General features: G+C 61.6%; 60 protein-coding genes (2 of these 60 only partly in view). 32 read left to right on the forward strand and 28 right to left on the reverse strand.

Features of this window, described 5'->3' with window-relative positions; all coding sequences use genetic code 11:
- The 5 genes from livM to ABCW43_RS12110 all read left to right on the forward strand — a co-directional run.
- Positions 1 to 731 carry the 3' portion of a high-affinity branched-chain amino acid ABC transporter permease LivM gene (gene livM / locus ABCW43_RS12090; protein ID WP_345924580.1) on the forward strand. 658 nt of this gene lie to the left of the window's left edge, so only the last 731 of its 1389 coding nucleotides appear in the window; its start codon lies off the left edge, out of view; the stop codon is at positions 729 to 731.
- Complete coding sequence (locus ABCW43_RS12095) at positions 731 to 1597, forward strand: ABC transporter ATP-binding protein (protein WP_345924582.1); 867 nt, start codon at positions 731 to 733, stop codon at positions 1595 to 1597. Before livM ends, ABCW43_RS12095 begins: the two co-directional genes overlap by 1 nt.
- On the forward strand, positions 1597 to 2325 hold the full coding sequence (locus ABCW43_RS12100; RefSeq protein WP_345924584.1) for an ABC transporter ATP-binding protein: 729 nt from the start codon (positions 1597 to 1599) through the stop codon (positions 2323 to 2325). The genes ABCW43_RS12095 and ABCW43_RS12100 overlap by 1 nt, the downstream gene beginning before the upstream one ends.
- Before the next feature lie 39 nt (positions 2326 to 2364).
- Positions 2365 to 2718, forward strand: coding sequence for a DUF6867 family protein (locus ABCW43_RS12105; protein WP_345924586.1), 354 nt, complete (start codon positions 2365 to 2367; stop codon positions 2716 to 2718).
- Between the two features lie 139 nt (positions 2719 to 2857).
- Positions 2858 to 3982, forward strand: coding sequence for a branched-chain amino acid ABC transporter substrate-binding protein (locus ABCW43_RS12110; protein ID WP_345924588.1), 1125 nt, complete (start codon positions 2858 to 2860; stop codon positions 3980 to 3982).
- A 114-nt stretch (positions 3983 to 4096) separates the two neighbouring features.
- On the opposite strand, the gene ABCW43_RS12115 is transcribed toward ABCW43_RS12110, so the two are convergent.
- The 5 genes from ABCW43_RS12115 to ABCW43_RS12135 all read right to left on the reverse strand — a co-directional run bounded on the left by ABCW43_RS12115 (position 4097) and on the right by ABCW43_RS12135 (position 10021).
- Positions 4097 to 5020: a response regulator gene (locus ABCW43_RS12115; protein WP_345924590.1), complete on the reverse strand. Its 924-nt coding sequence runs from the start codon at positions 5018 to 5020 to the stop codon at positions 4097 to 4099.
- Positions 5013 to 8399: a hybrid sensor histidine kinase/response regulator gene (locus ABCW43_RS12120; RefSeq protein ID WP_345924592.1), complete on the reverse strand. Its 3387-nt coding sequence runs from the start codon at positions 8397 to 8399 to the stop codon at positions 5013 to 5015. Before ABCW43_RS12120 ends, ABCW43_RS12115 begins: the two co-directional genes overlap by 8 nt.
- 181 nt (positions 8400 to 8580) lie before the next feature.
- The gene (locus ABCW43_RS12125) at positions 8581 to 9177 is read right to left on the reverse strand and encodes a LysE family translocator (RefSeq protein ID WP_345924594.1); all 597 of its coding nucleotides are present in this window, start codon (positions 9175 to 9177) and stop codon (positions 8581 to 8583) included.
- 69 nt (positions 9178 to 9246) lie between these two features.
- Positions 9247 to 9690 carry a DUF488 domain-containing protein gene (locus ABCW43_RS12130; protein ID WP_445738931.1) on the reverse strand — a complete coding sequence of 148 codons (444 nt, stop codon included), beginning with the start codon at positions 9688 to 9690 and terminating at the stop codon, positions 9247 to 9249.
- A gap of 28 nt (positions 9691 to 9718) precedes the next feature.
- The gene (locus tag ABCW43_RS12135; RefSeq protein WP_345924596.1) at positions 9719 to 10021 is read right to left on the reverse strand and encodes a putative quinol monooxygenase; all 303 of its coding nucleotides are present in this window, start codon (positions 10019 to 10021) and stop codon (positions 9719 to 9721) included.
- A gap of 100 nt (positions 10022 to 10121) precedes the next feature.
- On the opposite strand from ABCW43_RS12135, the gene ABCW43_RS12140 reads away from it, so the two are divergent.
- On the forward strand, positions 10122 to 11084 hold the full coding sequence (locus tag ABCW43_RS12140) for a GlxA family transcriptional regulator (protein WP_345924598.1): 963 nt from the start codon (positions 10122 to 10124) through the stop codon (positions 11082 to 11084).
- A gap of 1 nt (position 11085) precedes the next feature.
- Here the strand turns inward: ABCW43_RS12140 and ABCW43_RS12145 are convergent, their stop codons facing one another.
- From ABCW43_RS12145 to ABCW43_RS12160, 4 genes are all read right to left on the reverse strand, one after another.
- Complete coding sequence (locus ABCW43_RS12145; protein WP_345924600.1) at positions 11086 to 12747, reverse strand: alpha-amylase family protein; 1662 nt, start codon at positions 12745 to 12747, stop codon at positions 11086 to 11088.
- A 175-nt stretch (positions 12748 to 12922) separates the two neighbouring features.
- Positions 12923 to 13579 (reverse strand): phytochelatin synthase family protein, encoded by a 657-nt coding sequence (locus tag ABCW43_RS12150; protein WP_345924602.1) that lies wholly within the window; start codon positions 13577 to 13579, stop codon positions 12923 to 12925.
- Positions 13580 to 13669: 90 nt separating this feature from the next.
- Positions 13670 to 13990, reverse strand: a complete 321-nt coding sequence (locus ABCW43_RS12155) for a putative quinol monooxygenase (protein ID WP_345924604.1) — start codon at positions 13988 to 13990, stop codon at positions 13670 to 13672.
- A gap of 96 nt (positions 13991 to 14086) precedes the next feature.
- Positions 14087 to 15388 (reverse strand): flagellin N-terminal helical domain-containing protein, encoded by a 1302-nt coding sequence (locus ABCW43_RS12160; protein ID WP_345924606.1) that lies wholly within the window; start codon positions 15386 to 15388, stop codon positions 14087 to 14089.
- Between the two features lie 280 nt (positions 15389 to 15668).
- Here ABCW43_RS12160 and urtA point away from each other — a divergent pair, with 280 nt between their 5' ends.
- The 14 genes from urtA (at position 15669) to ureC (ending at position 27216) form a co-directional block, all read left to right on the forward strand.
- Positions 15669 to 16958: an urea ABC transporter substrate-binding protein gene (gene urtA, locus ABCW43_RS12165; protein ID WP_345924608.1), complete on the forward strand. Its 1290-nt coding sequence runs from the start codon at positions 15669 to 15671 to the stop codon at positions 16956 to 16958.
- Between the two features lie 133 nt (positions 16959 to 17091).
- Positions 17092 to 18663: an urea ABC transporter permease subunit UrtB gene (urtB, locus tag ABCW43_RS12170; RefSeq protein ID WP_345925452.1), complete on the forward strand. Its 1572-nt coding sequence runs from the start codon at positions 17092 to 17094 to the stop codon at positions 18661 to 18663.
- Entirely contained in the window at positions 18660 to 19829 is a 1170-nt protein-coding gene (gene urtC, locus ABCW43_RS12175) for an urea ABC transporter permease subunit UrtC (RefSeq protein ID WP_345924610.1), read from the forward strand. Before urtB ends, urtC begins: the two co-directional genes overlap by 4 nt.
- 12 nt (positions 19830 to 19841) lie before the next feature.
- Positions 19842 to 20603: an urea ABC transporter ATP-binding protein UrtD gene (gene urtD / locus ABCW43_RS12180; protein WP_155414728.1), complete on the forward strand. Its 762-nt coding sequence runs from the start codon at positions 19842 to 19844 to the stop codon at positions 20601 to 20603.
- A 1-nt stretch (position 20604) separates the two neighbouring features.
- Complete coding sequence (gene urtE / locus ABCW43_RS12185; protein ID WP_007762131.1) at positions 20605 to 21300, forward strand: urea ABC transporter ATP-binding subunit UrtE; 696 nt, start codon at positions 20605 to 20607, stop codon at positions 21298 to 21300.
- A 220-nt stretch (positions 21301 to 21520) separates the two neighbouring features.
- On the forward strand, positions 21521 to 22660 hold the full coding sequence (locus tag ABCW43_RS12190) for a CE1 family esterase (protein WP_345924614.1): 1140 nt from the start codon (positions 21521 to 21523) through the stop codon (positions 22658 to 22660).
- Positions 22597 to 23442, forward strand: coding sequence for an urease accessory protein UreD (locus tag ABCW43_RS12195; RefSeq protein ID WP_345924616.1), 846 nt, complete (start codon positions 22597 to 22599; stop codon positions 23440 to 23442). The genes ABCW43_RS12190 and ABCW43_RS12195 overlap by 64 nt, the downstream gene beginning before the upstream one ends.
- Positions 23443 to 23460: 18 nt before the next feature.
- Entirely contained in the window at positions 23461 to 23763 is a 303-nt protein-coding gene (locus tag ABCW43_RS12200) for an urease subunit gamma (RefSeq protein WP_345924618.1), read from the forward strand.
- A gap of 11 nt (positions 23764 to 23774) precedes the next feature.
- A complete protein-coding gene (locus ABCW43_RS12205; RefSeq protein WP_345924620.1) occupies positions 23775 to 24026 on the forward strand; it encodes a DUF1272 domain-containing protein in 252 nt (83 codons plus the stop codon).
- A gap of 11 nt (positions 24027 to 24037) precedes the next feature.
- The gene (locus ABCW43_RS12210) at positions 24038 to 24343 is read left to right on the forward strand and encodes an urease subunit beta (RefSeq protein ID WP_345924622.1); all 306 of its coding nucleotides are present in this window, start codon (positions 24038 to 24040) and stop codon (positions 24341 to 24343) included.
- 29 nt (positions 24344 to 24372) lie between these two features.
- Entirely contained in the window at positions 24373 to 24753 is a 381-nt protein-coding gene (locus ABCW43_RS12215; RefSeq protein WP_345925456.1) for a lysozyme inhibitor LprI family protein, read from the forward strand.
- A 79-nt stretch (positions 24754 to 24832) separates the two neighbouring features.
- Positions 24833 to 25099: an AbrB/MazE/SpoVT family DNA-binding domain-containing protein gene (locus ABCW43_RS12220; protein ID WP_345924624.1), complete on the forward strand. Its 267-nt coding sequence runs from the start codon at positions 24833 to 24835 to the stop codon at positions 25097 to 25099.
- Positions 25096 to 25503 carry a type II toxin-antitoxin system VapC family toxin gene (locus tag ABCW43_RS12225; RefSeq protein ID WP_345924626.1) on the forward strand — a complete coding sequence of 136 codons (408 nt, stop codon included), beginning with the start codon at positions 25096 to 25098 and terminating at the stop codon, positions 25501 to 25503. Before ABCW43_RS12220 ends, ABCW43_RS12225 begins: the two co-directional genes overlap by 4 nt.
- 3 nt (positions 25504 to 25506) lie before the next feature.
- A complete protein-coding gene (ureC, locus tag ABCW43_RS12230; protein WP_345924628.1) occupies positions 25507 to 27216 on the forward strand; it encodes an urease subunit alpha in 1710 nt (569 codons plus the stop codon).
- Positions 27217 to 27552: 336 nt separating this feature from the next.
- Here the strand turns inward: ureC and ABCW43_RS12235 are convergent, their stop codons facing one another.
- Positions 27553 to 28035 carry a hypothetical protein gene (locus ABCW43_RS12235; protein ID WP_345924630.1) on the reverse strand — a complete coding sequence of 161 codons (483 nt, stop codon included), beginning with the start codon at positions 28033 to 28035 and terminating at the stop codon, positions 27553 to 27555.
- 149 nt (positions 28036 to 28184) lie between these two features.
- Here ABCW43_RS12235 and ureE point away from each other — a divergent pair, with 149 nt between their 5' ends.
- The 3 genes from ureE to ureG all read left to right on the forward strand — a co-directional run bounded on the left by ureE (position 28185) and on the right by ureG (position 30090).
- Entirely contained in the window at positions 28185 to 28655 is a 471-nt protein-coding gene (gene ureE / locus ABCW43_RS12240; RefSeq protein WP_345924632.1) for an urease accessory protein UreE, read from the forward strand.
- 6 nt (positions 28656 to 28661) lie between these two features.
- Complete coding sequence (locus ABCW43_RS12245) at positions 28662 to 29333, forward strand: urease accessory protein UreF (RefSeq protein WP_345924634.1); 672 nt, start codon at positions 28662 to 28664, stop codon at positions 29331 to 29333.
- A gap of 145 nt (positions 29334 to 29478) precedes the next feature.
- Positions 29479 to 30090 carry an urease accessory protein UreG gene (gene ureG / locus ABCW43_RS12250; RefSeq protein WP_345924636.1) on the forward strand — a complete coding sequence of 204 codons (612 nt, stop codon included), beginning with the start codon at positions 29479 to 29481 and terminating at the stop codon, positions 30088 to 30090.
- A 233-nt stretch (positions 30091 to 30323) separates the two neighbouring features.
- Here the strand turns inward: ureG and ABCW43_RS12255 are convergent, their stop codons facing one another.
- The 8 genes from ABCW43_RS12255 to ABCW43_RS12290 form a co-directional block, all read right to left on the reverse strand.
- Positions 30324 to 31007, reverse strand: coding sequence for a Crp/Fnr family transcriptional regulator (locus ABCW43_RS12255; RefSeq protein WP_345925457.1), 684 nt, complete (start codon positions 31005 to 31007; stop codon positions 30324 to 30326).
- Between the two features lie 197 nt (positions 31008 to 31204).
- A complete protein-coding gene (locus tag ABCW43_RS12260) occupies positions 31205 to 34540 on the reverse strand; it encodes an efflux RND transporter permease subunit (protein WP_345924638.1) in 3336 nt (1111 codons plus the stop codon).
- Between the two features lie 11 nt (positions 34541 to 34551).
- Complete coding sequence (locus ABCW43_RS12265; RefSeq protein WP_345924640.1) at positions 34552 to 35787, reverse strand: efflux RND transporter periplasmic adaptor subunit; 1236 nt, start codon at positions 35785 to 35787, stop codon at positions 34552 to 34554.
- 293 nt (positions 35788 to 36080) lie between these two features.
- Positions 36081 to 37055 carry an ABC transporter substrate-binding protein gene (locus tag ABCW43_RS12270; protein ID WP_345924642.1) on the reverse strand — a complete coding sequence of 325 codons (975 nt, stop codon included), beginning with the start codon at positions 37053 to 37055 and terminating at the stop codon, positions 36081 to 36083.
- A gap of 60 nt (positions 37056 to 37115) precedes the next feature.
- Positions 37116 to 38243: an ABC transporter permease gene (locus ABCW43_RS12275; RefSeq protein WP_345924644.1), complete on the reverse strand. Its 1128-nt coding sequence runs from the start codon at positions 38241 to 38243 to the stop codon at positions 37116 to 37118.
- Entirely contained in the window at positions 38240 to 39124 is an 885-nt protein-coding gene (locus ABCW43_RS12280; protein WP_345924646.1) for an ABC transporter permease, read from the reverse strand. Before ABCW43_RS12280 ends, ABCW43_RS12275 begins: the two co-directional genes overlap by 4 nt.
- Positions 39125 to 39169: 45 nt before the next feature.
- Positions 39170 to 39961: an ABC transporter ATP-binding protein gene (locus ABCW43_RS12285; protein WP_345924648.1), complete on the reverse strand. Its 792-nt coding sequence runs from the start codon at positions 39959 to 39961 to the stop codon at positions 39170 to 39172.
- Positions 39958 to 40338 (reverse strand): hypothetical protein, encoded by a 381-nt coding sequence (locus ABCW43_RS12290; protein ID WP_345924650.1) that lies wholly within the window; start codon positions 40336 to 40338, stop codon positions 39958 to 39960. The genes ABCW43_RS12285 and ABCW43_RS12290 overlap by 4 nt, the downstream gene beginning before the upstream one ends.
- A gap of 211 nt (positions 40339 to 40549) precedes the next feature.
- Here ABCW43_RS12290 and ABCW43_RS12295 point away from each other — a divergent pair, with 211 nt between their 5' ends.
- Complete coding sequence (locus tag ABCW43_RS12295; protein ID WP_345924652.1) at positions 40550 to 40960, forward strand: cupin domain-containing protein; 411 nt, start codon at positions 40550 to 40552, stop codon at positions 40958 to 40960.
- Positions 40961 to 40997: 37 nt separating this feature from the next.
- On the opposite strand, the gene hydA is transcribed toward ABCW43_RS12295, so the two are convergent.
- From hydA to ABCW43_RS12315, 4 genes are read right to left on the reverse strand one after another with little or no spacing between them, the layout of a single operon-like run.
- A complete protein-coding gene (gene hydA, locus ABCW43_RS12300; RefSeq protein ID WP_345924654.1) occupies positions 40998 to 42452 on the reverse strand; it encodes a dihydropyrimidinase in 1455 nt (484 codons plus the stop codon).
- A 34-nt stretch (positions 42453 to 42486) separates the two neighbouring features.
- On the reverse strand, positions 42487 to 42819 hold the full coding sequence (locus tag ABCW43_RS12305) for a type II toxin-antitoxin system PemK/MazF family toxin (protein ID WP_345924656.1): 333 nt from the start codon (positions 42817 to 42819) through the stop codon (positions 42487 to 42489).
- Positions 42816 to 43037: an antitoxin MazE-like protein gene (locus ABCW43_RS12310; protein WP_345924658.1), complete on the reverse strand. Its 222-nt coding sequence runs from the start codon at positions 43035 to 43037 to the stop codon at positions 42816 to 42818. Before ABCW43_RS12310 ends, ABCW43_RS12305 begins: the two co-directional genes overlap by 4 nt.
- A 29-nt stretch (positions 43038 to 43066) precedes the next feature.
- Entirely contained in the window at positions 43067 to 44320 is a 1254-nt protein-coding gene (locus ABCW43_RS12315; protein WP_345924660.1) for a Zn-dependent hydrolase, read from the reverse strand.
- A gap of 239 nt (positions 44321 to 44559) precedes the next feature.
- Here ABCW43_RS12315 and rutR point away from each other — a divergent pair, with 239 nt between their 5' ends.
- Entirely contained in the window at positions 44560 to 45204 is a 645-nt protein-coding gene (rutR, locus tag ABCW43_RS12320; protein ID WP_345924662.1) for an HTH-type transcriptional regulator RutR, read from the forward strand.
- 77 nt (positions 45205 to 45281) lie between these two features.
- Here rutR and ABCW43_RS12325 read toward each other — a convergent pair whose 3' ends face one another.
- Entirely contained in the window at positions 45282 to 46319 is a 1038-nt protein-coding gene (locus ABCW43_RS12325) for a glutamine synthetase beta-grasp domain-containing protein (protein ID WP_345924664.1), read from the reverse strand.
- Positions 46320 to 46765: 446 nt separating this feature from the next.
- Between ABCW43_RS12325 and ABCW43_RS12330 the strand changes: the two genes are divergently transcribed.
- Positions 46766 to 46963: a DUF2735 domain-containing protein gene (locus tag ABCW43_RS12330; RefSeq protein WP_345924665.1), complete on the forward strand. Its 198-nt coding sequence runs from the start codon at positions 46766 to 46768 to the stop codon at positions 46961 to 46963.
- A 63-nt stretch (positions 46964 to 47026) separates the two neighbouring features.
- Here the strand turns inward: ABCW43_RS12330 and ABCW43_RS12335 are convergent, their stop codons facing one another.
- Positions 47027 to 48067, reverse strand: a complete 1041-nt coding sequence (locus tag ABCW43_RS12335) for a YeiH family protein (RefSeq protein ID WP_345924667.1) — start codon at positions 48065 to 48067, stop codon at positions 47027 to 47029.
- A 113-nt stretch (positions 48068 to 48180) separates the two neighbouring features.
- On the opposite strand from ABCW43_RS12335, the gene ABCW43_RS12340 reads away from it, so the two are divergent.
- The 5 genes from ABCW43_RS12340 to ABCW43_RS12360 all read left to right on the forward strand — a co-directional run bounded on the left by ABCW43_RS12340 (position 48181) and on the right by ABCW43_RS12360 (position 50811).
- Positions 48181 to 49080, forward strand: coding sequence for a LysR substrate-binding domain-containing protein (locus ABCW43_RS12340; RefSeq protein WP_345924669.1), 900 nt, complete (start codon positions 48181 to 48183; stop codon positions 49078 to 49080).
- 225 nt (positions 49081 to 49305) lie between these two features.
- Entirely contained in the window at positions 49306 to 49530 is a 225-nt protein-coding gene (locus ABCW43_RS12345; protein WP_345924671.1) for a hypothetical protein, read from the forward strand.
- Positions 49531 to 49632: 102 nt separating this feature from the next.
- Positions 49633 to 49860 (forward strand): hypothetical protein, encoded by a 228-nt coding sequence (locus ABCW43_RS12350; protein ID WP_345924673.1) that lies wholly within the window; start codon positions 49633 to 49635, stop codon positions 49858 to 49860.
- Positions 49861 to 49947: 87 nt separating this feature from the next.
- Entirely contained in the window at positions 49948 to 50175 is a 228-nt protein-coding gene (locus ABCW43_RS12355; protein ID WP_345924675.1) for a hypothetical protein, read from the forward strand.
- Positions 50176 to 50328: 153 nt separating this feature from the next.
- Positions 50329 to 50811 (forward strand): hypothetical protein, encoded by a 483-nt coding sequence (locus tag ABCW43_RS12360; RefSeq protein ID WP_345924677.1) that lies wholly within the window; start codon positions 50329 to 50331, stop codon positions 50809 to 50811.
- 47 nt (positions 50812 to 50858) lie between these two features.
- Here the strand turns inward: ABCW43_RS12360 and ABCW43_RS12365 are convergent, their stop codons facing one another.
- The 4 genes from ABCW43_RS12365 to ABCW43_RS12380 all read right to left on the reverse strand — a co-directional run bounded on the left by ABCW43_RS12365 (position 50859) and on the right by ABCW43_RS12380 (position 54286).
- Positions 50859 to 51185, reverse strand: a complete 327-nt coding sequence (locus tag ABCW43_RS12365; protein WP_345924679.1) for a HigA family addiction module antitoxin — start codon at positions 51183 to 51185, stop codon at positions 50859 to 50861.
- A gap of 9 nt (positions 51186 to 51194) precedes the next feature.
- Positions 51195 to 51485, reverse strand: coding sequence for a type II toxin-antitoxin system RelE/ParE family toxin (locus ABCW43_RS12370; RefSeq protein WP_345924681.1), 291 nt, complete (start codon positions 51483 to 51485; stop codon positions 51195 to 51197).
- Positions 51486 to 51573: 88 nt separating this feature from the next.
- On the reverse strand, positions 51574 to 52887 hold the full coding sequence (gene preA / locus ABCW43_RS12375) for an NAD-dependent dihydropyrimidine dehydrogenase subunit PreA (protein ID WP_345924683.1): 1314 nt from the start codon (positions 52885 to 52887) through the stop codon (positions 51574 to 51576).
- 13 nt (positions 52888 to 52900) lie between these two features.
- Entirely contained in the window at positions 52901 to 54286 is a 1386-nt protein-coding gene (locus tag ABCW43_RS12380; RefSeq protein WP_345924685.1) for an NAD(P)-dependent oxidoreductase, read from the reverse strand.
- A gap of 226 nt (positions 54287 to 54512) precedes the next feature.
- Here ABCW43_RS12380 and ABCW43_RS12385 point away from each other — a divergent pair, with 226 nt between their 5' ends.
- Positions 54513 to 54531 carry the 5' portion of a DUF2325 domain-containing protein gene (locus ABCW43_RS12385; protein ID WP_046632379.1) on the forward strand. The gene runs 386 nt beyond the window's last position, so only the first 19 of its 405 coding nucleotides appear in the window; it begins with the start codon at positions 54513 to 54515; its stop codon lies off the right edge, out of view.

Consider the following 54531-nt stretch of genomic DNA (forward strand, 5'->3'; position numbering starts at 1 on the left):
TTGCCTTCGGGGAGATCATCCGCCTCGTGCTGATCAACTGGACGGACGTGACCAAGGGAACTTTCGGGATCTCGGGCATTGCCAAGGCGTCGTTCTTCGGCATCTGGTCCTTCGATACCGGCACGGCCAACAACTTCGTCAAGGCATGGGGCCTGTCGGCGTCCTCGGTCTATTACAAGGTCTTCCTGTTTTACGTCATCCTGGCGCTCTGCATGCTGACCGCTTACGTCACCATCCGCCTGCGGCGCATGCCGATCGGCCGGGCCTGGGAAGCGTTGCGCGAGGACGAGATCGCCTGCCGTTCGCTCGGCATCAATACCGTCACCACCAAGCTGACCGCCTTTGCCACCGGGGCGATGTTCGGCGGCTTTGCCGGGGCGTTCTTTGCAACCCGCCAGGGTTTCGTGTCGCCGGAAAGCTTCGTCTTCCTGGAATCGGCCGTGATCCTGGCGATGGTCGTTCTCGGCGGCATGGGGTCGCTCACCGGCATCGCGCTTGCCGCGGTGGTGATGGTGGGCGGCACCGAAGTGCTGCGCGAAATGTCCTTCCTCAAGGCCGTGTTCGGACCGGACTTCACGCCTGAGCTCTACCGCATGCTGCTCTTCGGCCTGGCGATGATCATCGTCATGCTGTTCAAGCCGCGCGGCTTCGTCGGATCGCGGGAACCGACGGCCTTCCTCAAGGAGCGCAGGGCGGTCTCCGGAAGCTTTACCAAGGAGGGTCACGGCTGATGGCTCTCGGAACGACGACAATGACGAACGATACGATCCTCAAGGTCGAGCACCTGTCGATGAAGTTCGGCGGCCTGATGGCGATCAACGACCTGTCGCTGGAAGTACGGCGCGGCGAGATCACCGCCCTGATCGGCCCGAACGGCGCCGGCAAGACCACGGTGTTCAACTGCATCACCGGTTTCTACAAGCCGACCATGGGCATGCTCACCCTGCAGCGCAGGGACGGCAAGGAATACCTGCTGGAACGCCTTCGCGACTTCGAGATCCCCAAGGTGGCGGGCGTCGCCCGCACGTTCCAGAACATCCGGCTGTTCTCGGGCCTGACGGTTCTCGAAAACCTGCTGGTCGCACAACACAACGCGCTGATGAAGGCCTCGGGCTATACGATCCTCGGGCTCCTCGGCCTGCCGGCCTACAGCAAGGCGGTCGATGCCTCGATCGAGAAGGCGAAATACTGGCTCGACAAGGCCGATCTGACCGATCGCGCCGACGATCCCGCCGGCGACCTTCCTTACGGCGCCCAGCGGCGGCTCGAAATCGCCCGCGCGATGTGCACCAATCCGGAACTGCTGTGCCTCGATGAGCCGGCGGCCGGTCTTAACCCTCGCGAATCGGCGGCGCTGAACACGCTGCTGCATCAGATCCGCGATGAAGGCGTATCGATCCTTTTGATCGAGCACGACATGTCGGTGGTCATGCAGATTTCCGACCATGTCGTGGTGCTCGAATACGGCCAGAAGATTTCCGACGGCTCGCCGGACCATGTGAAGAACGACCCACGAGTGATCGCCGCGTATCTCGGCGTCGAGGATGACGAGGTGGAAGAGGTGATCGCGGTAGAACTCGAGGGAGGCAATCACTGATGGCGGCCGAAAACCTTCTGAAAGTCGAGGCTGTCGAGACTTATTACGGCAATATCCGTGCACTCGCAGGCGTCGATGTCGAAGTCAACAAAGGCGAGATCGTCAGCCTGATCGGTGCCAACGGTGCCGGCAAATCGACGCTGATGATGACCATCTGCGGTGCCCCGCAGGCCCGCGCCGGCTCGATCATCTTCGACGGCGAGGACATCACCAGGCTGCCGACGCACCTGATCGCGCGACGCCGCATCGCGCAGTCTCCCGAAGGCCGGCGCATCTTTCCGCGCATGACCGTCTACGAGAACCTGCAGATGGGCGCCGGCCTCGACAACCTCAAATATTTCAGCGAGGATGTCGAGAAGATCTTCACGCTCTTCCCGCGCCTCAAGGAACGCCAGGCGCAGCGCGGCGGCACGCTTTCGGGCGGCGAACAGCAGATGCTGTCGATCGGGCGCGCGCTGATGGCGCGGCCGAAGCTGCTTTTACTCGACGAGCCTTCGCTGGGCTTGGCGCCGCTGATCGTCAAGGGCATTTTCGAGGCGATCAAGAAGCTGAACCACGAAGAGGGGCTTACCGTCTTCCTGGTCGAGCAGAATGCGTTCGCGGCATTGAAACTCTCCGACCGTGGCTATGTGATGGTCAACGGCAAGGTGACGATGTCCGGTTCCGGAAAAGAGCTTCTCGCCAATCCGGAAGTGCGCGCCGCCTACCTTGAGGGTGGACGGCATTGAACGTAGTGGTTGTGCTTTTGGCAACCGGAGGAATTTAGGATGCAGGGACTGTTTTTCGAAAGCGACAGCGGCGTGCGCTACCTCTTGCGTTTCCTCGTGCTGATCATCGGTTTCTGGACTGCCTGGCGCTCGGGCAGGGCCGCCGCCGAGGGCTGGAACGGCTATCCGACGGTGGTGGTCTATACGCTTCTGCTCGGCGTGGCGATGCGCTTTCTGCACTATGCGCTGTTCCAGGGGCCATTCATCAGCCCGTTCTACTACATCCTCGACGTGGTCATCCTGCTGGTGTTTTCGAGCGCCGGATTCCGCATTCGGCGGACGCGCCAGATGGTGCAAAATTACTATTGGCTCTACGAGCCGACTTCGGCTTTTTCCTTCAAGAAGAAAGATTGACAGCCGCACTTTTCTGTCCTCAGATTGGCGCGGGTTGAAATCATAAGTAACCTAGAGTGGAACATTTCCGGCGCAGTGATGGTGGGTATTGCGCCCGGTTTCGAAAAATCAGCTCACCTAAAAAATTGGGAGTAACTCGATGAAGAAGTCTCTTCTTTCCGCGGTTGCGCTGACGGCCATGGTCGCCTTCAGCGGTAGCGCATGGGCCGACATCGTTATTGGCGTCGGCGGTCCGCTCACGGGTCCGAACGCCGCCTTCGGTGCACAGCTCCAGAAGGGTGCCGAACAGGCTGCAGCCGATATCAATGCCGCCGGCGGCATCAACGGCGAAAAGATCAAGATCGTCCTCGGCGACGACGTATCGGACCCCAAGCAGGGCATCTCGGTTGCCAACAAGTTTGCTTCCGACGGCGTCAAGTACGTGGTTGGCCACTTCAACTCCGGCGTCTCGATCCCGGCTTCCAAGGAAGTCTATGCCGAGAACGGCATGCTCGAAATTACCCCGGCTGCGACCAACCCGGTCTTCACCGAGCGCGGCCTGTGGAACGTCTTCCGTACCTGCGGTCGTGACGACCAGCAGGGCAGCGTTGCCGGCGCTTACCTCGCCGACAAGTTCAAGACCGCCAAGATCGCCATCATCGACGACAAGACGCCTTACGGCCAGGGCCTTGCCGAAGAAACGAAGAAGGCCATGAACGCCAAGGGCCTCAAGGAAGTCATCCGCGAAGGCGTCAACGTCGGCGACAAGGACTTCTCGGCCCTCATCTCCAAGATGAAGGAAGCCGGCGTCTCGATCATCTACTGGGGCGGTCTCCACACCGAAGCCGGCCTGATCATCCGCCAGGCCAAGGACCAGGGCCTCAAGGCTACGCTCGTTTCGGGTGACGGTATCGTCTCCAACGAACTGGCCTCGATCGCCGGCGACGCCGTCGCAGGCACGCTCAACACCTTCGGTCCCGACCCGACGCTGAACCCGGCCAACAAGGACCTGGTTGCCAAGTTCAAGGCTGCCGGCTTCAACCCGGAAGCCTACACGCTCTACTCCTATGCTGCCGTGCAGGTCATCGCTGCCGGCATCAAGGCAACCGGCAAGGCCGACGACGCCGAAGCCGTTGCCAAGACGCTGCATGAAAAGGGTCCGTTCAAGACCGTTCTCGGCGACATGGCCTTCGACGCCAAGGGCGACCCGAAGATCCCGGGCTATATCATGTACGAATGGAAGAAGGGCCCGGACGGCAAGTACAGCTACTTCCCGCAGATGTAATCCGTTCTCGGCAAAGTCGCATTTTTAAGGGGAGCCCGGTCGAAAGCCGGGCTTCTTTGCGTTTTGGGGAGGCCTTATTTCCGCGGGAGAATGCCGAAGTCTTCGAAAGCCCCGTTACATCTCGTGCAGGACATGCGCCGCCTTGACGGCCGCCGAGGCGCGGTTCTCGACGCCGAGCTTCACATAGATCTGTTCGAGATGCTTGTTCACCGTGCGTGAGGACAGGCCGAGAATATCGCCGATGTCGCGGTTCGACTTGCCCTTGGCGATCCACAGCAGCACTTCGGATTCGCGCTGGGTGAGCGGGAAATGCTGGCGCAGCACCTCGTCGTCCGGGCGTTTGTTTGCGGCCGTCAGACGGAAGAGATGTTCGTCGGCGCCGATCGCGCCGAGGAACGAGAACTGCAGGCTCGCCTGGCCATTCTGGACGAGGGCGAAGGCGGCATCGCGGGCAAAGCCGGGCTTGTCGCGCTCGGCCATCCAGGAGGAAATCCGGCGGGAGACGATGTCGAGCCCGTCGTCGCTGTTGGTCGCCGCATTGATCAGCCTTGTTGCCTGCGGCGTCGACCAGTGGAGTGCACCGTTTGCCTTGACGGCCAGCAGGTGGCGGCCGGCGGCATCGAGCGCTACGCGGGCGCTCTGGGCCGAACGGGCATTGGAGAGGTGCACGCGGATGCGGGCGCGCAGTTCGTCGATGTTGATCGGCTTGGTCAGGTAGTCGACGCCGCCGGAATCGAGCGCGTTGACGACGTGTTCTGTTTCGGTGAGGCCGGTCATGAAGATGACCGGCACCTGGGTGACCGCGCCGTTGGTCTTGAGCTTGCGGCAGGTCTCGAAACCGTCCATGCCGGGCATGACCGCATCGAGCAGGATGAGGTCGGGCGTGATGCGTTCGACGATGTTGAGGGCCGATTGGCCCGTGGTGGCGATCAGCACGGAGAAACCGGATTTTTCGAGCGCTTCGGTCAGGAAGCCCAGCGTTTCGGGGCTGTCGTCCACGAGAAGGACGATATCGCGCGGCAGAGCAGTTTCAGCCATCACTCGTCCTTTCTGCCTCAAGGCGGCTCAGGAATTTCATATAACCGGCAAGATCGAAGGCCTGCACGTAAGCTCCGAGTTCTTCCGTGAAGGGGCGGTGCTCCTCCTCCCTGGCGAGATCGGCAAGTTTTGCTTCGATACCGCGCACGTAGCCGATTTCGCCGAGCCGCAAAAGGTCCTGGACATGGTTCGTCCCCGGACTTTTGATCGGTCTCTTCGGGCCGACCACGGCGGGAAGCAAGGTTTCGTTCTCGTAGACCCAGACGAGGCCGAGATGGGCGGCGAGCTTGTCCGCGAGGCTGCGGATGTCCACCGGCTTGGCGATCGCGTCGCTATGGCCTTCGTCGCCGGAATGCACCGCAATCCCGTCGCCGATATTGGCTGACAGCATGATGATCGGCGCCACCTGGCCGTTCTCGCGCAGCTTGGCCACGAGCTGCCATCCGCTCATGCCGGGCATGGAGATGTCGACCAGGAAGAGGTCCGGTTTGACGCCCTCGATCAGCGTCAGGCAGTCCGGGCCGCTGTTTGCGGTCAGCACGACGAAATCCATCGGCGAGAGCACTTCGCGCATCAGGTCGCGGTGATCCTCGTTGTCATCGACGACGACGATGGTGCGGCGCGGGCCGGTATAGGAGACGATCTTCTTTTCGGCGGCCGGTGCCGTGTTCGGCCGTTCGATGGCCGACAGCATCAGCCGCACCTTGAAGATCGAACCTTCGCCCTTGGTGCTGGCGACCGCGATCTCGCCGCCGAGCGTGTTGGTAAGCAGCTGGGTGATGGTGAGGCCGAGACCGAGGCCGGGCATGGGCCTGATGCTCTCCGCCTCGCCGCGCTGGAAGGGTTCGTAGATGCGGCCGAGATCCTTTTCGGCAATGCCCCGGCCGGTATCGGAAATGGTGAAGGTGGCAACCTGGCTGCGATAGGCGACATCGAATTTCACCGTGCCCTCGTCGGTGAACTTGATCGCGTTCGAGAGCAGGTTGACGAGGATCTGGCGCAGCCGCTTCTCGTCGGTGCGCACATATTGCGGCAACGCCCGGGCGCGCTCGTGCTCGAAGGTCAGGCCCTTGGCCTGCGCCTGCAGGCCGAACATCTCGACGATCTGGTCCAAAAAATCCTGGATGTTGATCTCGTTGGAATAGACCTGCAGCCGGCCGGCCTCGATCTTGGAAATGTCGAGCAGACCGTCGATCAGGCCCGACAGATGGTCGGCGGAGCGCTTGATGACCTTGATCGCCGACTGGCGCGGGGCGGGGATCGTCTCGTCGCGTTCGAGGATCTGGGCGTAGCCAAGCACGGCGTTGAGCGGCGTGCGCAGCTCGTGGGAGAGGCCGACGACGTAGCGGCTCTTGGCGCGGTTGGCGGCCTCGGCGGTTTCCTTGGCATCCTGCAATGCCGCGTCGGTCTTCTTGTGGGCGGCGATTTCCTTGAGCAGCAGGGTGTTCTGGCGAGAGGACTCCTCTTCCGCCACCACCCGGCTGTCATGGGCGAGCACGTAGAACCATGAAACGATGCCGGCGATGATGGCGAAGACGAAAAAAACGATCAGCACCGTGCCGTAGATCACCTCGGCATTGACGGGCGTCGCCCGGCTGACCTGATAGGCGATCATGCCGAGGATCGTGCCGATCACCGAGATCGACAGCACCGCGGTCGTCGCGTAGCGCCCGAGGCGCGTCGTCAGCCGGGTGATGACGCTCTCCGGCAGGAAGGAGCGGGCGACGGTGCCGACCTGGGTATTCAGCCGCGCATGCGGCTTGCACATGTCGTGGCAGCGGCTGTCGAGAGAGCAGCAGAGCGAGCAGATCGGTGCGGCATAGGCCGGGCACCAGGCCATGTCCTCATGCTCGAATGGGTGCTCGCAGATCGAGCAGGTGATCGAGCCGACGCTTTTCCAGCTCTGGCGCGGCTTTCGGGCCAGGTAGAACTTGCCCCCGGTGGCAAAGGCGAGCGCCGGCGAGATCAGGAAGGCGACCAGTGTCAGGTAGGTAGCGAGCGAGGCCATCAACGGGCCGAACAGGCCGAAATGGGCGGCGAGCGCGATCGCCGCCGATCCGAACATCGAGCCCAGGCCCACCGGATTGATATCGTAGAGATGGGCGCGCTTGAACTCGATGCCCTCAGGCGACAGGCCCAGCGGCTTGTTGATCATCAGATCGGCAGAGATCGTGCAGAGCCAGGACATGGCGATGATCGAGAAGATGCCGAGCGTCGCCTCGAGCAGTCTGTAGATGCCGAGCTCCATCAGGAGCAGCGCGATCACCACGTTGAACACCAGCCAGACGACGCGGCCGGGATGGCTGTGGGTGAGGCGCGAGAAAAAATTCGACCAGGCGAGCGAACCCGCATAGGCGTTCATCACGTTGATCTTCAGCTGCGAGACGACCACGAAGGCGGCCATCAGCAAGAGGGCGGCCGTATCGTTCGGGATCATGTAGCCGAAGGCGGCGAAATACATATGCGCCGGGTCGGCTGCCTCGCGGATCGGCACGGCGGTCGAGAGCGTCAGCACCGCCAGGAACGAACCCGCGAGCAGCTTCGGCACGCCGACCACCACCCAGCCGGGCCCGGCGAGGAAGACGGCGAACCGGTGGCGCCATTTGTCGAGGCCCTCCGGCGGCAGGAACCGCAGGAAGTCGACCTGCTCGCCGATCTGCGGCATCAGCGCCAGGATGACGGCGGAAGCCGCGCCGAACTCGACGAGATTGAAGGGGGCCGGGCCGCCGACCTGGGCGTTCGAATGGCCGATGCCGGCAAAGGCGCGCCAGAGATCGAACTTCTCCCAATCCATGAAGCCGATGAACACGAAGGGGAGGATATTGAGGACGATCCAGAACGGCTGGGTGATCAGCTGGAAACGGGAGATCAGCTGCACGCCGTAGATGACCAGCGGGATCACCACCACGGCGCTGATCATATAGCCGATCCACGGCGGGATGCCGAAGGCGAGGTCCAGCGCGCCGGTCATGATCGAGGCCTCGATCGCAAACAGCATGAAGGTGAAGCTCGCATAGATCAGCGAGGTGATCGTCGAGCCGATATAACCGAAGCTTGCGCCGCGGGTGAGAAGGTCGATATCGACGCCGTGGCGGATCGCATAACGGCTGATCGGCCAGCCGATCACCAGCATGGCGAGAGCGGCCGCGACGATCGCGAAGAACGCGTTTGTCGTCCCGTAGGAAAGGGTGATCGTGCCGCCGATCGCTTCGAGCGCCAGGAAGGAAATGGCGCCGATGGCGGTCTGCGAGATGCGGCTGGAGGAAAACCGGCGGGCGCTCTTGGCGGTGAAACGGAGCGCGTAGTCCTCCAGCGTCTGGTTGGCGACCCAGCGATTGTATTCACGCCGAACGGGAATGATGCGTTGCCGCGCTGCCATGCCTAATTTCTAGCACCTTTTGAGGAAAGACCGTCAATTGTGCACTTTCGGCTGTGGCGTGGCGTTTTGCAAGCAGAGTATGATGCGGTGCGGTAAATCCCCACCGCATCATTGGCCGGGGCTACAAGGTGCGGGTCGGGCGGATGACGATCTCGTTTGTATCCACGTCTTCGGGCCGCCGCTATATCAGCAGCGGCCAGAGCGTCGCGACCAGCAGCAGCGCCATGACGATGTTGAACCATTTGAGGCGCACCGGATCGGAGAGGAACCGTCGCAGCGCCACGCCGAAGCCGGCCCAGACGGCGACGCTCGGCAGGTTGACGACGGCGACGACCAGCGTGATCAGCACCACCGAGACGAACGGGTTCTCTGCGCTGGCATAGGCGGCCATGGCGGTGAGCGCCGCCACCCAGGCCTTCGGGTTAACCCATTGGAAAGCCGCGGATTCGAGGAAGGTGAGGGGACGGGCGGCGTTCGCGTCATCGCCGGAGACAGAGCGGGACATGGCGATCCGCCAAGCGAGGGTGAGCAGGTAGCCGCCGCCGGCGATCTTCAACGCCAATCCAAGCGGCGGATAGGCGATGAGCAGCGCGCCAAGGCCGAAACCGACCGCCAGCAGCACCGATGAAAGGCCGATGGTGATGCCGAGGATCTGCGGCACGGTGCGCCGGAAGCCGAAATTGGTGCCCGATGTGAGCAGCATGAAATTGCTCGGCCCCGGCGATACGGAACCGACAAGCGAGAAGAGGACGATGGCAAGCACGGTGTCGTAAGTCATGGCAAGGCGCTCCGCGCGCGGGGAAGCAATCACCCGGCGTTGCTTCGGATCAGGTTTGTCGAGTTCGTTTCAGAGATGGCGGACGCTGAGCTTGCCGCCCCATTTGCCGTTCAGGTAGTCGCAGACGAACCGGCGGTGGCAATGATGCGGCGTGTCTTCGGAGCAGAGCAGGCAGGAACCGTCGAAGGCTTCCGGCTTCAGTTGACTTTCCACCTTGCGTTCCGCCATCAAGCCGAGGAAATCGTTCTGGAAAACATTCCAGTCGCCCTTCTGTTTCTTGAAGGCGGTCATGATCTCCTCGGTCGGCGCGAGCAGCGGTTCATGCGCGTAACCGACGCCGCAGATCGTCTTCAGAAAGAAGGCGAGGTCGTCAGATTTGGCAAAACCGGCGAGTTGCGAGGTGTTGTGGAGGCGCACATCCAGGATTCGCTTGACGCCAGCCGCCTTGATGCGGCCGAAGAAATCCTCGGCCGTCGTCTTGGTGAAGCCGATCGTGGTGACGTCCATGCTCATGCGCGTCTCCTTATCTTAACGTGGTCGGTCAGGCGACGTTCTTCAGGCCGAGTACATCGACCTTTTCGATCGACGGCGGTTCGGCCAGAAGGTCCGGCGCGTTTGCCGCCAGGGCCTGGGCGATCGGGCCGACGAGAAGCGCCTGGCGGCCCGCCTCATCCTTGAAAGCATCGAAAATCGCAAATGTCGATGGTCCCAATTGCAGGGCAAACCAGATCGGCGTGGTGGCCTCGTCCCGCGCCATCGAAAGCCCTGCGGCGAGAAATTCCTTCAGCGCCGCTTCCTTGCCGGGCTTGGCTTGAAGGCGGACGAACAATGCGACCTTGACCATTGTTTCTCTCCTTTTCTGGAACGACATGGCGGCCTGACAATCTGCCACGCCGGCCCGGTTGCCTATTGTCAATATTGACATTGTTGATAGTGTTCTTGCCATGAAGCTGCAGATCCTTGCCCTCGATCCCGTCTTCGATACCGGCCTGTCGACCATGCTCGACGTATTCACCATGGCGAACGAGCTGGCGGTCATGCTGTCACTCGATGTGCCGAGCTTCGAGGTGTCGGTGATCGGCGTGCGCAGGCACGTGAAGACGGCGCATGGGCTTGCCGTGCCGATCTCGGGAAGCTTCGATCCAAAGGCCGGCGGCTGGCTGGTGGTGCCGGCGATCGCCTGCAAGATGCCGGACGTGCTGGTGCCGGCGCTGGACCGTGCCGATATCCGCGATGCGGGGGCGGTGCTGCGCGAGGCGAAGGCGGCCGGCATGAACATCGCTGCTGCCTGCGTCGGCACGTTCGTGCTTGCCGAATCCGGCCTTCTCGACGGGGAAAAATCGACGACGAGCTGGTGGCTCGCGCCGCTCTTTCGCCAGCGTTATCCATCCGTGCAGCTCGAAGACGGCCGCATGCTGGTAAAATCCGGTTCGCTGGTGACGGCGGGTGCAGCACTCGGCCACATGGACATGGCGCTCTGGCTGGTGCGGCAGGTCAGCCCCGAGCTCGCAGGCCTCGTGGCGCGTTATCTGATCGTCGACAACCGGCCGTCCCAGTCCGCTTACGTGATCACCGACCATCTTTCTCATGCCGATCCGCTGGTGCAGCGTTTCGAGCGCTGGGCACGGGACCGACTTTCCGAAGGATTTTCGCTCGACGACGCGGCCGGTGCCGTGGGTGCCAGCAAGCGCACTCTGGCGCGGCGCATGCAGCAGGTGCTCGGCAAGACGCCGCTCTCCTATTTCCAGGATCTGAGGGTCGAGCGCGCCGTGCATCTCCTGAAGACCAGCGACAAGAGTCCGGACGAGATCGCCGCGCTCGTCGGTTATGCCGACGGCGTCACGCTTCGAGCCCTTCTGCGGCAGAAGACCGGGCGGGGCGTACGCGAGGTGAGGGCGGGGGGATAGGTCAGATTTCCTTGCGCTTCAGAAGATAATCCAGGCCGCCGACCCGGAACCAGCGATAGGCATAGGCATCGAGCAGGAGCGTATGCTTGCCGTTTTTCTCCGCCTTGCTGTTGCCGCCATCGGCGATGTCGATCAGCTTCTCGCCATGGTCGCCGAGACCCACGGAAAACTCCACTTCGACCGGCGTCGAATGCAGGTTGTGGACGACCAGCACGGAATTGTCGCGCCAGTCGTAGCGCAACGCCAGCACGCCTGGGGCGCTGGTCTGCAGCGGTACGCATTCGCCCCAGCCGATTTCCGGCGCTTCCTTGCGCATCCGGATCAGCCGTTCCATCCAGTTCAGCATCGAGTTGGGGTCGCGCCGCTGGTGGGCGACGTTCAGGTGCTCAAAGCCGAAGGGGCCGCCGCTGATCACCGGCAGGACCGGCTTGTCGTTCTTGGTGAAGCCGCCATGCGGCTCGGTCGACCATTGCATCGGCGTGCGGGCGCAGTTGCGCTCCGGCAGCGACAGGTCGTCGCCCATGCCGATCTCGTCGCCGTAGCGGATGACCGGCGTGCCGGGCAGCGAGAACATCAGGCTGTAGGCAAGCTCCAGCCGGCGGCGGTCGCCCTGCAGCATCGGCGCCAGCCGCCTGCGGATGCCGCGGTCGTAAAGCTGCATGTGCTTGTCCGGCCCGAATTCCGAAAACACCTTCTGGCGCTGCTTTTCGCTCAGCCGGCCGAGATCGAGTTCGTCGTGATTGCGCAGGAACAGGCCCCATTGGGCGGTGGCGGGCCGCTCGTAGGTGTCGTTGATCGCTTTGACGAGCGGCCGGCTGTCGGCCGAGGCTAGCGCATAGAACAGCGCCTGGTTGACATGGAAGTTGAACATCATCTGCATCCGGTCGCCGTCCTCGCCGAAATAGGCGAGGTTTTCCTTCGGCACGACATTGGCTTCGGCAAGGATGATGCTGTCGCCGAGCCGCCATTGCAGGAACTCGCGGAAAGTCCGGAGCATGTCGAACTGCTCCTTCGGCTTTTTCACCTCGGCGCCCTTTTCGGCGATCACGAAGGGCACCGCATCCATGCGGAAACCGGACACGCCGAGCTGGACCCAGAACCCCATGATCTTCAGGATCTCCGCCTGTACATGCGGGTTGGAGGTGTTGAGGTCTGGCTGGAACTCGTAGAAGCGGTGAAAGTAATACTGCTTGGCCTTCTCGTCATGGGTCCAGGTGGTTTTTTGCACACCCGGAAACACCATGCCCTCGTTGGCGTTGGCCGGTTTCTTGTCGGACCAGACATACCAGTCACGATAGGGGGACTTCGGGTCGCTGCGGGCATCCTGGAACCAGGGATGTTCGTTGGACGTGTGATTGACGACGAGGTCGATCAGCACCCGGATACCACGCTGCTTGGCGCCGTGGGTGAATTCGACGAAATCGCCGAGCGTGCCGTAGCGGGGATCGACATTGTAGTAGTCGGAAACGTCGTAACCGTCGTCGCGGCCGGGCGAGGTCTGGAACGGCATCAGCCAGATGGCGCTGACACCGAGGCCGGAGAGATAATCCAGCCGCCGCTGCAGCCCCTGGAAATCGCCGATCCCATCGCCATTGGCATCCATGAAGGTCTCGACGGAGAGGCAATAGACGACGGCGTTCTTGTACCAGAGGTCGTTGATCACGGGCTTGAGCTCCTCGGGTGGTTGGCGGATCCCGGGGAGGCAATTGCGTGAGGCGGGGAAATGTTCCCAAGAGGGAACGAATTCAAGACAAGACAAGGGAACGGTCACGATCCGAAGCAGGCAAAGCGAGCCGGATGTGACCGGAGCCTCGTCGCAAGGCGCGGGTACGACGCGGTCATTCGATCAGCAGCAAGCCGCGCTTCCTGTCTCCATCAAGCGTATCCATTGCCGAGAACAACCGTTGCCGCTCGACAAGCCAGGGCTTGTAGTCCTCGTTGACATCGAGGACGAGCACCAGATCCTCGGCTTCCAGATATCCCCCGATCGGAGAATGGTGACCGGCGCCCGCTCCAAAGATCTTTTCACGCGTGAAATTGACGATGTAGCGGCGACCCGGGTCGTTGGCGTGCTTCATATGCTCGCGGAATTCGTCGGGGGTCAGGTCACGCAGAACCGAAACCTTCCGCTCGGTTTTCATGCGGGCGAGGTCGGCAAGTTCATCCAGCGTCAGGCCGATGATACAGAACCCGGTCCAGCACATGCCGGTTCCGTCCAGAACCTCGGCCTCGGTCGTTTCCTCCTCGCCGACGGAGCGAAGCGCGTTGGCAATGCTTGCGGGACCGCACCGCGAGCCGTTCGATTGCCAGGTCAGGTTCCGGCCGAAGGTTGCCGCCACGGGCAGTGTCCAGGCCCGGTCCATCAATTGGGGAGAACGGATGACGGACGACCGGATCGCGTCCGGCGGGACTTTTGTCTGGCCGACCACCACGAATGCCGCTCCGGCGAGCAGGCCGGCGGCGGCGATCATGCCGAAAAATAGACCGCGCTTCATTGTGAGGTCCGCGAAGCCAAGGATGATCCCGAAGAATGACCCAAAGGGGCAAGGACATCAATCCGGCAGATAACCGGTGACAGTTCCCCATCAGGAGCGAGGTTGCCCCGAGCGGTCGCTGCGGATCGGATGCCAGACCGAAATGTCGCGCGGCCCGGCGAGGAGATCGGCAAGGCTCGCGTGCCATGCCTCGCGATAGGGGCGCTGCAACTGCACGTCCAGGACGTCCTGATGATCCTCCCATGTCTCGTAGAGCATCATGCGGTCTTCATTCTCTGGATCGGCATGCAGCACGGCATTGTGGAACATCGGCTCGTGCCGCATGGCATCGAGCACGCCGTTCAGAAGAGCCATGAAGCGGTCGCGCTGGCCTGGGAGGATATCGAAGCGAATGACATAGGTGACGGGCATGGGGCTGATCCTTTCACGCTGCAAAGCTGGATCCTGGGATAGATGCCATCGGTCGCCGGGTCGATTACCTCGGAGGTCATATAAGGTGACGGTCTCTTACCGGAAGAGGGACAGGATGTTTTGCGCGTCCGAATTGGCGATGGAAAGCGACTGGGTCGCGAGTTGCTGCTGGACTTGCAGTGCCTTGAGCTTGCTCGATGCCTCGCTCATATTCGCATCGACGAGGCGCCCGATGCCTTTGTCGAGACTGTCCGTGAGCCTGTTTCCAAATGCTTCCTGCATCGCGATCCTCGACTTGAGCGAGCCAAGGTAGGCACCGGCCGATATGACCTTCTGGTGCATCTCGTCGAGAACGAGTGTAATTGTCGGGAAATCGATGTCGGGATCGGTGACGTCGATATCGAGAAGATCGATCCCCTCCGGCGGCAGCGTCCGGGTGTGGACAGGCTGCTGGACGGTGATCAGCTCTGCGGCGAGAGGAATGATGGCGCGAAAGTAGATATTCGGCGACCCGCCCTGAGCCGCAAACAGGATGTCGGGAGGCGCCTTGTTGAGAAACGTTGCCTGCAGGAGGACTTTCGCCCAATCGGCCGTGCTTTCGATATCGCCGTCGAAGCCGTATCCTATTTGGCCTCCGAGCGCCTGGTCGACGACATTCTTGGTGATGACGAACGTATCGTTGGAGGTACCCACTGAAAAGGCGACCGTGACGACGTCGAATTTCGTGATCGTGAAGGGTTGGTCGAATACCGGGCCCGGCACGTCGCCATAACCCGATGTCGAAAATCCCATCAGCCCGCCGATCGTGCCGAGGCCATAACCCAGATCCGGATCAGGTTCCTTCTGCAGAATTCCGCCGCCGCCATTCTTGAACAGTACGAGTTTCGACAGATCGACGTCGATGCTCCCGACGGAGACGGTTCCGTCCTCGCTGCGATTGAACGGCGACACGACAGAAGTCTTTGCGCCTGCTTCGCGGCCCTGCATGTCCGACCGCAGCCAGTTCTGGCCGGCGAAGCTTGCGGAGTTGGATATCGAGACGATCTGTTGCTTCAACTGCTCCAGTTCTTCCTGGATCTTGTTCTTGTCTATTCCGTCCTGCTGGGCGGAAACGACCTTGGCCATGAACGCCGTCAGGATATCCGTCGTCGCGGCGATGCCTTCATAGGCCGTCTCGACCTTTGCGGCTCCGAGGCCAAGGGCGTCCTGCACGGCCGAAAGGGCACCATTGTCCGATCGCATGGTGGTGGCGATCGACCAGTAGGCGGCGTTGTCGGAGGCGTGTTCGATGCGCAAGCCGGTTGCGACCTGCCGCTCAACCCCGGACATCCGGCTGTCGAGGGAGCGAAGCATTTGGAGCGCAGAAGCAGCTCCAGCATTCGTGAGGATGCTACTCATGGATATCTACACCGGAAACAACTCCTCGCGCCCTACGTAAGCGTCGGGTTATACAATCCAAATATGGTTAATATATCATGAGCAGGATCGATATCGGCCTTGCCGGCGCCATCTGATCTGGGGAGTGCCAGCTGATCGTTCCACCACGGCACCGCTCTTCCCCCTTCTCCCCCTCCGGTACGTCATTCGACGTATACGGTTTTGCGATGCAGCAACCGATAGTCGCTTCAGCAACGGTTAAATCCTCGTTGCGGACGAACGAGAAGAGGGGTTCGAACCAATGACATTTAAATCCAAACTGGGTGGCGCGCTGCTCGCTGCCGTAATGTCGACGACGGCGCTGCAGGGTGCTTTCGCCGCCGACGACACCATCAAGATCGGTGTTCTCCACTCGCTTTCCGGCACCATGGCCATCTCCGAGACCACCCTCAAGGATGTCATGCTGATGCTCGTCGAGGAGCAGAACAAGAAGGGCGGCGTGCTCGGCAAGAAGCTCGAAGCCGTCGTCGTCGATCCGGCTTCCGACTGGCCGCTGTTTGCCGAAAAGGCGCGCCAGCTGATTTCCAAGGACAAGGTCGCTGCCGTTTTCGGTTGCTGGACCTCGTCTTCGCGCAAGTCGGTCCTGCCGGTCTTCGAAGAGCTGAACTCGATCCTGTTCTACCCGGTCCAGTACGAGGGTGAAGAGTCCTCGCGCAACATCTTCTACACGGGCGCCGCCCCGAACCAGCAGGCCATCCCCGCCGTCGACTATCTGGCGAAGGAAGAGGGCGTCAAGCGCTGGGTTCTCGCCGGTACCGACTACGTCTATCCGCAGACGACCAACAAGATCCTCAAGGCCTATCTGATGTCGAAGGGCGTTGCCGAGTCCGACATCATGGTCAACTACACGCCGTTCGGTCATTCCGACTGGCAGACGATCGTCTCCGACATCAAGAAGTTCGGTTCGGCCGGCAAGAAGACCGCCGTCGTCTCGACCATCAACGGCGACGCCAACGTTCCGTTCTACAAGGAACTCGGCAACCAGGGCATCAAGGCTGAAGACATTCCGGTCGTCGCCTTCTCGGTCGGGGAAGAAGAACTCGCCGGTCTCGACACCAAGCCGCTCGTCGGCCACCTGGCCGCCTGGAACTACTTCCAGTCCGTCGATGCCGATGTGAATGCCGAATTCATCAAGGAATGGAAGGCATTCACCAAGAACGACAAGCGCGTCACCAACGATCCGATGGAAGCCGCCTATATCGGCTTCAACGCCTGGGTGAAGGCCGTCGAAGCCGCGGGCACCACCAATACCGACGCCGTGCTGGACAGCATCATCGGCGTCTCCGTTCCGAACCTGTCGGGTGGCACGTCCACCGTCATGCCGAACCACCACATCACCAAGCCGGTGCTGATCGGTGAAATCCAGGCTGACGGCCAGTTCGATATCGTTCAGGAAACCGCACCTGTGGTCGGCGACGAGTGGTCCGATTACCTGCCGGACTCTAAGAACCTGATCTCCGATTGGCGCAAGCCGATGTCCTGCGGCAACTTCAACGTTGCTTCCGGCAAGTGCGGCGGCAAGGGCAGCTGATCCGATCGCCTTCTGATGTTCATCGACATCATCGCGGGCGGCGTTCAGTCGCCCGCGATCTCGCAAGGGGGTTCCAATGACGAGCAAAGTTCCATTCCGCGTTCTGCAGAGCCTTGGTCTCCTGCTCTGCCTGATGTTTTCCTTCGCCGCGCCTTCGTTTGCGCAGAACGATCCCAAGCCGCTGATCGACGCGCTCGCCAAGGCCGATTTCAGCGAAGCTGAAAAACTGATCGGCCAGCTCGCCGCCACCGGCGATGCCCGGCTCGTGCCGGCGCTGAATGCCTTTTCCGAGGGCGACCTCTATTTCCGCAAGTCCGACAACCTGGTGTTCATCGGCAAGGCGGCCGGCTCCAATTACGAGCTGATCGACCCGGTCACCGGCGCCTCCGCCGGACAGGCCGCCAAGAATGCGGTCACCAAGATCAAGATCAACAACAGCCTGCGCCGCGTCATCCGTTCTGCGATGGGCGGGCTGACGCTGATGAGCCCGGATCGCGGCGTCCGGCTGCAGGCGGCGGATGCCGTGCTGCGCTCGCCAAGCGCCGAAAACCTTGAGCTCCTCGAAACCGCGATCTCCAAGGAGACGGACGGCGAGGTCAAAGCCCGCATGGAAGAGGCGCGCGCCGTGTCGCTGCTCTCCTCCGACCGCTCCATCGACGAAAAGCGGGCCGCGATCGCGACCATCAAGAACTACGGCGGCCGCAACGCGATCGGCATCCTGATGGGTGCGTCTGCCGGGCTCGATCCGAGCCTCAAGAGCGATGTCGATGCGGCGATCGCCAGCATCGAAAGCGGCCAGCGGCTCTGGGATATCGGCCAGAACGTCTGGTACGGCGTGTCGCTCGGCTCGGTGCTGCTTCTGGCGGCAATCGGTCTTGCGATCACCTTCGGCGTCATGGGCATCATCAACATGGCGCATGGCGAAATGGTCATGCTCGGCGCCTATTCCACCTTCGTGGTGCAGCAGGTCATTCGCGACCACGCGCCCGGACTGTTCGACTGGTCACTGGCGATCGCGCTGCCCGTCGCCTTCCTGGTCACCGGTGCGGTCGGCCTGGTCATCGAGCGCGGCGTCATCCGTTTCCTCTACGGCCGGCCGCTCGAAACGCTGCTCGCCACCTGGGGCGTCTCGCTGATCCTGCAGCAGACGATCCGCTCGATCTTCGGCCCCACCAACCAGGAAGTCGGCAATCCCTCCTGGATGTCCGGTTCCTTCCCGGTCGGCGGCATGACCATCACCTGGAACCGCATGTGGATCATCGCCTTCTCGCTGTCGATCTTCGTGGCGCTGCTGGTGGTGATGAAGAAATCCTCCTTCGGCCTCAACATGCGCGCCGTCACCCAGAACCGCCGCATGGCATCCTCCATGGGCATCAAGACGCCCTGGGTCGATGCCTTCACCTTCGCGCTCGGCTCCGGCATTGCCGGCATTGCGGGTGTCGCGCTTTCCCAGATCGACAACGTCTCGCCGAACCTCGGCCAGAGCTACATCATCGACAGTTTCATGGTCGTGGTGTTCGGTGGCGTCGGCAATCTGTGGGGCACGCTGGTCGGCGCGCTGTCGCTCGGGGTGCTCAACAAGTTCCTCGAACCCTCGGTCGGTGCCGTGCTCGGCAAGATCCTGGTGCTGGTGCTGATCATCCTGTTCATCCAGAAACGTCCGCGCGGCCTGTTCGCGCTTAAGGGAAGGGCGGTGGAAGCATGATTTCCGGCTTTGTCTTCCGCGCCCTCGAAGGCCGCATCGTCGTAGCTGTCGGCATCCTTCTCGGCATCGGCATCCTGGTGCCGGCGCTCAACCTGCTGACCCCGACCGACAGCGCCCTGCACATCCCGACCTATGTGATGTCGCTGTTCGGCAAGTATCTCTGCTATGCGCTGCTGGCGCTGGCGCTCGATCTCGTCTGGGGGTACTGCGGCATCCTCTCGCTCGGCCACGGGGCCTTCTTCGCGCTCGGCGGTTATGCGATGGGCATGTACCTGATGCGCCAGATCGGCAGCCGAGGCGTCTACGGCAATCCGATCCTGCCGGACTTCATGGTCTTCCTCAACTGGAAGGAACTGCCGTGGTTCTGGTATGGAATGGACTGGTTCATCGTTGCCATGGCGATGGTGCTGATCGTACCCGGCCTGCTCGCCTTCGTGTTCGGCTGGTTCGCCTTCCGCTCCCGCGTCAACGGCGTCTACCTGTCGATCATCACCCAGGCGATGACCTATGCGCTGCTGCTCGCCTTCTTCCGCAACGACATGGGCTTCGGCGGCAATAACGGCCTCACCGACTTCAAGGACATCCTCGGCTTCTCCGTCCAGGCGGACGGCACGCGCGCGGTGCTGTTCTTCATGTCGGCGCTGATGCTGTCGCTATGCCTGATCCTCGCCTCGGCCATCGTCCGCTCGAAGTTCGGCAAGGTGCTGGTCGGCGTGCGCGATGCGGAAAGCCGGGTACGTTTCCTCGGCTTCCGGGTCGAGAACATCAAGCTCTTCACCTTCGTCGTCTCCGCCATGATGGCGGGGATTGCCGGCGCGCTGTTCGTGCCGCAGGTGGGCATCATCAATCCGGGCGAATTCGCGCCGGCCAACTCCATCGAGGTGGTCGTCTGGACGGCGGTCGGCGGGCGCGGCACGCTGATCGGCCCGATCATCGGTGCGATCCTGGTCAACGGCGGCAAGAGCTTCTTTACCGGCGCCTTTCCGGAAATCTGGCTGTTTGCGCTCGGCGGTCTGTTCATCGCGGTCACGCTCTTCCTGCCGAAGGGTATCGTCGGAACGATCCAGCACGGCTTCAAGGCCCGCAAGGCATTGAAGGCTGCGGCGGATGCCGAAAAGGGCAGGGGTGACGCCACCACGGTGGCGCAAGCCCAGGCGGCGGAATAGGGGCACGCAACCATGAACATGATTTCCGAAACACGACAGAAAAGCCTGCTCTATCTCGAAAACGTCTCGGTCTCCTTCGACGGTTTCAAGGCGCTGAACTCGCTGTCCTTCGTCGTCGAGCCCGGGGAACTGAGGGCAATCATCGGCCCGAACGGCGCCGGCAAGACGACGATGATGGACATCATTACCGGCAAGACAAGGCCCGATACCGGCACGGTTCTGTTCGAGGATACGATCGACCTCACAAAGAAGGACGAGGCGGATATCGCCCAGCTCGGCATCGGCCGCAAATTTCAGAAGCCGACCGTGTTCGAAAGCCACACGGTCTGGGACAATCTGGAACTGGCGCTGAACCGGTCGCGCGGCGTGTTCGCGACGCTGTTCTACACGCTGTCGCCGGAAGACAAGGCGCGTATCGAGGAGATCCTCGAGACGATCCGCATGACGCATCGCAGGCAAGAATACGCCGCCAATCTCAGCCACGGCCAGAAACAGTGGCTGGAGATCGGCATGCTGCTCGCCCAGGAGCCGAAACTGCTTCTGGTCGACGAGCCGGTCGCCGGCATGACCGATGCGGAAACGGCGGAGACCGCGGTGCTCTTGAAGGAAATCGCCAAGACCCGTTCGGTGGTCGTCGTCGAACACGACATGGGCTTCATCCGCGAACTCGGCGTCAAGGTGACGTGCCTGGCGGAAGGTTCGGTGCTCGCCGAGGGCTCGATCGACTTTGTTTCGAACGATCCGAAGGTGATCGAGAATTATCTGGGGCGCTAACATGCTGACTGTCAACAACGTCAATCTTCACTATGGCGCGGCGCAGGCGCTGCGTGGCGTTTCCATTCATGCGGATATGGGCAAGATCACTTGCGTGCTGGGGCGGAACGGCGTGGGGAAGAGTTCTCTTCTCCGCGCCGTGACCGGCCAGCATCCGGTCAGCGCCGGCACGATCAGCTTCCAGGGGGAGGTGCTGAACGGTCTCGCCCCCTATAACCGCGCCAAGCACGGCATCGGCTACGTGCCGCAGGGCCGCGAGATCTTCCCGCTGCTCACTGTCCAGGAAAACCTCGAAAGCGGTTATGCGCCGCTCGCCCGCAAGGACAAGTTCATCCCGGACGAGATCTTCTCCCTGTTCCCGGTGCTAAAATCGATGCTCGGCCGGCGCGGCGGCGACCTGTCCGGCGGCCAGCAGCAACAGTTGGCGATCGGCCGCGCCATGGTCACCCGTCCGAAGATCCTCGTGCTCGACGAGCCGACCGAAGGCATTCAGCCGTCCATCATCAAGGACATCGGCCGGGCGATCCGTTACCTGCGCGATTCAACCGGCATGGCCATTCTGCTGGTGGAACAGTATCTGGATTTCTGCCGGGAACTGGCCGACCAAGTCTACATCATGGATCGTGGCGAGATTGTGCATGAAGGGGCGGCCGAGACTCTGGATACGGCAGAAGCAAGGCGGCATCTGACCGTCTGAGACTGGTATTTTTACTGGTGAATGTTTGTATCGCGTTGCAGCACTTCGTGCGTTTCAAAGGCCGCTAATATATGTTAACAACACTGCGTTTTCAGGGCATTCCGCAATATTGTTAACAACCCCCGCACCCCATGATGAGGCGCTGATGGTCTTTGCACGCGTTGCTGGTTTCTTCTCTCGTTCCGCTCTTACGCGCATGATGGCCGTAGGAGCTGTTTTTTTGGGCGCCACTACTGGCAGCGCTCTTGCCGCAGGCTGCGGCCAGCCGATGGAAGCGGGTCGCCACCGGATCACCATCGAAACCGACGGCATCGCCCGTTCGGCTATCTATTTCATCCCCTCGTCCTATACCGGCAAGGACAAGGTTCCGCTGGTTTTCGATTTCCATGGTAGCCACAGCAATCCTGAAGGGCAGCTGAACAGAAGCTCCTGGGACAAGGTTGCGGAGAAAAACGGCTTCATCGTTCTGGCGCTGCAGGGCAGCCTGCCGGGAAGCTCCGCGGGAACCTATGCCTGGAACGTGCCCTTCGTCACCGTGCAACAGGGCGGTCTCGACGAGATCGCCTATATCAAGCAGGCCCTGAACACCGCAAAGCAGCAATTCTGCGTCGATCCGGCCCGCATCTATGCCTCGGGTTATTCGGGTGGCGGGCGCATGTTGTCTGCCTACCTCTGCTCCGGCCATGACGATTTCGCAGCTGCCGGCTTCGTGCATTCGTTGCGCGCCGGTCGTCCGGTCGAGACCGACGGCAAATGGGGTCCCGATACGCAAGGGTGCAATCCGGCCAGGCCGATCTCGATCATGGCGTTTGCAGGCGTCAAGGATGCCGCCAATCCTTACGCGGGCGGCGGCAGCGCCTATTGGCAGTACGGCTTCAAGACCGCGATCCAGCGCTGGACGGAACTCGACGGCTGCAAGGGCAATGGCGACACAAAGACGGTCGACGGCGTTACCTTCAGTCTCTACGGGACCTGCAAGAACGGCGCACGCGTCGCATCCTACGTCTTCGCCAACGGCACGCATGACTGGCCGAAGCCGGTTGCCGCCACGGAAGCCGTGATTGCCGCCGCCAAGGACGGTGCTGCGAGCGTCACCAAGGTGGCTGCGGTCGCCGTTGCCAAACCTGCTTTCGACGCCAATATTGATCCGGCCTCGCGGATGTGGGACTTCTTCGGCAAGGCCGACAGTACAGATGTGATCGCTACCGCAGCACCGGCCAAGATCGGTTCTGCGGCCAAGTCTGGCACGGGCGTTGCATTGGGCTGCGGAACCGAAGCCGATCTTCAGGGGACGACGTGCAACAGCAACCAGCCGATCGATATGCGCCGCAGCGGGCAAGGGGTGCAGGACGCCTTGTAACCAAGGCTTTTGGCGGGCGGACACGGCTTTCCGAATTCTACCAGGAGGGCTGCGCAAAAATTCGCCTTCCGGAAACCTTTTCGCCTGAAATGGAGGCGATTTTAATCAATACGTCGGGGGGGCTGACGGGCGGCGACGTGATCGAATGGTCCGTCGCCGCTGCCGCTTCCACAAGGCTGTCGGTCACCACCCAGGCGAACGAGAAGATCTACAAGGCCGCCTCTGGCACGGCCTCCGTCTCCACCCATGTCACCGTCGGTGAAGACGCCTCAGTCCACTGGCTTCCCCAGGAAACCATTCTTTTCGACCAGTCCTCGCTGACCCGCCGTCTGGACGTCGATCTTTCCGAGAGGTCCGAATTCCTGGCCGTCGAAGCGGTCCTGCTCGGCCGCAAGGCGATGGGCGAGGCGGTCGCGAACGGCTTCTTCCGCGATCGCTGGCGGGTGCGTCGTTCCGGTCAGTTGATCCATGCGGAAGAAATGAAGTTCGAAGGCGAGATCGAGCAGCTTTCCCAGGCTGCTGCCGTGCTCTCCGGCCAGGTCGCCTTCGCGACTTTGTTTTATACCGGCCCGCTCGCGGAAGCGCTTTTCCCGAAACTTCGCCAAATTCTTGACGGCACCTCCGGCGGTGCAGGCCTGTGGACTGGCGGAGCCAGCCACTGGAACGGCAAGCTGATCGCCCGATTGGCGGCGCCGACCGGCTTCGACCTGAGAAAAATCCTAACACCGGCAATTTCCGTATTGCGTAACGGCGCGCCAGTGCCGAAAGTCTGGAACATCTGATCTTACTGCGGGAACCCCATGAACCTGACACCCAGAGAAAAAGACAAATTGCTGATTTCCATGGCGGCGATCGTCGCCCGCCGCCGGTTGGATCGCGGGGTCAAGCTCAACTATCCGGAGGCGATCGCCCTGATCACCGATTACGTGGTGGAAGGTGCGCGCGACGGCCGCTCGGTTGCCGACCTGATGGAGGCCGGCGCTCATGTCGTCACCCGCGAGCAGGTGATGGAAGGCATTGCCGAAATGATCCACGACGTGCAGGTGGAGGCGACCTTCCCGGACGGTACCAAGCTGGTCACCGTGCACGAGCCGATCCGCTGAGGAGGCCCGCGATGCTGGAACTGCGCCCCAATTGCGAATGCTGCGACAAGGATCTCCTGCCCGACAGCCGGGAAGCGATGATCTGTACCTTCGAATGCACGTTCTGCGCCGATTGCGTGACCGACTTGCTGAAGGGGATCTGCCCCAACTGCGCCGGCGAACTGGTGCGCCGGCCGGTACGTACCGCAGCGGCACTCGCCCGCCATCCGGCATCCGCCAAACGTGTTCTGAAGGCCGAGGGCTGCGCGCCCAAGGCGGCTTGAAGGAGAATACCATGATCCCCGGCGAAGTAATTGCCGCAGAAGGCGAAATCGAGCTCAACTCGGGCGCCCCGACCGTGACCGTCGAGGTCTCCAATACCGGCGACCGGCCGGTGCAGGTCGGCAGCCACTACCATTTCTTCGAGACCAATAACGGGCTTTCCTTCGACCGGGACAAGGCGCGCGGCATGCGTCTCGATATCCCGGCTGGCACGGCTGTCCGTTTCGAACCCGGCCAGATGCGGGAAGTGACGCTGATCCCGCTTTCGGGCAAGCGCGAGGTCTATGGCTTCCAGCAGAAGATCATGGGTGCGCTGTGAAGCCCGCATTCGCGTTCTCCGCCGCCTTCATGGCGCTTCTTGCCCTGCCGGCCGTGGCGCAGGAGCCGAAGGCAAATTGTAAGAACCCGCAGACGCAGATGGAGATGAACATCTGCTCGCAACGCGACTACGAGGCCGCCGACAAGGCTCTTAATGCCCAGTACCAGACAACCCGCAAGGCGATGAAGAAATGGGATGCGGATAGTTCCGCGGATCTCAGGGGCGCCGAGGATGCGCTGGTCAAGGCGCAACGCGCCTGGGTCGTCTATCGCGACGCGCAATGCGTCTCCTCCGGCTTCCAGGCCCATGGCGGCTCGATGGAACCGATGCTGATTTCCGGATGCCAGGGGGACCTCACCCGCAAGCGCATTGAGGAGCTCAAAGAGCTGACCGAGGCGATGGGGAACTGACACGCCGGTGTGGAGAAATTGCTAAGGTAGGGAATTTTTGATAAGTAGGGAGAAGCAAGGAAGTTAGGGAGCGATGGCAATGGGTAGATTCGAGGCGAAGACATCCATGAAGGGACAAGCCACAATTCCGGTCGAGGTCAGGAGAGCGCTCGGCTTGCCTCCGGGCGGTTTGGTGCAGTTCATCGTCGATGACAACGGCAAGGTTTCGGTTGTGGCGAAGAAGAGCGGGCTTTCGCATATCAAGGGAATTTTCGGAAAGGCGGATGGCCCTATCGACATCGACGAGGCTATCTACGAGACTGTGAGGCGCCGCACGGCCATCGACCGGCAGGAGGGTGATCCTTGATCGGTATCGATACCAATGTCCTGGTGCGTTACGCCCTTGACGATGATCCACACTGGTCGCCGATCGTCACCCGGTTCCTCGATACGCAGCTATCCCCGCAACGGCCCGGTTACATTAATCCCATCACCCTTGTCGAACTTGTCTGGACACTGCGGCGCAAGCCTGAATACGACCGCTCCAAACTTGCCGATCTCATCGAAAGCCTTCTCGCATCGGACAGTCTCGTGCTTGGTGAGGCGGAAGCGATCGAACGCGCGCTTGCAGCTTTCAGGCAAGGCGGCGCCGGTTTTGCGGATTATCTGATTGCCGAACTCAATGAAGCCGCCGGTGCTTCGCTAACCGTTACCATTGATCGCGGCGCGGCCAAGAGGCCGCCTTTCGTTCCACTTTCCGAGAAGGTCTGAACCATGCCCCACAAGATGTCCCGCGCCTCCTATGCCAGCATGTTCGGTCCGACCACGGGCGACAGAGTGCGGCTTGCCGATACCGAACTGTTCATCGAGGTGGAGAAGGATTTCACCATCTATGGCGAAGAGGTGAAGTTCGGCGGCGGCAAGGTCATTCGCGACGGCATGGGCCAGAGCCAGGCGACACGCGCCGAAGGTGCGGTCGACACGGTCATCACCAATGCACTGATCGTCGACCATTCGGGCATCTATAAGGCTGACGTCGGTTTGAAGAACGGCCGTATCCACGCGATCGGCAAGGCCGGCAATCCGGATACCCAGCCGGGCGTGACGATCATCGTCGGCCCGTCCACCGAGGCGATCGCCGGGGAGGGCAAGATCCTGACGGCCGGCGGCATGGATGCGCATATCCATTTCATCTGCCCGCAGCAGATCGAGGAGGCGCTGATGAGCGGCGTCACGACCATGCTCGGCGGCGGTTCGGGCCCGGCGCATGGCACGCTTGCGACGACCTGCACCGGTGCCTGGCATATCGAGCGGATGATTGAGAGTTTCGACGCCTTCCCGATGAATCTTGCGCTTGCCGGCAAGGGCAACGCCTCGCTTCCCGCGCCGCTGGAAGAGATGATCCTCGCCGGCGCCTCGAGCCTGAAGCTGCACGAGGACTGGGGCACGACGCCGGCCGCGATCGACAATTGCCTGACGGTCGCCGACGCCTTTGACGTGCAGGTGATGATCCACACCGACACGCTGAACGAAAGTGGTTTCGTGGAAGATACGGTCGCTGCCATCAAGGGCCGCACCATCCACGCCTTCCACACGGAAGGGGCGGGCGGCGGCCATGCGCCAGACATCATCAAGGTCTGCGGCAATCCGAACGTCATCCCGTCCTCGACCAACCCGACCCGGCCCTACACGATCAATACGCTTGCCGAACATCTCGACATGCTGATGGTCTGCCATCACCTGTCGCCGTCGATCCCGGAAGACATTGCCTTTGCCGAAAGCCGCATCCGCAAGGAGACGATCGCGGCCGAAGACATCCTCCACGATCTCGGCGCCTTCTCGATCATTTCCTCCGACAGCCAGGCCATGGGCCGCGTCGGCGAAGTGGCGATCCGCACCTGGCAGACGGCCGACAAGATGAAGCGCCAGCGCGGCAGCCTGAAAGAGGAAACCGGCAACAACGACAATTTCCGCGTCAAGCGCTACATCGCCAAATACACGATCAACCCGGCGATTGCCCACGGCGTTTCCCACGAGATCGGTTCGGTGGAAGTCGGCAAGCGGGCCGACCTCGTGCTCTGGAACCCGGCCTTTTTCGGCGTGAAGCCGGAAATGGTACTGCTCGGCGGCTCGATCGCGGCCGCTCCGATGGGCGATCCGAACGCCTCGATCCCGACCCCGCAGCCGATGCATTACCGGCCGATGTTTGCGGCCTACGGCAAGCTGCGTACCAATTCGTCGGTGACCTTCGTCAGCCAGGCCTCGCTCGATGCCGGCCTGGCGCAACGCCTCGGCGTGGCCAAGAGGCTGGTGGCGGTCAGGAACACTCGCGGCGGCATTTCGAAAGCCTCGATGATCCACAATTCGCTGACCCCGCATGTGGAGGTCAACCCGGAGACCTACGAGGTGCGCGCCGATGGCGAGCTGCTCACCTGCGAGCCCGCCACCGTGCTGCCGATGGCGCAGCGCTATTTCCTGTTCTAGTTACTGGTCGCTAGATAGCCGCCGAGGGTGGTTGCACCAACAACGAAGAGTAAGAGGGAGATCGCCGACGTTATCTTGATTGGGGGTTGGCCTATTATATTTGCCTGCTGCCTATTCAGCATCGGAATGGCAAGCAGAAACAAATAGATGGAAGCCAGAAAGGACGTGGTCAAACAAATTATCGACACGGTCACCAGCGGGTCAGCTGGCGTATTCGCCGATTTCCAGACAAAGGCGAGGGTAGCAAGCGCGATCGAGATATCCGCGCTAGCAATGATCCGAAAAGCTCCAAGGAGCTCCTTCGCTGATTCTTTGTTTCCGTCGTCCACCGCGACCCTACCTTTCAAAGGTATCGGCGAGATAGGGTATCCAACTGTGTCCAGCGCGCTTACGCTGGTGTTTTTGAGACATTGGCTCGATGGAATGCATTTCAGCCAGTTGCGCGCGTGCCTTACGCCAGCAATCTCTAAATTCCGCGATGTATGTATAGCCAGTCTCGCAGGGGACTTTTTGGCTTGCGGAGAGAGGAAACGCTGCCAAGTCTGCAACGTGATGAGCGAAAGTTCCTATCGCATGAGACTGAAGTTGAGTGGCTTCGTTGATGTAGATCGACTTCCAGTCTTCGAAACTTTTGCCATCAACCTTATTCGCGGACTTGTATATCACCTCGTTATCTAGATCTTCTCCCAGTGCCCTCACAAAGGTGCTTAGGTAATCTCGAAGTTGATTACATGTAGAACTTCCGTTGAAATCAAAATAGGCTATCAGAGCGGCGCTAAGCCTCTGAATAATCTTTGGTGCGGTGATATCGGGTTCCATCGAAGCCTCCATGGATATTATCTATCATAGGTTTAATTCATATAGTATAATCTTTTAAGTTGTATTTGGGTGCATCCCAGCCGATGGCGGTTTGTCTCCGACGGGATTTGAAATAAGGTCGTGGCTCTTGGGAATTACAGGCACATTTCATGGAACACATCCACTCCTATCACCCTGCCGGCGTGGTCTCCGATCCACCGGTCGATATCGTCACCCTGCCGCATGATCTGCGGCATCTGCGCCGCAAGCTGCTGCATCTCTCCAATGGCGAGATGGTGATGCTCGACCTCAAGGAGGCGGTGCTTTTCCATCACGGCGACCGGCTGGTGCTCGACAACGGCGACACGATCGAGATACAGGCGGCGCCCGAAAAACTCTTCGAGATCAAGGCGCGGGACACGCTGCACCTGATCGAGCTTGCCTGGCATCTCGGCAACCGGCATCTGGCGGCGCAGATCGAGGAGGGGCGTATCCTCATCCTGCGCGACCATGTGATCCGGGCGATGCTGGAGGGGCTCGGCGCTACCGTCGGCGAGGTCGAGGAAGGGTTCCAGCCGGCGCGCGGCGCCTATCATTCGCATGGCGGCCATTCCCATGGTCACGACCATCACGGACATTGAGCCTCGGTGAACGATAACGTCGATACGAAAGCACTTCTGCGGCTGATGGCCTGGCTCTCGCCGGCTTTCCCGATCGGCGGTTTCGCCTATTCGGGCGGGCTGGAGCGGGCCGTGCTGGATGGCCTCGTCAAGGATGCGGCTGGCCTGAGCGGCTGGCTGTGGAGCCTGTTGCGGCACGGTTCCTTGTGGAACGACGCCGTGCTGTTCGGCGAAGCCTGGCGGCGGTTCGAGGACGAGGTCGCATTGAAGCAGACGGCTGAACTGGGGCTGGCGCTTGCCGGCTCCGCAGAGCGCCATACGGAGACCTTGTCGCTCGGCAAGGCATTCGCCGCGGCAGCCTCGGCGTGGCCGCATCCGGTCCTCGATCGCCTGCCGACGGCCGTGCCGTTTCCGGTCGCGGTCGGGGCCGTTGCGGCAGCGCATGGCGTGCCGGTGGCCCAGGCGCTTGCCGCCTACCTGCATTCCGCTGTCTCGCAATCGGTATCTGCGGGTATCAGGCTTGGCGTGTCGGGGCAGACCGAAGGGGTGGCCATCCTCGCCGATATCGAGGGCCTGATCACCGAAATCGCGAAGAAGGCGAGCCTTGCCACGCTCGATGATCTCGGCGGCGCGGCCGTGCAGGCGGAAATCGCCTCTCTCCGGCACGAAACGCAGCATTCGCGGCTTTTCCGCTCGTGAAAGCGGGCCTAAGCTGGTGTCTGCTAAAGCATGTCGCGCAAAACTGTGCAGCGGTTTTGCGATAACGGCATGCGTAAAACAAAGACCTGAAGCGGTCGAGCGAATCCGAAGGATCGCGGCACGCCTTGGAATGAAAGGACGACATATGAAATCGGCAAACGGGCCTTTGCGCGTCGGCATCGGCGGCCCAGTCGGCTCGGGCAAGACGGCTCTGACCGAAAAGCTCTGCAAGGCGATGCGTGCGGATTATTCCATCGCGGTCGTCACCAACGACATCTATACGAAGGAAGATGCCGAAGCGCTGGTACGCAGCCAAGCGCTGTCTTCGGACCGCATCGTCGGCGTCGAGACCGGCGGCTGCCCTCATACCGCCATCCGCGAGGACGCGACGATCAACCTGCAGGCGATCGCGGGTTTGAACGAGCGCATCCCGGACCTCGACGTGGTGTTCATCGAATCGGGTGGCGACAATCTCGCGGCGACCTTTTCGCCGGATCTCGCCGACATCACCATCTATGTGATCTCCACCTGTCAGGGCGAAGAAATTCCGCGCAAGGGCGGTCCGGGCATTACCCGCTCCGACCTCTTGATCATCAACAAGAAGGATCTGGCACCGTATGTCGACGTCGATCTCGACGTGATGGACCGCGACGCCTACCGCATGCGCGAGGCCAAGCCGCACCTGTTTACCGATCTGAAGCGCGGCGACGGCGTGGACCATGTGGTCCGGTTCCTGAAGGAGCAGGGCGGACTCTGAAGCGTGTCGCGACCCTTCGGATTCGCTCGATCCGCTTCAGGCCTTTGTTTTACGCATGCCGTTATCGCAAAACCGCTGCATACTTTTGCGCGACATGCTTTAGAAAAAGTCGAGGCCGATGGCTTCCTGGAAGCCACCGGCCTTATCTGCATGCCGCGGTCCCGCCACCAGTGTCGCAGCATGCATCCAAAGAGAGCCCGGGCCCGCCCGCCCGATCTCGCTTCGCTTGAACTTCAGATTTCCCGCAGGGCCTGCACGTCGCCGACCTGGATCACGCGCCCGCGCACCGTCACGCCGGTCCGCCGGAGAGTGGAGAATGCACGGGAGAGCGCCTCGGGAGCCAGGCCCAGCATGCCTGCCAGCAGGTTCTTCTGGAAAGGCAGGCGAATGGAGGCCGGGCCACCATCCACCGGGCACCGCGTCAGGATATAATTCGCCACCCGCTGCGGTGCCGTATGCAACCTGTCGTTGGCGACACAGTCCATCGTGGTCATAAGGTGTTTCGAGAGCGAGGTGATTACCGCTTTGGCGATGTCCCGCTCCTGTTCGGCCAGATCCCGCACCGACTGCATGTCGAAGCGAGCAAGCGTCGTGGCTTCGGCGGTCTGGGCATGATGGCGGTACTTGGTGCCGCCATAGAGAAGGCATTCGGCGAACGTATCCCCCGGGCTGCAGATACGGATATCCGCCTCGCGGCCGTCGCGATTGAGCTGGTAGAGCCGCACGTAGCCACTGAGAACACAGTAAAAAGCGTCCGCATCCTCGCCTTCGCGAAAGATCGACTTGCGGTTCGTCAGGCTGATGACACTCATGGTCGACATCATCCGGACGAGAGAATTGCCGCTCAGGCTGGTCAGGAAAGGCGTCTTCATCAGGACAGCCCGGTCCCTGTTGTTGAGCTTGAAATTGCTGTTCATCATCTCCGCCGTCTCTTCCATAACCTGAACCGCCGCGCATTCCCGATATCGCTAAAATAACAGGTTCATCAAATCTGTTTTTGACATCGATCAAATTGGCGCATTTTTTCTGCAATCTCCGCGAGCCGGCTTTTTTCAACGAAAAACGCCGGACCAAGAGGCCCGGCGTCGTCGAAATTGCAGCGTGGAGAGAGCGCTTATTCGGCAGCCAACGGCGGCAGGCGCAGCACCTTGCTGCTGGCTTGGGCGCCGGGAGAACGATCGTCGTTGGCGCTCGTCTGCCGTTCCATCTGGTTGAGGCGTTCTTCCAGGGAGGCGATCGTCTGGGCGTTCCTGCGCGCCTCCTGGCTGAGCTCCTCGTTGGAAAGACCGAAGTCCTCCTGCTCCTTCTTGCCGACCATGCGGCCGAAGATCTTGCCGAGCAGGCGCGACAGGTCGTCCATGATCAGGAAGAAGGACGGTACGACGAGAAGCGAGAGCACCGTCGAGACGATGATGCCGCCGATCACCGCGATCGCCATCGGCGCGCGGAAGGAGCCGCCTTCGCCGACGCCGAGCGCCGAGGGCAGCATGCCCGCCGACATGGCAATCGACGTCATGATGATCGGACGGGCGCGCTTGCGGCCGGCCTCGACCATGGCATGGACCCGCTCCAGGCCTTGCCGCTTCATCTCGATCGCGAAATCCACCAGAAGGATGGCGTTCTTCGTGACGATGCCCATCAGCATCAGGATACCGATCAGCACCGGCATCGACAGCGCGTTCTGGGTGATGATCAGCGCCACCGCCACGCCGCCGATCGCCAGCGGCAGCGAGAACAGGATGGTGAAGGGCTGGATGACGTCCTTGAAGAGCAGGATCAGCACCACAAGCACCAGCATCAAGCCCATCAGCATCGCATTGCCGAAGCTCTGCTGCATTTCCGCCTGCACCTTGGCGTCACCGCTTTCGGCCAGACGAACCGTCTTCGGGAACTCGGTCTCGTCGACGATGCGCTTGAACTCGGCCGATGCGGTATCGAGCGCCGTGCCGAAGGGCACGTCAGAGCCGATCGCCACGACGCGGTTGCGGTCGTTGCGCTTGATCGAGCTCGGACCTTCCGAATAGTCGATGTCGGCGACGCTGTAGAGCGGCACGCTGGCACCGGCCGCGGTCTTGATCTTCAAGGCGCGGATGGAGGCCAGATCGCGGCGGACGTCGAGCGACGCCTGGACGCGGATCGGGATCTGCCGGTCGTCGAGCGAGATCTTGGCAAGGTTGGCATCGACGTCGCCGATCGTCGCGACGCGGACGGTCTGTGCGATCTGCTGCGGCGTGATGCCGAGGCGCGAAGCCTCCGCCATGCGCGGCCGGATCTGCAGTTCCGGACGGGGCAGGGCGCCTTCCGAGGAGACGTTGAAAAGGACCGGCGAGGCCCGCAGCTTCGATTCCAGCACGCTGACGGCTTCGTTCAGGTCCGCCTCGTTGGTGGAGAGGAAGTTGAACGAAAGATCACGCTCCGCGCGGTCGTTGACCTTGGAAATCCGCACGTCCGGAATGGAGTGGACGGCTGCAAAGATATCCTTTTCGACATCCCATTGCGGACGCGTGCGGCCATTTTCCTTCATCTTCGGCACGATGTCGCGGACGAGGGGGATCGATCCCAGACCCTTGTTGACCAGGGTCTTGACCAGCGAATGATCGATGTTCTGCAGGATGACGCGCACGGTTGCGCGACGCAGCTCGAGGTCGCCCTTCGGGGAAGCGCCGCCGAGAATGAAGACGCTCTCGACACCGTCGATATGGCGTACCGCATCATAGATCACGTCCGTGCTGGCGGCCGTCTCCTCGAGCGTCGCATTCGGCGGCAGTTCTACCGAGAGAACGACGCGCGAAGAGTCGTCCGGCGGCAGGAAGCTGCCGGGGACCTGCGAGAGCAGCATCACCGAGCCGATCAGGAAGCCGATCGCGGCGAGCATCGTCGTATAGCGCCAGTACCACCGGCGGGTCGTGCCGGTGACAAGGCGCGTATAGGCCTTCATGATCCAGCCGTCGTTGTCGTGATGGTCTTCCATCCCGTCTTCGGGGCTCATCAGATAGGCGGCCATCAGCGGTGTGATCAGTCGCGCCACCGCGAGCGAGAAGAACACCGAGAAGGCGACCGTCAGGCCGAACTGGATAAAGTACTGACCCGGCACGCCCGGCATGAACGAGACCGGCACGAACACGGCGATGATCGTGAAGCTCGTCGCGATAACGGCGAGACCGATTTCGTCCGCCGCTTCGAGCGCCGCTCGATAGGGAGTCTTGCCCATCTTGATATGCCGCGCGATGTTCTCGATCTCGACGATCGCGTCGTCCACGAGAATACCGGTCGCGAGCGTCAGCGCCAGGAAGCTGACGAGGTTCAGCGAGAACCCCATGAGGTCCATGATCCAGAAGGTCGGGATCGCGGACAACGGCAGGGCAACTGCGGCGATCAGGGTCGCGCGCCAGTTCCTCAGGAACAGGAACACCACGATGACGGCGAGGACCGAGCCTTCCACCAGCGTGTGGAGGGCCGCTTCGTAATTGCCGTAGGTGAAGTAGACCGAGTCGTCGACCATTTCGATCGCGACGTTCGGATTGGCCTTGCGGACTTCATCGAGGCTGGTGGCGACGGTTTCCGCGACCGAGACCTCGCTTGCACCCTTTGCGCGGAACACGGCGAAGGTGACCGACGGCGTGCCGTTGAAGCGCGAGAAGGATTTCGGCTCCTCGTAGGTGTCGGTGATGGTGCCGAGTTCGGTCAGCTTGACGAACTGGCCGTTGGGCAGCGTGATCGTCGTGTCGGCAAGCTGAGCGACGCTGCGGGCATCGCCGAGCGTGCGGATCGTCTGTTCGTTGCCGGCCACCTGGCCGCGGCCGGAGCCGAGGTCGACGTTGGTGCCGCGCATCTGGGTGCTGACATCGGCAGCGGTAATGCCATAGGCATCCAGCTTGGCGGGGTTCAGCGATACCCGGACTTCGCGGTCGGAGCCGCCGTAACGGTCGATACGGCCGACGCCGGCCTGGCCCTGCAGGGCGCGCTTGACCGTGTCGTCGACGAACCAGGAGAGTTCTTCGAGCGTCATGTTCGGCGAGGATACGGCGAATGTCTGGATCGCCTGGCCTTCGACGTCGACCTTGGTGACGACGGGTTCCTCGATGCCGGCGGGCAGGTCGCTGCGGATCTTGTCGATCGCGTCCTTGGTGTCCTGCACGGCTTCCGCCGTCGGCTTTTCGATGCGGAAGACCACGACCGTCTGCGACTGGCCGTCGGTTACCGTCGACTGGATCTCGTCGATGCCGCTGATCGAGGCGACCGCGTCCTCGATCTCCTTTGTCACCTGCATTTCCAGTTCGGCGGGGGCGGCGCCGCTCTGGGTCACGGTGATCGACACGACCGGCACGTCGATATTCGGGAAACGGGTGATCGGCAGCGCGTAGAACGACTGGATGCCGACGACAAGCAACAGGGCAAAACCGAGCAGCGGCGCAATCGGATTGCGGATCGACCAGGCGGAGAAGTTCATGTGGCTAAACCTCAGTTGGCAACAGCGGCGGGTTCGGCCGGGACCGGGGCGATCTTGTCGCCGTCCCGGACGAAGGCGCCGGCCTTCGCAACGACAATGTCACCGGCGTCAAGACCGCTGACGACCTGGACGAAACCGCCATCCTGGATGCCGGTTTCAATCTTCACCTGCTTGACCACATTGTCCTCGACCTTGCGGGCGGTGGAACCATTCCGTCCGGTGGTGACGGCGGAGAGCGGCAACGCCAGGGCATTGGTCTCGGTGATGACGATCTCGGCGCTGCCATACATGCCCGCGCGGGCGCCGCTCTCGTCGTCGATGACGATATGCACCGCTCCGAGGCGGGTGACCGCATCGACCGTCGGGGAGACGAGCCGGACCTTGCCCTCGATCTTCACCTTGCCGCCGGCGACCGTGACGATCGCCTTCTGGCCGGCCTTGATCTTCTGGATGTCGGTCTCGGAAAGATCCGCGACGAGTTCGATCGCGCCGTCCTTGATGATCGTGAAGAGCGGATTGCCGGTGCCGCTGGCGATCGCGCCGACCTTGGCATTGCGGACGGAAATGACACCGCCGACCGGCGCTTTCACGCCTGTGCGGGCGAGCTTCAGGTTGATGTCCTCGATCTGGGCTTCCACCACCTTGATGTCGGACTGGCCAACGGCCACAGCCTGCTTGGCGGCGTTCAGCCGTGCCTGCGCGACCTCGACCGCGGCGGATGCCTGTTCGAGTTGGGACACCGTCCCGGTACCGCTTTGGCTGAGCTTCACGAGGCGGTCGCGCTGGCGCGTCGTGTCGGCGACATTGGCTTGGGCCTCGATCACCTGCGCCTGATATTGCGCGACGGCAGCTTCGGCCTTTGCCTTGTTGGCCTGGAGCTGGCTCTTCTCGAGAAGCAGCGAGTCGTCGTTCAACGTCGCAAGTACGCTGTCTGCCTTCACTTCGTCGCCGACGTCGGCATTCAGGGTCTTGATCGACAAAGCGTCGACGAGCGGCTGGACATAAACTTCCTCGACGGGCCTGACGGTGCCGGTGGCGATGACGCGATCGACGAGTGGCTTTTCGATCGCTTCCGTCACAATGATCGAGGGCAGCTTGATTGCCGTCTGCGCCGGGGCGGCAGCCGCCGGTTCCTGCGCAAACGCGGAATTTGGATTCAATGCGGTGCATGCGACAAAGGTGACGCCTGCAACCAGTGCGAGCCGGAGAGCCGGGATACCGGCAGACTTGTTGAACTTGCGAAACATGCGACTACTTTCAAATTGAAGGTAAGGGGCAAATATTCCGCTGGGAACCGCTCCGGCTACGGCGCGCCCCCTCAGCGCGCGATAACCCGGATCAAGGTGGTAACCGCGCAAAACGGTTACAAGACCGGCAGCGAAAGATTCATCAACGCCGCACTTTTACGTGTTTGCGTTGCACAAATCAATCCGTCGCCCTTATGAGACGAATGAGTTTTAGTTATGGTTTGTGTGAGAAAAATTTCAAAAACGCGCGGCGCGTAGCCGCGCGTTCTATTTTAGCAAGCCAGCGGCGATTATTATTTCACCGCGGCGTCGGTGATCTCGGTCGTATAGGCGCCTTCCGGCTTCTTGGTGATGATCTTCTGATCGAGCAGCGCCTTGACCGTGCGGTCGTAGGTGGCGGTGTCGAGCTTGCCGGTGCCGGTGCCGATCAGCTTGGCCACTTCGCCCATCATCCGCTTCTGGTGGTTCTCGTCCTGGCCGCCATTGTCCATGACGATTTCGGCTGCTTCGCCCGGGTTGGCGATGGCGTATTTCCAGCCCTTCATCGACGCACGGACGAACTTCACCATGGTCTCCTTGAACTTCGGATCCTTGAGCTTGGTGTCCATCACGTAGAGGCCGTCCTCGAGCAGGTCGTTGCCCATGGCGGAGAAGTTGAAGACGGTGAGCTGGTCCGGCTTGAAACCGGCATCGATCGCCTGCCAGTATTCGTTATAGGTCATGACCGAGATGCAGTCCGCCTGCTTCTGAATGAGCGGTTGCACGTCGAAACTCTGCTTCAGCACGGTAACGCCGTCCTTGCCGCCGTCGGTCTTGAGGCCGAGCTTGTTCATCCAGGCGAAGAACGGGTATTCGTTGCCGAAGAACCAGACGCCGAGCGTGCGGCCCTTGAAGTCGGCTTCGGTCTTTACCGGGCCGTCCTTGGGGCAGATCATCTGCAGGCCGGACTTCTGGTAGGGCTGGGCGATGTTGATCAGCGGCACGCCCTTTTCGCGGGCCACCAGCGCGCCACCCATCCAGTCGACGATCACGTCGGCGCCGCCGCCGGCGATCACCTGTTCGGGGGCGATGTCCGGGCCGCCCGGCTTGATGGTGACGTCGAGGCCTTCATCCTTGTAGAAGCCCTTATCCTTGGCAACGTAGTAGCCGCCGAACTGGCCTTGAGCCACCCATTTCAGCTGCAGGGTCACCTTGTCGGCGGCCATCGCCGCCTGGGCTGCGGCAAGCGACATGGCGCCCGCCATCAGTGCAACGAGAATTTTTCTCATGTTTTTTATCCTTCCCTCTGAGGTTTGCCGGACCCGCCGAAACGGGCCGGATTTCAGCGCCTAACCACCGCGGTTAGACGGATGCCAGAACGTCGTCGCTCTTTCGCCAAGCGCCACGACGCCATAAAAAACCGATCCGATGAGCGCTGCAACAGCGATTTCGGCCCAGACCATGTCGACATTCATGCGGCCGATCTCGGTCGAGATCCGGAACCCCATGCCGACGATCGGCGTGCCGAAGAATTCCGCAACGATCGCGCCGATCAGCGCCAGCGTCGAGTTGATCTTCAGCGCGTTGAAGATGAAGGGCATGGCGGCCGGCAGGCGCAGTTTTAGCAGCGTCTGCCAGTAGTCCGATGCGTAGGAGCGCATCAGGTCGCGTTCCATGGCGCCCGAGGCTCCGAGCCCCGCCACCGTGTTCACCAGCATCGGGAAGAAGGTCATGATGATCACGACCGCTGCCTTGGACTGCCAATCGAACCCGAACCACATGACCATGATCGGCGCCACCCCGATAATCGGCAGCGCCGAGACCATGTTGCCGATCGGTAAGAGCCCGCGGCGCAGGAAGGCGATGCGGTCGGCAAGGATGGCGACCACGAAGCCGGAGGCGCAGCCGACCACATAACCGAACAGCACGGCCTTGAAGATCGTCTGCTGCACGTCGGCCCACAGGATCGGCACCGAAGAGGCAAGCCTTGCGCCGATCGAGGACGGCGGCGGCAGGATGATGAAGGGAATTCCGGCGCCGCGCGTCGCCGCCTCCCAGAGGATCAGGATCCAGGCGCCGAAGATCGCGGGAATGAGGAGGTGGAGGAAGGTGTCGCCGGACTTGGATTTTGGGCGGATGCTGGAGAGCACCGTGACGCAGCGCCAGGCCAGCAGCCATGAGGCCGCGAGCATCAGGAAGAAGGTAAGCGTCGCCTTGCCCTCGTTGCCGGCGATGCCCGTGAGCAGCAGCCAGACGGCCAGATGGGTCGCGACGAGCAGGATCGCTGCGAGAAGGAACGGGGAGAGTGTTGTGAACGAGACCAGCGCCGCGCCGGCGACAAGCAGGAAGATCAGGACGATCGTGCCGGTACCGAAGGGTGAGGGAGCGTCCGCCGCCATCAGCGGCAGGGAGGCGAGAGCCGCGAGGCAGAGGATCAGGGCAAAGGCGCCCTGCCAGGAGCGGAGGACGAGGGTCATGCCGGTCTCCCGCCCATGGAGCGATCAACGATTTTCGCGATGATACCGACGATGGTGACCAGAAGTGCCGCAAGCACCGAGCCCGCGATCAGCGCCGCCCAGATATCGATCGTCTGGCTGTAATAGGCCGCGGCCAGCAGTTTCGAACCGATGCCGGCGACGGCGCCGGTCGGCAGCTCGCCGACGATCGCGCCGACCAGACTTGCGGCGATCGCCACCTTCATAGAGGTGAACAGGAAGGGGATCGAGGCCGGGACCCTCAGTTTCCAGAAGGTCTGGGCACCGCTGGCATAATAGGTGCGCATCAGGTCGAGCTGGATGATCTCTGGCGAGCGCAGTCCCTTCACCATGCCGACCGCCACGGGGAAGAACGAAAGATAGGTGGAGATCAGCGCCTTGGGCAGGAGCCCGGTAATGTTGATCGCGCCAAGCACGACGATCACCATCGGCGCGACCGCGAGGATCGGCACGGTCTGCGAGGCGATGATCCACGGCATCAGGCTGCGATCGAGCGCCTTCAGATGCACGATGCCGACCGCGATCAGGATGCCGAGGAGCGTGCCCATGGTGAAGCCGACCACGGTCGAGGAGAGCGTCACCCAGGCATGGTAGACGAGGCTGCGATTGGACGTGACGCTGCGCAGAAACGTGTTCTCGAAGACGCTGCTGACCACCTGATGCGGCGCCGGCAAAATCGGCTTCGGCTGCGCCATGGTCTTGCCGATGAATTCCATGGTGGTGGAGGTGACGTTGGCACGCCGGTCGAGATCGCGCTGGAACGGCGCGTTCATGAAATAGGCGGCGACGTACCAGATGGCGACGATGGCGATGAGGATGGTGAGGACGGGGATGATGCGTTGCGCGAGGGAGTCGGGTTTCATTGTTCGACCCTCCGGGGCTGCGGGGTAACCGCGGAATGGGAAGCTCTACTCCTCATAACTATGCCCCGCCCTCAGCCCCTCACGCACCCGATGGGCGATTTCCAGGAACTCCGGCGTCTCGCGGATTTCGAGCGGGCGTTCCTTGGGCAAGGTCGATTCGATGACGTCCGTCACCCGGCCGGGCCGCGGCGACATGACGACGATCCGGGTCGAGAGGTAGACCGCCTCCGGAATGGAGTGGGTGACGAAACAGATGGTCTTTTCGGTGCGCGCCCAAAGCTTCAGAAGCTGCTCGTTCAGGTGATCGCGGACGATCTCGTCCAGCGCGCCGAAGGGTTCATCCATCAACAGCAGGTCGGCGTCGAAGGCGAGTGCGCGGGCGATCGAGGCGCGCTGCTGCATGCCGCCGGACAGCTGCCAGGGGTATTTCTTGCCGAAGCCGGAGAGGTTGACGAGATCAAGCGTGCGTTCGATGCGGGCTTTGCGGTCGGCTGCCGAATAACCCATGATTTCGAGCGGTAGGGCGATGTTCTTCTCGATCGTGCGCCAGGGATAAAGCGCCGGCGCCTGGAAGACATAACCGTAGGAGCGCGATTTGCGCGCCTGTTCCGGCGTCATGCCGTTGACGGTGATCTCGCCGGCGGTTGCCTTTTCAAGGTCGGCGATGACGCGCAGGAAGGTGGTCTTGCCGCAGCCGGACGGACCGATGAAGGAGACGAAATCGCCCTTGTTCACCTGGAGGTCGACATTCGACAGGGCATGGACTGGCCCGTCACTGGTCTCGAAGGTAAGGCCAAGCTTGCTGGCCGAGACGACGGAGGATGGAGAATTGTTCATCGGCATTTCGGCATCGGTCCCAGCTTGGTGCCGCCGGGGAAGCTGACGGTGTAGCCCTTGGCGGATTTGGTCAGCGTCGCGGTGTCTTCCGGCCCGGTCTCCCCTTCGACATCGCATTGTGCCTTGATGGTGAAGCCGGTCGCCGTCTTCTTGGGCGCGCCCTTGAATTCGCAGGCGGAAACCGACGTGGTCACGCCCTCGTCGTTCAGCAGCAGGAAATCGTCGGAGCCGGACGATTCTCCGGTCTCGGCATAGGTGCAGCCTTCCTTGCTGCCATAGGCGCCATCGAGGAATGTCGCGGCCTTGGCGGGAGCGGCGATCGACATCGCGGCAACGGCTGCCGATGCGATGGTGAAGCGGATCGTATTCAATGACATTTCTCGAAAGGTCCCCATTCAAGCCCGTCTGCGAAGCGTACAGTATAGACATCGCCGTTGCGCAGGATATCGATCATTGCGGTGTGCTGAGTTTCTTCCCCTTCTTCGTCGCAGAGCGCTCCGAATGCCGCCTTTTCCCGCGTCCCGGCTCCCGTCCTCGAGCCGCCATGATATGCTGGCGGCAGATCCCGTTCGACAGAGGACTTTTGCCATGGACAGCGCATCAAAACCCACCTGCCGCGTCGTGAAGCCCGGCGCTGCCTATGACGGCAAGCAGGGCTTGAGCTATTTCGAGGGGATCGCGGCGGAAACGGTCGGCTCCAAGGGCATCTGCATGCATCTCATCACCATCCCGCCGGGCGCACGGGCGAAGGCCCATCTGCACGAAACCCACGAGACGGCCATCTACGTGCTCTCCGGCTCCGCCGTCACCTGGCATGGCGACCGGCTGGAGCAATGCGCCGGACTCTCGGCCGGCGAGATGATGTACATCCCGGCCGGCGTGCCGCACCTGCCGGCTAACATCTCCGACGCGCCCTGTTCGGCGGTGATTGCCCGCACCGACCCGAACGAACAGGAAAGCGTCGTGCTGCTGCCGGAGCTGGACGGGCTGGTGGCTTGAGGCTGCGCCGTTCCGTGGAAAGAACATCGTTTCCCGTTCAAACCCCACTGGCCGGAATGCCCGTGCGCTCCACCTTGCGCGGCGAGGTCAGTTCCTTCCAGGTCGACAGTGCCTTGTTGACCGCTTGGAATGGCTCGCGCTTGACGAACTGGCCGTGGCCTTCCTGCGTCTTGACCGCTCCGTCCTCGATCGCCACCACGCCGCGGGTCAATGTGTAACGCGGCAGGCCGGTGACTTCCTTGCCTTCGAAGACGTTGTAGTCGATCGCCGACTGCTGGTTTTTGGCGGTGATGGTCTTCGAACGCTTCGGGTCCCAGACGACGATATCCGCGTCGCCTCCGACCAGGATCGCGCCCTTCCTTGGATAGATGTTGAGGATTTTTGCGATGTTGGTGGACGTGACCGCCACGAACTCGTTCATGGTGATGCGGCCGGTTGCGACGCCATAGGTCCACAGCATAGGCATGCGGTCTTCGAGGCCGCCGGTGCCGTTCGGGATCTTTCGGAAATCGCCGAGACCGGTACGCTTCTGGTCAGTCGTGAAGGCACAATGGTCGGTCGCCACCACCTGCAGCGAGCCGGAGGCAAGGCCCGCCCAGAGGCTGTCCTGATGCTGCTTGCTGCGGAAGGGCGGCGACATCACCCGGCGGGCCGAATGGTCCCAGTCCTTGTTGAAATATTCGCTCTCATCGAGCGTCAGGTGCTGGATCAGCGGCTCGCCGTAAACGCGCATGCCGTTCTGGCGGGCGCGGCGGATCGCTTCGTGCGCCTGTTCGCAGGAAGTGTGTACGACATAGAGGGGCACGCCCGCCATGTCGGCGATGATGATGGCGCGGTTGGTGGCCTCGCCCTCGACGGAGGCGGGGCGGGAGTAGGCGTGCGCCTCAGGGCCGTTATTGCCCTCGTCCATCAGCTTGGTCTGCATGGCGGCGACGACGTCGCCGTTTTCGGCATGCACCAAGGGGAGGGCGCCGAGTTCGGCGCAACGCTGGAAGGAGGCGAACATCTCGTCGTCGTTCACCATCAGCGCGCCCTTGTAGGCCATGAAATGCTTGAAGGTGTTGATGCCGTGATGGGAAACGACCGCCTTCATCTCGTTGAAGACCTGCTCGCCCCACCAGGTGACCGACATGTGGAAGGAATAGTCGCAATTGGCCCGCGTCGCCTTGTTGTCCCAGCGCTTCAGCGCGTCGAGCAGCGACTGGCCGGGCTCGGGCAGGCAGAAATCGACGACCATGGTCGTGCCGCCGGCAAGTGCGGCCCGCGTGCCGCTCTCGAAATCGTCGGTGGAATAGGTGCCCATGAACGGCATTTCGAGATGCACATGCGGATCGATGCCGCCCGGCATGACGTAACAGCCGGCTGCATCCAGCGTGGTGTCGCCGAAGAGGCTCGGGCCGATCTCGATGATTTTGCCGCCGTCGATCTTTACGTCCGCCTTGTAGGTCAGGTCGGCGGTGACGATGGTTCCACCCTTGATGACTGTGGTCATGGTTTTTCCCTTTTTGCCTGATGTGCGATCACGGTCACCCCGAGAAGCCGAGAGCCAGTGCCATGGATCGCTCGAGACGCCGCATTGTCAATTCATCGACGGTGCCGATGACATTCCTCACTCTTGACCGGCTCGCGGGACTGATCTTGTCGACCATAATTTCCGATTGCAGGAGAAGGCCATTCGTCGGCATGGGGTCTATCGGGACCCGGAACATGCTCGGCTGAGAGCTGAAGCTTGTTACCGGACAGACAAGGACCGTTTTCAGCTGTGAAGCCGTCATTGCATCGGTTTGCACGATGACCGCTGGGCGGGGTTTTCCAAGATCACCCGAAAGCGCGACAGTGACGACGTCGCCGCGCTTCATCGGTCATCTTCCTCGTCCCACATGTCTTTCTGAAGATTTTCGATCCACTCCATGACGCTATCTTCCTCGTCAGCGAAGGCGATGCGGTCCGCTTCAGCCTCAGCCGCCGCACGCGTCGCGGGGTCACGAAGGTCAGGGAGCCAAAGCTCGAAACGCTTGAAGCCCTTCGCAATCATCTCCGCCCGCTCTTCCGCTGAAATTTCCCGTGGCAGCGCCATGCGCGTCTCCTTTCGAATAGCCCTTAATGCTACTCCACAATCTCCGCCGTCTCCAGCACGGCATGGAACAGCACATCCGCTCCCGCCGCCGCCCATTCCTTGGAAATCTCTTCGGCCTCGTTGTGGCTGAGCCCGCCGACGCAGGGGCACATGATCATCGTCGCGGGGGCTACCTTGGCGGCCCAGCAGGCGTCGTGGCCGGCGCCGGAGATGATGTTCATATGGCTGTAGCCGAGTTTTTCGGCGGCCTCGCGGACACGGCCGACGAGAACGGGGTCGAAGGTCACCGGATCGAAATGGCCGACCGCCTCGACCGAACAGCCGACACCGAGCGGTTCGCAGATTGCGGCCGCCTGTTTCTCGATCGTCGCCCGCATGCGGTCGAGCTTTTCCTGGGAGGGCGTGCGGATGTCGACGGTGAACACCACCTTGCCCGGCAGCACGTTGCGGGAATTCGGCGAAAAGAACACCTGGCCGACGCCACCAACGGCGCCCGGCTGTTCGGACATTGCCACCGCCTGCACCATTTCGAGGATGCGGCCGAAGGCAAGGCCCGCATTGACGCGCAGGTTCATCGGCGTCGAGCCGGTATGCGCCTCGCGTCCGGTCAGCGTGAATTCCAGCCACCACAGGCCCTGACAGTGGGTGACGACGCCGATCTGCTTCTCTTCGGCCTCGAGGATCGGCCCCTGTTCGATGTGATATTCGAAGTAGGCGTGCATTTTTCGCGCACCAACCTCCTCGTCGCCGAGCCAGCCGATGCGCTTCAGCTCGTCACCATAGGTCTTGCCCTCGGGGTCCTTGCGGCCATAGGCGTAGTCGATCGAATGCACGCCGGCGAAGACGCCGGATGCCAGCATGGCCGGTGCAAACCGCGCGCCTTCCTCGTTCGCCCAGTTGGTGACGACGATCGGGTGTTTCGTCCTGATCCCGAGGTCATTCATGGTGCGCACCACTTCCAGCGCGCCGAGCACGCCGAGAACGCCGTCATATTTGCCGCCGGTTGGCTGGGTGTCGAGATGGCTGCCGACATAGATGGGCAGTGCATCCGGGTCTGTGCCGGCGCGGGTGGCAAACATCGTGCCCATCTTGTCGACGCCGACCGTCATTCCTTCGGCCTCGCACCATGTCTTGAAGAGGTGGCGGCCTTCGCCGTCCGCATCCGTCAGTGTCTGGCGGTTGTTGCCGCCGGCAATGCCGGGGCCGATCTTCGCCATCTCCATGAGCATGTCCCAGAGACGATCGCCGTTGATGCGCAAGTTCTCGCCGGGTGCTGCCACCATTTTTCAGTCCTCGCCTGTTTTTACGGCCACCCGAGCGGGCGGCATTCTTTTCGTTCCCGTCGGTCCTCCGCGCGCCGTAGCACTTGAAGATCGGCATTGCGTTTATTCCGCTTGTCGCCGATAATTTGACCGCTTGGTAAAACATTACTATTTCCGCCGCGCCACTCAAGACGAAAATCACGAAAAATCCAGAGGAATTTCGAAAGAGCCGGTTGGGCGCGGAAGAGGACAGAGGCAGCATGGCCATCCCAAGGGCGGCGAAGACGCAGAGACGCACCCGCATCCAGGAGGAGAAGGAGGAGCGCATCCTCGAAGCGGCGCTCGACGTGTTTTCCCAGAACGGTTTCCGCGGCGCCACGATCGACCAGATCGCCGAAGCGGCGGGCATGTCGAAACCCAATCTGCTCTATTATTTCCGTACCAAGGAGGCCATCCACCGTCACCTGATCGACCGGGTCCTGTTCACCTGGCTGGAGCCTCTGCGGGCGTTCAACGCCGACGGCAATCCTGAATCCGAGATCCGCTCCTATATCCGCCGCAAGCTCGAAATGGCCCGCGATTTCCCGCGCGAAAGCCGGCTTTTCGCCAATGAAGTGCTGCAGGGCGCGCCGCATATCGAGGATGAGCTGAAGGGGCCACTGAAGGCGCTGGTGGATGAAAAGGCGGAGGTGATCCGTGCCTGGGCGCGGTCCGGCAAGATCGCCAAATGCGATCCCTACCACCTGATCTTCTCGATCTGGTCGACGACCCAGCATTATGCCGACTTCGACGTGCAGGTGCGCGCCGTGCTCGGCCAGGATTATGCGGGCGAGGGCCGTTTTGAGGATGCGGCCCGGTTCCTGGAACAGCTCTTCATCGACGGGCTGCGGGCGCGCAGCGCCTGATTGTCATCTGATGACCTGAAAAAAAACGCCGGCGCTGAGGCCGGCGTCTTCTAATTTACCGATTGCCGGGCCTGATATCAGGCGGCGGCGGAGGCCCTGTTGGTCGGGACTTCGGCGATCGTCTTCAGAACCTGGGAAGCGATCTGGTAGGGGTCGCCCTGGGAGTTCGGGCGGCGGTCTTCCAGATAGCCCTTGTAGTCGTTCTTGATGAACGAGTGTGGCACGCGGATAGAGGCACCGCGGTCGGCAACGCCGTAGGAGAACTTGTTCCACGGAGCCGTTTCGTGCTTGCCGGTCAGGCGCTTGTCGTTGTCCGGGCCGTAGACGGCGATGTGGTCCATCAGGTTCTTGTCGAAAGCAGCCATCAGCGCTTCGAAATAGTCCTTGCCGCCGACTTCGCGCATGTACTTGGTCGAGAAGTTGCAATGCATGCCCGAGCCGTTCCAGTCGGTATCGCCGAGCGGCTTGCAGTGATATTCGATATCGATGCCGTACTTTTCAGTCAGGCGCTGCAGCAGGTAGCGTGCCATCCAGATCTGGTCGGCGGCCTTCTTGGAGCCCTTGCCGAAAACCTGGAATTCCCACTGGCCCTTGGCCACTTCGGCGTTGATGCCTTCGTGGTTGATGCCGGCGGCGAGGCAGAGATCGAGATGTTCCTCGACGATTTCGCGGGCGACGTCGCCGACGTTCGAATAACCGACGCCGGTGTAATACGGGCCCTGCGGAGCCGGGTAACCCTGTTCCGGGAAGCCGAGCGGCCGGCCGTTCTGGTAGAAGAAATATTCCTGCTCGAAGCCGAACCAGGCATCCTCGTCATCGAGAATGGTTGCGCGAGCGTTGGACGGGTGCGGCGTGACGCCATCCGGCATCATGACTTCGCACATGACCAGCGCGCCGTTGGTGCGGGCCGGGTCGGGATAAAGCGCAACCGGCTTCAGCACGCAATCGGACGAGCGGCCTTCGGCCTGCATGGTCGACGAACCGTCGAAGCCCCACAGCGGCAGCTGTTCGAGCGTCGGGAAGGTGTCGAATTCCTTGATCTGCGTCTTGCCACGCAGGTTCGGTACCGGGGTGTACCCGTCGAGCCAGATGTACTCGAGCTTATACTTGGTCATATTTTATCTCTCAGGCCGTGACGTTCATGGTTGAGCCATCCGAGGAAGCGGTATCGCGACGAGACCGCGCCTCCGGGGTACACGAAAGAACGCATTTCCCGTGCCAGTTTGGACCCGGGCGACGGTTTTGGGTTAAAAAAGTGTGAATGAAGGCTCGCCATCAAGGTGCTGAAAGTGAGCAAAAGCCCGGTAAATGAGGACACTCTCATGAAATCCACGGGTTTTGAAGGTTCTGTGACGATTGTCCGGAACCGAGGTCGTTTGGCACACGTTTCCCCACTGGCGGTCCCTGCGAGCAAAATAGATCGCCGGAACCTCGCTGCCGCTAAATTAGCGCCTAGCGTGAATCGTGAGAATGATGTAAAATCGTGCAATAAGCACAAAAAATGTGCAGATTTGTGCTCTGTGCGTGTTTGGATGCACTTTTGAAGTTAGGAGACGATCGGATGACAATTCACATCCATCGTGAGTCAGCAACCATCTATCAGTTCCCGGTCCGCCCGAGGCGGCGCCTGGATGATGGCCGGACCGTGCCGACCGGAATCCATGATGTAGTCTTGAGTGTGGTCGATACCAATTGCTGGTATCACGATGAAGCGGTGCGGGATTCGAACCCGTCGCCCGAACGTCCGAAGCCCTGCTGACCCATAGATGAAGAAAAGGCCGCGCCATTTCTGACGCGGCCCTGTTCTTTCACTTCCTTTTCCTCAGAATGCGAACAGCTTCAGCATCGCGTAGCCAAAAACCGCGATGAACAGCCAGCCGAACGCGCCGAGCGCCAGCGGCCGCCAGCCTTCCGCCTTGAGCTTGCGTATGTCGGTCTGCAGGCCCATCGCTGCCAGCGCCATGGACAAAAGGAAGCTCGTCAGTGTCGCCAGCGTCTGACTGACCCCAGCCGGAATGGCGACCGCGCTGTTGACCAGCATCATCCCGATAAAACCGAGCACGAACCACGGCATAGGCGCCGAGGCCTTCGAGCCACCTTCACCGCCGGAGCGCATGGCAAGCGCCAGCGTCATGATCAGCGGTGCCAGCATGACGACGCGGGCGAGCTTGGAGATGGTGCCGAACTGGCCGGCGACATCGCCGCCCTGGAAGGCGGCGGCAACCACCTGGGCAACTTCATGGATGGTCGAGCCGGTCCACAGCCCGTAACCGCGTGCATCAAGCCCGAGCGGGGCGGAGAGCAGCGGGTAGGCGAGCATCGACAGTGATCCGAACAGCGTCACGCAGGCGACCGCATAGGCGACATGTTCCTGCTTGCCGCGCACCACCGTATTGGCGGCGATGACGGCCGAGGCGCCGCAGACGGAGGTTCCGGCGGCGATCAGGTCGGTCAGCGACTTGTCGACGCCCATCGCCCGGCCGACGATGCGGATCGCCACGAAGGTGGTTGCGAGCGTCAGCGCCACCATGGCAAGGCCGGCGCCGCCGAGCGAGAGAATCTGGCCTGCCGTCACCTGCAGGCCGAGCAGCACGATGCCGAAACGCAGGATGCGCTTCAAAGAAAAGCCGATGCCGGGTTCGACGGCTGCCGGAACCAGCATGGCGTTGCGGATCAGCATGCCGAAAACGATCGAGAGAATGAGCGGGCTCAGCGCCATCCATCCGGTCAGACTGCGGACGGTGAGGGCGGCCGTGGCGATCGCGGCGGTCAGAAGAAGTCCCGGAAGAAGCTGGACGAGGGGTGGCCACTGGGGCGAGGAGAGGAGGGAGCGCTGTTCCGCAGTCGGCTGGATAGGCTTCATGATTCTTCCGCGATTCTCTGGATTTGTCGAAAACCATTCTCCCTTTCGCAAAAAGACAAATCCAATTGATAAGTTTTCTGATATCGTTCGCTAAAAGCGAATGGTTTTGGACGATGACCCTCGATCAGCTGCGAATTTTTCTGGAAGTGGCCTCTCGCGAACACGTGACGCGCGCGGCGGAAGCGCTGAACCTGACGCAGTCGGCTGTCAGCGCGGCGATCTCGGCGCTGGAGGCGCGCCATGCCGTGATCCTCTTCAACCGGGTCGGGCGGCGCATCGAACTCACGGAAGCGGGAAAACTCTTCGTGCCGGAGGCGCGTGCCGTGCTGGAACGGGCGCAGACGGCCGAACATGTGCTCGCCGATCTCGGCGGTTCGGCCTCGGGCATCCTGCGCGTCCATGCCAGCCAGACGGTGGCGAGCTACTGGCTGCCGGCCCGGCTGGTCAGCTATCATGAGCGGTTTCCGCGGGTCGATGTGCGGCTGACCGTCGGCAATACCCAGAGTGCCGCCGACGCGGTGCTGACCGGTGCTGCGGAACTCGCGGTCGTCGAAGGGGAGGTGTCTCTCGCCGGTCTGAAACGCCGCAAAGTGGCGGAGGACCGGCTGGTCCTGGTGGTCGGCAGCCGCCACCCCTGGGCCGACGGGCGAAAGATCCGCTCCAGTGATCTTCTCGAAACCAACTGGATCATGCGCGAACAGGGATCGGGCACGCGCTCGGCCTTCGAGGCGCAACTCACCAATCTCGGCATCGAGCCGCAATCGCTGTCCGTCGTCCTCGAAATGCCGTCGAACGAAGCGGCGATGGCGGCGGTCGAGGCGGGATTGAGCGCAACGGTGATTTCCAGCCGCGCCGCTTCATCCCATTCCTTTTCCGGTCGGTTGCATGTCGCCGACTTTCCGATGCCGCTCAGGCAGTTCTCGGCGCTTTTTCATGGCGAGCGTCACGTGACGAGGGCGTTGCGCGCCATGCTCGACCTGCTGAACGAGCGGGTCGAAGACAGCTTCCGCTGATCCGTCGGCCAAATCGATGACCAGATGCATATGCCTTCTGTGTGAACGATAAAATTTAAATCGTTCAATATTTGCGAACAATACGTCCGCAACTTGCTGTCTATTCCGGGCGACCGACTTGCACCATCTTGAGCATCAGAAGCGCGGTAACGAGCTTCGATAGACAGATCAACACAGAGAGGGGCTTCGAGAAACTCGGCTCCACCACATCATAGGAACAAGACAATGATCAGAATTTCCTCGGCCATCGCTGCAGCCCTCATCGCTTCGGCTTCGCTAGGCTCGACCGCTCTTGCCGAAGGCGACTATTACCAGGGCGTCCAGAAGAACGCTCCCGCTGCCTCCGTCACCGTCGATCGCATCAGCACCGGCAGCATCGGCCCGAACGACAAGCTCCAGGCCGACGTCAACAGCGGCGACTATTTCGACGGTGCCAACCGCCCGAACTAAAAATCGTTCGAGCCCTGAAACTGAAATCCGTCCGGCTCCGTATCTCATGCAGAACGTAACGCAGATCGGACCAAAACCAACAAACTCAAAAGGACGACGACAATGACCAAGATCACTTCCGCAATCGCCGCAGCTTTCATCGCTTCGGTCTCATTCGCTGGCGCAGTTCTCGCTGACGAAGGCGACTATTTCCAGGGCGTCTCCAAGGCTTCCTCCATGGTCGATCACATGCAGACCGGAAGCATCGCCAAGGACCAGCAGAACACGAGCCAGATTCCGGCTTCGGTCGGTCGCGGCGATTACTACGAAGGCGCAAACCGGCCGAACTAACCGCAGCTCATTCAAGACACCGAAACAATCATCCGCAGGCCAGGTCGCAAACTTAAAGCCGCGGAACACTCTGAAAGGACTACCACAATGACCAGGATCACTTCCGCTATCGCCGCTGCCCTCATCGCTTCGGCTTCCTTCGCCACCGCTGCACTCGCCGATGGCGATTATTACGAAGGCGCCTCCAAGGCCTCCGCCATCATCGACCAGGTCCAGACCGGCGGCATCGGCCAGAAGGCTGACACCCGAACGGCCAACGTCCAGGCCGACGTCAACAGCGGCGATTATTTCGACGGCGCAAACCGCCCGAACTGATCAACCCTGAACTCATAGCAGGCATCCAGTACGAAGAAGGCTCGGCCAACCCGCCGGGCCTCTTTGTTTTATACTCGTTCTTCAGATAATTCGCATATGGTCAGCGCTGTGTTACAATCCCCGGACCGAAAGAAGTCTTGGGAGGTAGAACTCATGGAGAGACTGCTTTTTAGGAATACGCGCCCACTTTACGGCTGGCTTTTCATCGTTGCCTGGTTCGCCATTCTCATGCTGATGACTTGGGTCTTCTTCCGCAACAGCGGTATTGCCCAGGAACCGTTCAGGGCTCTCATCATCGCTTTTTTCTGGGGCCTCGGTGGCTGGCTGGCGTTCGGAGCGCTTGCCCGGCCGATCGTCTCGGTCAGGCAGGGGAGCGACGGCAGATGGGTCGTCACCCGCCGCTGGCTCTGGACCCATGACGAGGAGCGTATCGATCCCGACCGCCTGCCGCCTCCGACCATCGACGCGGAAAGCGACGGCGAGGGCGGCATGCACTACCACTGCCTTTTGCAGACGCCGGAACACGGTTCCGTGGAATTCAGCGAGCACCTCAAGCTCGACAAGGCCGCACTCGCGCGCGACCGCATGGCCTTCCTGATCCGGAACGCCAGAACGAAAATGCCGCGACCAAGCTGACCGCGGCAGACCTTTGGCGAAAGCGAGCCGTTTCGATAGGCAGGCGGCTATTCCGCGGGGTTTGTCGTCGCCCTACCCCTAAAGGGAAGGACGTGGATATCCTGTTCCCGCTTGCGCGTCTGAGCGATATCGAAACTGTTCTGCATCCGCATGAGCGTATCCATGGAAACGCCGAAGGCCTTTTCGACGCGCAGCGCCATTTCCGGAGAAAGGGACGAGCGTTGGTTCAGCAAAGCCGACAGCGCAGGTCTTGTGACACCCAGGATTCTCGCCGTTGCGGTCACGGAAAGCTGCAGGTCCTCAAGCAGTTCGTGCTTGAGAAAATCGCCGGGGTGGGCCGGATTTTTCATTCGAATGCCAGGTGCGTCCGTCATGATCGGCTCCTAATGATAGTCTTCGTAGTCGAGATCGACGATTTCAATCTCGTTGGCATCGATCCGGAATGTCAGCCGCCAGTTCTTGGTCACGAACAGGCTCCAGGCGCCCTTGCGATCACCGGTCAGCTGGTGGGCTTTCCAGCTTGGCACCGTCCGCAGTTCGCTTTCGGTTTCCATGTCCTGCAGGAAGGAGATCATTCGCCGCAATTTCGGCACGACCGCCGGCTGCAGTCCCGACGCATCGTCGTTGACGACGAAGCGTCGAAGTCCTTTATGAAGGATGTTCCGAATTCTCATCAAGACATATAAGCATAAAACCGTTCCCCGTAAAGCGTGGCTTTACGGGGAACGGGCTGTGCTCAGGAGGAGTTGAGCGCGGGAGGAGCTATTCCGCGGCCTGCCGTGCCATCGGGTTGTTCGGATGCTGGGTCCAGTTGGCGTAGGTCGGGTCGACCACCTTGCCGGTGCGCTTGTCGAGATCGCCGGCGGGCAGCGCTTCCATGGTGATGCAGTTCTCGACCGGACAGACGTTGACGCAGAGATTGCAGCCGACGCATTCCTCTTCCATCACCTCGAAATGGCGCACGCCGTCGACCATGCTGGTGATCGCCTGGTGCGAGGTGTCCTCGCAGGCGATGTGGCAGCGGCCGCACTTGATGCAGGCGTCCTGGTCGATATGCGCCTTGGCGATGTAGTTGAGGTTCAGGTACTGCCAGTCGGTGACGTTCGGGACCGCGCGACAGATGACGTCGTCGAGCGAGCGGTGGCCCTTCTCGTCCATCCAGTCGGAGAGGCCGGTGATCATTTCCTGGACGATCTTGAAGCCGTAGGTCATCGCCGCGGTGCAGACCTGCACGTTGCCGGCCCCGAGCGCCAGGAACTCGGCTGCGTCACGCCAAGTGGTGATGCCGCCGATGCCGGAGATCGGCAGGCCGTAGGTTTCCGGATCGCGGGCGATCTCGGCGACCATGTTGAGCGCGATCGGCTTGACCGCCGGGCCGCAATAACCGCCATGGCTGCCCTTGCCGTCGACCGAGGGGTTGGGCGAGAAGTTGTCTAGATCGACGGAGACGATCGAGTTGATCGTATTGATCAGCGACACGGCGTCGGTGCCGCCGGCCTTGGCGGCCCGGGCGGGCTTGCGGATGTCGGTGATATTGGGCGTCAGTTTGGTGATGACCGGCATGCGGGTGTACTGCTTGCACCAGCGCACCACCATTTCGATATATTCCGGCACCTGACCGACCGCGGAGCCCATGCCGCGCTCGGACATGCCGTGGGGACAGCCGAAGTTGAGCTCGATGCCGTCGACTTCGGTTTCCTCCACCAGCGGCAGGATCGCCTTCCAGGCCTGTTCCTCGCAGGGAACCATGATCGAGGCGATGATCGCCCGGTCCGGCCAGTTCTTCTTCACTTCCTTCATTTCGCGAAGGTTGGTGTAGAGGTCGCGGTCGGTGATCAGTTCGATATTGTTCAAACCCAGCAGGCGGCGGTCGGCGCCCCAGATGGCGCCGTAGCGCGGGCCGTTGACGTTGACGACCGGTGGGCCTTCCTCGCCGAGCGTCTTCCAGACCACGCCGCCCCAGCCCGCCTTGAAAGCGCGCTCGACATTATAGGCCTTGTCGGTCGGTGGCGCCGACGCCAGCCAGAACGGGTTGGGGGATTTGATGCCGACGAAATTGTTGCGGATATCAGCCATGATCGTTCTCCCCTCAAGCCACTGCGGTTGCCGGCTGCGCGGCGGCAGCCAGGGCTTTTGCGATGCTTTCCGCGGCGTCACGCCCCTGCGCGACGGCCGAGACGGTCAGGTCCTCGCCTGACCCGATGCAGTCGCCGCCGGCCCAGATGCCCTCGATCGAGGTGCGGCCTTCGCCGTCCACGACGATCTTGCCCTTCTCGAACTGCAGCGCGCCGAGGCCCGAGGCGGAGAAGGTCTGGCCGATCGCCTTGAAGATCTGGTCGGCGGCGATGACGCCGGTCTCGCCGGTGCCGATCAGCTTGCCGTCACGCATCGCGGTATATTCCACTTCGATGCCCGCGACGTGAGCGCCATTGGGGCCGTCCTTGCCGATGATCGATTTCGGCGCCAGCCAGTGGCGGATGATGACGCCGTTGGCGGTCGCCAGATCCTGCTCGTAGGGCGAAGCGTTCATGTTGTCCTTGCCGCGGCGATAGCAGATCGTCACCTCTTCGGCGCCGAGCAGTTTTGACTGGATCGCGGCGTCGATGGCGGTCATGCCGCCGCCGAGGACGACGACGCGCCGGCCGATCGGCAGCACGCTCTTGTCCTTTGCCTGGCGAAGGGCGGCAATGAAATCCACCGCATCCTCGACGCCGGTGAGGCTCTCGCCTTCGATGCCGAGGCCGTTGACGCCGGCAAGGCCCATGCCGAGGAAAACGGCGTCATACTGCGCGGTCAGGTCGGACAGCGAGAAATCCCGGCCGAGCGCCTGGCCGTTCCGGATCTCGATGCCGCCGATCGCGGTGACGTAGTCCACTTCGCGGGCGGCGAAGTCATCGACCGCCTTATACGTCGCAATGCCGTATTCGTTGAGGCCGCCGGCCTTTTCGCGGGCTTCGAGAACGACGACCGAATGGCCGTGCATGGCGAGCCGGTGTGCTGCGGCAAGGCCGGCGGGGCCTGCGCCGACGACGGCGATCGTCTTGCCGGTCGGAGCCTTGCGGCTGTAGAACTGCCGGCCCTGTTCCATGGCGATGTCGGTCGCATAACGCTGCAGCTTGCCGATCTCGACCGGCTTGTCTTCGGCCGTATTGCGCACGCAGGCCTGTTCGCAGAGCGTTTCGGTGGGACAGACGCGGGCGCACATGCCGCCCAGAATATTCTGGTCGAAGATGGTCTTCGCCGACCCGATCGGATTGCCCGTCTGTATCTGTCTTATGAACAGCGGGATATCGATGGAGGTGGGACAGGCCGTCATGCACGGCGCGTCGTAGCAGAAATAACAGCGATCGGATTCGACCAGCGCCTCGTGCCTGTCGAGACGCGGGTGGAGATCGGCGAAATTCGCCTCATACTCCGCCGATGAAAGACGACCGGCTTCAATGCCGGCCTGCGGACCGTTTCCCAGTCGTTCCATCCTAAGTTCCCTCTTTTATGGATTCATGGACAACTATTGGGCAAAAGGTACCACAGCGTAAAAATTTATCAAACGGTAAATTTTTGAAAAGAGCGCGGCTTTATCAGGTCGCCCGACATATCATGATAAAAAGAGTCCAGTTTAATCTTTACTCCGAAAATCAACTTTAATATGGTGCCGGCCATCGAGGAACCGAAGCGTGAGCAGAATCGGCGGCGAGGGGCGTATGGCCAAGAAGCAGAAGC

Origin of the sequence: Neorhizobium tunisiense, assembly GCF_039631515.1 — a bacterium.
GTDB lineage: Bacteria > Pseudomonadota > Alphaproteobacteria > Rhizobiales > Rhizobiaceae > Neorhizobium.

Coding starts and splice junctions, on each gene's coding strand:
- ABCW43_RS12095 (WP_345924582.1), top strand. CDS start 731: ATGGCTCTCGGAACGACGACAATGACGAACGATACGATCCTCAAGGTC.
- ABCW43_RS12100 (WP_345924584.1), top strand. CDS start 1,597: ATGGCGGCCGAAAACCTTCTGAAAGTCGAGGCTGTCGAGACTTATTAC.
- ABCW43_RS12105 (WP_345924586.1), top strand. CDS start 2,365: ATGCAGGGACTGTTTTTCGAAAGCGACAGCGGCGTGCGCTACCTCTTG.
- ABCW43_RS12110 (WP_345924588.1), top strand. CDS start 2,858: ATGAAGAAGTCTCTTCTTTCCGCGGTTGCGCTGACGGCCATGGTCGCC.
- ABCW43_RS12115 (WP_345924590.1), bottom strand. CDS start 5,020: ATGGCTGAAACTGCTCTGCCGCGCGATATCGTCCTTCTCGTGGACGAC.
- ABCW43_RS12120 (WP_345924592.1), bottom strand. CDS start 8,399: ATGGCAGCGCGGCAACGCATCATTCCCGTTCGGCGTGAATACAATCGC.
- ABCW43_RS12125 (WP_345924594.1), bottom strand. CDS start 9,177: ATGACTTACGACACCGTGCTTGCCATCGTCCTCTTCTCGCTTGTCGGT.
- ABCW43_RS12130 (WP_445738931.1), bottom strand. CDS start 9,690: ATGAGCATGGACGTCACCACGATCGGCTTCACCAAGACGACGGCCGAG.
- ABCW43_RS12135 (WP_345924596.1), bottom strand. CDS start 10,021: ATGGTCAAGGTCGCATTGTTCGTCCGCCTTCAAGCCAAGCCCGGCAAG.
- ABCW43_RS12140 (WP_345924598.1), top strand. CDS start 10,122: ATGAAGCTGCAGATCCTTGCCCTCGATCCCGTCTTCGATACCGGCCTG.
- ABCW43_RS12150 (WP_345924602.1), bottom strand. CDS start 13,579: ATGAAGCGCGGTCTATTTTTCGGCATGATCGCCGCCGCCGGCCTGCTC.
- ABCW43_RS12155 (WP_345924604.1), bottom strand. CDS start 13,990: ATGCCCGTCACCTATGTCATTCGCTTCGATATCCTCCCAGGCCAGCGC.
- ABCW43_RS12160 (WP_345924606.1), bottom strand. CDS start 15,388: ATGAGTAGCATCCTCACGAATGCTGGAGCTGCTTCTGCGCTCCAAATG.
- urtA (WP_345924608.1), top strand. CDS start 15,669: ATGACATTTAAATCCAAACTGGGTGGCGCGCTGCTCGCTGCCGTAATG.
- urtB (WP_345925452.1), top strand. CDS start 17,092: ATGTTTTCCTTCGCCGCGCCTTCGTTTGCGCAGAACGATCCCAAGCCG.
- urtC (WP_345924610.1), top strand. CDS start 18,660: ATGATTTCCGGCTTTGTCTTCCGCGCCCTCGAAGGCCGCATCGTCGTA.
- urtD (WP_155414728.1), top strand. CDS start 19,842: ATGAACATGATTTCCGAAACACGACAGAAAAGCCTGCTCTATCTCGAA.
- urtE (WP_007762131.1), top strand. CDS start 20,605: ATGCTGACTGTCAACAACGTCAATCTTCACTATGGCGCGGCGCAGGCG.
- ABCW43_RS12200 (WP_345924618.1), top strand. CDS start 23,461: ATGAACCTGACACCCAGAGAAAAAGACAAATTGCTGATTTCCATGGCG.
- ABCW43_RS12205 (WP_345924620.1), top strand. CDS start 23,775: ATGCTGGAACTGCGCCCCAATTGCGAATGCTGCGACAAGGATCTCCTG.
- ABCW43_RS12210 (WP_345924622.1), top strand. CDS start 24,038: ATGATCCCCGGCGAAGTAATTGCCGCAGAAGGCGAAATCGAGCTCAAC.
- ABCW43_RS12215 (WP_345925456.1), top strand. CDS start 24,373: ATGGCGCTTCTTGCCCTGCCGGCCGTGGCGCAGGAGCCGAAGGCAAAT.
- ABCW43_RS12220 (WP_345924624.1), top strand. CDS start 24,833: ATGGGTAGATTCGAGGCGAAGACATCCATGAAGGGACAAGCCACAATT.
- ureC (WP_345924628.1), top strand. CDS start 25,507: ATGCCCCACAAGATGTCCCGCGCCTCCTATGCCAGCATGTTCGGTCCG.
- ABCW43_RS12235 (WP_345924630.1), bottom strand. CDS start 28,035: ATGGAACCCGATATCACCGCACCAAAGATTATTCAGAGGCTTAGCGCC.
- ureE (WP_345924632.1), top strand. CDS start 28,185: ATGGAACACATCCACTCCTATCACCCTGCCGGCGTGGTCTCCGATCCA.
- ureG (WP_345924636.1), top strand. CDS start 29,479: ATGAAATCGGCAAACGGGCCTTTGCGCGTCGGCATCGGCGGCCCAGTC.
- ABCW43_RS12255 (WP_345925457.1), bottom strand. CDS start 31,007: ATGAACAGCAATTTCAAGCTCAACAACAGGGACCGGGCTGTCCTGATG.
- ABCW43_RS12260 (WP_345924638.1), bottom strand. CDS start 34,540: ATGAACTTCTCCGCCTGGTCGATCCGCAATCCGATTGCGCCGCTGCTC.
- ABCW43_RS12265 (WP_345924640.1), bottom strand. CDS start 35,787: ATGTTTCGCAAGTTCAACAAGTCTGCCGGTATCCCGGCTCTCCGGCTC.
- ABCW43_RS12270 (WP_345924642.1), bottom strand. CDS start 37,055: ATGAGAAAAATTCTCGTTGCACTGATGGCGGGCGCCATGTCGCTTGCC.
- ABCW43_RS12275 (WP_345924644.1), bottom strand. CDS start 38,243: ATGACCCTCGTCCTCCGCTCCTGGCAGGGCGCCTTTGCCCTGATCCTC.
- ABCW43_RS12280 (WP_345924646.1), bottom strand. CDS start 39,124: ATGAAACCCGACTCCCTCGCGCAACGCATCATCCCCGTCCTCACCATC.
- ABCW43_RS12285 (WP_345924648.1), bottom strand. CDS start 39,961: ATGAACAATTCTCCATCCTCCGTCGTCTCGGCCAGCAAGCTTGGCCTT.
- ABCW43_RS12290 (WP_345924650.1), bottom strand. CDS start 40,338: ATGTCATTGAATACGATCCGCTTCACCATCGCATCGGCAGCCGTTGCC.
- ABCW43_RS12295 (WP_345924652.1), top strand. CDS start 40,550: ATGGACAGCGCATCAAAACCCACCTGCCGCGTCGTGAAGCCCGGCGCT.
- hydA (WP_345924654.1), bottom strand. CDS start 42,452: ATGACCACAGTCATCAAGGGTGGAACCATCGTCACCGCCGACCTGACC.
- ABCW43_RS12305 (WP_345924656.1), bottom strand. CDS start 42,819: ATGAAGCGCGGCGACGTCGTCACTGTCGCGCTTTCGGGTGATCTTGGA.
- ABCW43_RS12310 (WP_345924658.1), bottom strand. CDS start 43,037: ATGGCGCTGCCACGGGAAATTTCAGCGGAAGAGCGGGCGGAGATGATT.
- ABCW43_RS12315 (WP_345924660.1), bottom strand. CDS start 44,320: ATGGTGGCAGCACCCGGCGAGAACTTGCGCATCAACGGCGATCGTCTC.
- rutR (WP_345924662.1), top strand. CDS start 44,560: ATGGCCATCCCAAGGGCGGCGAAGACGCAGAGACGCACCCGCATCCAG.
- ABCW43_RS12325 (WP_345924664.1), bottom strand. CDS start 46,319: ATGACCAAGTATAAGCTCGAGTACATCTGGCTCGACGGGTACACCCCG.
- ABCW43_RS12330 (WP_345924665.1), top strand. CDS start 46,766: ATGACAATTCACATCCATCGTGAGTCAGCAACCATCTATCAGTTCCCG.
- ABCW43_RS12335 (WP_345924667.1), bottom strand. CDS start 48,067: ATGAAGCCTATCCAGCCGACTGCGGAACAGCGCTCCCTCCTCTCCTCG.
- ABCW43_RS12340 (WP_345924669.1), top strand. CDS start 48,181: ATGACCCTCGATCAGCTGCGAATTTTTCTGGAAGTGGCCTCTCGCGAA.
- ABCW43_RS12345 (WP_345924671.1), top strand. CDS start 49,306: ATGATCAGAATTTCCTCGGCCATCGCTGCAGCCCTCATCGCTTCGGCT.
- ABCW43_RS12350 (WP_345924673.1), top strand. CDS start 49,633: ATGACCAAGATCACTTCCGCAATCGCCGCAGCTTTCATCGCTTCGGTC.
- ABCW43_RS12355 (WP_345924675.1), top strand. CDS start 49,948: ATGACCAGGATCACTTCCGCTATCGCCGCTGCCCTCATCGCTTCGGCT.
- ABCW43_RS12360 (WP_345924677.1), top strand. CDS start 50,329: ATGGAGAGACTGCTTTTTAGGAATACGCGCCCACTTTACGGCTGGCTT.
- ABCW43_RS12365 (WP_345924679.1), bottom strand. CDS start 51,185: ATGACGGACGCACCTGGCATTCGAATGAAAAATCCGGCCCACCCCGGC.
- ABCW43_RS12370 (WP_345924681.1), bottom strand. CDS start 51,485: ATGAGAATTCGGAACATCCTTCATAAAGGACTTCGACGCTTCGTCGTC.
- preA (WP_345924683.1), bottom strand. CDS start 52,887: ATGGCTGATATCCGCAACAATTTCGTCGGCATCAAATCCCCCAACCCG.
- ABCW43_RS12380 (WP_345924685.1), bottom strand. CDS start 54,286: ATGGAACGACTGGGAAACGGTCCGCAGGCCGGCATTGAAGCCGGTCGT.